This is a genomic window from Enterococcus nangangensis (genome assembly GCF_005405245.1).
Lineage (GTDB): Bacteria > Bacillota > Bacilli > Lactobacillales > Enterococcaceae > Enterococcus_J > Enterococcus_J nangangensis.
Genome location: NZ_BJDR01000014.1, coordinates 1 through 50,028, shown reverse-complemented (window position 1 = coordinate 50,028; position 50,028 = coordinate 1). Strand labels below are relative to the sequence as shown.

Genomic DNA, 50,028 nt, shown 5'->3' with positions numbered 1-50,028 from the left:
GATAAGTCATCCAAGTGCTAGTATAAAGGATTTTTTTGTTTCATGGAATAGGTTATAAATTTAATGCAACACTAGTGAGTCGAGGGATATTAATATTGTGGTTTTAGGCATGGAAATTGTACTAGATGATAAGTTTTGTCAAATTTTGGCGCTATAATTTCGGCACTTTGTCAAATCGGACTGATGGTGTCACCTATGAACATCGAAGTGAGGGAACTCTTCCTCCTTTGATGTTTTTTTATGTGTACTTGATCAAGCCATTGATCAAGAGGATACGCAGACGCATGTTTGTGAAACTTCTGAACCCGTAAGAGACGCGCTTTAGGACCTTGATATGTGTGTGTAGGTTCTCTAATCGTGCATTGGAGTAAGGCTCAATGAAGGCCAAGTGAATCCCTTTCTCATACGTAAAGAAGGCTTTTTTAATGTGATGCAATTCTGCGGGCACGTGCTTTGGCATGTCGCGAAGCAGCTGGAAAAATTGTTCGTGATCTTTGTCATGGAAGGCAGCTAACAGGCCTTGAAAGTACTGGTGCGCGAGTTTCAGCTCGTCAGAAAGTGCCAACAGCCGATCAACGGCTTCGGTGTCTGTCAATAACGCCCACTTGAAATTGCGCCGCTTTTTCAAGGTGGTGTAATCCAGGGTTGCTTCCGGTTTTAAAAATAGTTTGTACAAGAATTTGAGCTGACGATAGGCTTTCGCTTCAGTTGGATCGTTTTGATCGAAGCGCTTCATGAACGCGCTTTCTGACGGCATCAAAAAACTTGTTCACGTGCTGCACGATGTGGAAACGGTCGACGATCACTTCTGCGTTTGGAAAGCATTCCTTGACCAATGAAAAATAAGGGGCATTCATGTCAGTCACAATAAAACGCACCTTCTGACGAGCCTTGAGATCAAAGCGCATAAAATAAGCAACCAGATCCTGTTTTTTGCGACTGGGCAGAATATCAAAGAGCCGCCCCGTCTCCCCATCCATACAGGAAAAAGAGAAGGACCCGTGCCAAGTGGAAAGGGAGCGGAACTCGTCAAATAGCAGACAGGTGGGCAGATGGTCCAGCCGCGGTCGAGCAGCGGCGGACAACGCACGCAAGGTGCGTTGAATGGTGGTCGACGAGACGTCACAATGCTTGGCAATGGTCGTCATCGCTTGCCGCTCAGACAGCTCCTCTAAGATCTGGTAGTGGACCTGTTTTGAAATGAAGCAGGAGGGATTCACCATCGCCGTACGGGCTGTAAAGTATTTTCCGCACGCACGGCAATGATACCGCTGCTTTTTCAACCGCAGATAGGCTCGTTTGTTGCCCGAGCGGTTGAGCAGGATCATGGATACTTTTTTACCGTTTTTTACGAGTTGATCCGCCGTTGCTTTACAACAGGGGCAGCGGCGAAAAACACGGGTGAGGGTGCTTTCCGCAAGGGTCACTTTCCTATTTTTATAAACAGCTTCCCTGATTTCGGTAATTTTAATGTTTTCATCTTTAATACTGAAGAGTGATTTGATAGAATGAAGATCGGACATACAAAAACTTCCTTTCAGAATGTGGTTTTAGGCGACTCTATTCTAACGGATTTTTTGTATGTCTTTTTGTTTTTTTCAAAAAAACTGGAACCGATGGAATATTTCCATCAGTCCCAGAAATTATAGCGCCATTTAATGTGAAACAACACCAGTTGACAAAGAGCCAGTTAAAATAGGTTCTTTTTATCCATTTTATCTAAACATAAAAGCTGTTAAATCAACCTAATGCAACCAAGTTAGGTTACTATATTACTCCCATTCGACTGTAGCAGGAGGCTTAGATGTAATGTCATACACGATGCGGTTGACGTGAGCGACTTCATTCACAATCCGCACGGAAATCTTTTGCAAGACATCCCAAGGAATGCGGGCAAAGTCAGCCGTCATGCCATCAATGGAAGTGACCGCACGAATGCCGACGGTGTAGTCGTAAGTCCGACCATCCCCCATCACGCCGACTGAGCGGATACCTGGTAACACGGTGAAGTATTGCCAAATATCGCGGTCAAGACCAGCGTTGGCGATTTCTTCCCGTAAAATATAATCAGATTCGCGGACAATTTCCAATTTTTCTTCAGTGATTTCCCCAAGGACCCGGATTCCAAGACCGGGACCGGGGAAAGGCTGGCGCCAGACGATTTCATCTGGCATCCCTAATTGGGTACCGACAGCGCGCACTTCGTCTTTAAATAAAGTATTGAGGGGTTCAATCAATTTAAATTGCATGTCTTCAGGCAGACCACCGACGTTATGGTGACTCTTAATGGTTTGGGCAGTTTCGGTACCAGATTCAATGACATCCGTGTAAAGGGTACCTTGGGCTAAGAAGGAGATGCCTTCTTCACCGGCTAATTTGGTTGCTTCATCATCAAAGACGTAGACAAATTCATTCCCAATGATTTTTCGTTTCTTTTCAGGGTCGGCAACGCCAGCGAGTTTACTTAAGAAGCGTTCTTTGGCATCAACTTTAATAATGTTTAAGCCAAACTTGCCGCCTAGAGTATCCATCACTTGTTCTGCTTCATTTTTCCGTAATAAACCGTGGTCCACAAAAATCGAAGTTAATTGATCGCCAATCGCTTTTTGCAACAGGACACCCACAACAGAAGAGTCCACACCGCCAGAAAGGCCCAGTAAAACTTTTTTATCGCCGACAGTGGCGCGGATTTTAGCAATTTGCATGTCAATGAAATTTTCCATGGACCAATCACCAGTACAACCACAAACGTCAAAGGCGAAATGACGCAATAAGTCATTGCCGTATTCTGAGTGACGCACTTCAGCGTGGAATTGGATACCGTAGAAATTACGTTTCACGTCTTGCACGGCAGCGTAAGGACAATCTTTACTTGTACCGACGCATTCAAAGCCAGGGGCGATGGCGGTAACTTTATCTCCATGACTCATCCAAACCGTTTGTTTTCTTGGCGTATCGACAAAAAGTTTCGCATCATCGCTTAAGACTTCTAATTCAGCTTTACCGTATTCGCGATTGGTGGAAGGTTCAACTTTGCCCCCCAGGTCATAGGTCATGAGTTGCATACCATAACAAATCCCTAAAATTGGAATCCCTAATTCGTAGATGGCTGGATCAACGGAAAAGGCGCCTTCGTCATAAACGCTGTTGGGACCGCCAGAGAAAATAATGCCTTTAGGGGCCATTTCTTTAATTTCCGCCGCACTAATCCGGTGGCTTAAAAGTTCAGAGAAAACACCGAACTCCCGAATGCGCCGCGTGATTAACTGGTTGTACTGACTACCGTAATCTAAAACAATAATTTTTTCCACATTGCTTAGTTCTGTGGTCACAAAATTCACCCTTCTTTATCTAAGATTTGTCGCCGAGCCAAAGCTTGACGACAGCTTTTTTGAAAACGTAACTGATATTTACTGAAATGTCAATCATTATAGGATAGAGATTAGTATTTCCGCAAGAAAATCTCATCTATCCGGTGATGTTTCGTTTTATGCAAAATAATATCGGCTCGATTGCGTGTCGGTAAAATATATTCGTTTAAATTTTTTAAATTCACGGTTTGCCACACATCTTTAGCCATTTTAAAAGCCTCTTCTTTGGTCCATTTGGTAAATTCGTGATAGTAATTGGCGGGCTTATCTTTAGCGTACTCTAACAAGGCATCAAAGCGATCCAAATACCAACTTTCAATCAGTTGTGAATCGGCATCCACAAAAATCGAAAAGTCAAAGAAGTCTGAAACGTAAATCCGTTGGTTGGCGGGTAATTGCAAAGTGTTAATCCCTTCAACAATTAAAATATCCGGTTGCTTAATCACTTCGTATTCGTCAGGGACAATGTCGTAGACTTCATGGGAGTAAAGGGGAGCTTGGACTTCTTCTTGCCCACTTTTGACGCGATTTAAAAAATCAATCAAAAGCTCCATGTCGTAACTTTCAGGGAAACCTTTTTTATCCATTATCCCGCGCTCAGCTAAAACATGATTGGGATATAAAAAGCCATCGGTAGTAATTAATTCGACGCTGCGGCGTTTAAACGTCCGTTGCAAAATAATTTGCAGTAAGCGGGCGGTAGTACTTTTGCCCACGGCGACGGATCCGGCGATACCCACGATAAAAGGGGGCACCGTTTGATACTGATGCAAGAAAAGACCCTTACTTAATTGCAAGGACTCGAACTCTTTCATGTATAAATGAATCAAATGACTCAAAGGCACGTAAATATCTTGCACGTCTTGTAAAGAGATGCGGTCGTTGAACCCTTTGATTTTTTGTAACTCTTCTTCCGTGATGGGGAGTGCCCCGTCTTTATAAAAATGTTGCCATTCATCTCGTTTAATGGCGTAGTAATTCATTGCGTCAGCTTTCATCTTTTCCTCCTACGAGAACTTACAACGTATTTTAGCATAATTTACCGCCTCCGCTATAGTAATTTGCCAAATTTTACGAGAAATGTCAGGAAATAAAAAGAATCCTCCAACCACGCTTCGGGATAAAAAATTTTCTTTTTGCAATACAATCAGTATATTTTACATTATATAAAAAAAGTGTTACCACTAAAGCGTAGTTACTATCTTATGGGGAGGCTTTTTCATGTTAAATCCTACTTTTTTAGAAGTGTTAAAACACGAAGGTGTCGTGACGATTATTTCTAGTACAGCTCAAGGTTTCCACGCGGTGAATACGTGGAATTCATATATGCGCGCTAAAGACCAACAACTTTATATTCCCGCAGCGGGGATGCATAGTGTGGAAAAAGACGTTGCCGAAAATCCCGAAGTGCTGATCACCATTGGCAGTAAAGAAGTGCCTGGCTTGATGGGACCTGGGACGGGCTTTCACGTTCATGGCACCGCGCATTTCGTCACGGAAGGTCCAGTCTTTGAACAAATGTTTGCAGATTATCCCTTTATTAGTCGTGTCTTAGTGGTGGACGTCACCAAGATGGAGCAAAAAATTTAAAAGAGCAAAGTTGGAATCGTCAGTTGCTAGGGCGATTCCTTTTTCAGCTGCGCTTAACAACCGGATTGTTCGCTAAGCCATATAAATCATGGTAAAATGTGAAGGAAAGATGTAAAGGGAGGTCCTGATAAAGATGAAAAAAATCATTTTACTAGGTGACAGTTTGATGGCCGGCTTTGACGGCGAAAAAATGACAGACGGTGTGACAGAAGAAGTTCGGACGCACATTGCCAACATGGGTTTTCCCATGGAAGTCGAAAATGTTGGTCGTCCAGGCGATCTTACCAAAGACGGTTTAGCTCGTTTAGACGAAGACGTCTTAAGTAAAAATCCTGATTATGTAGCAATTTTCTTTGGCAACGATTTAAAAAATGAAGCAGTTACCAAAGAAACCTATTTAACCAACATGAAAAAAATGGTGGACTTAATTGGTAAAGACAAAGTCGTCTTAGTAACACCTGCTTACGTCGATCCCCAACAACACCGTTTAGACCGCAAAGGCGATGATATTCACGCTTACGGCAAAGCTTTAGTAGATTATGCCAAAGAAAATGGTATCTCGGTAATTGATTTGGCTTACCATATGGCTGTTTATCCGGCCACTGCCGAATTTTTACAAGCAGACGGCTTACATTTTTCTAAATGGGGTAACCAGCTTTTAGGCAGTCTAATTGCTCGCAACATTAAAATTAAAGAAATGAATCTCGTCACGGAGTAAGGAGTACAGTAAGCTACATGAGCGATCATTATTACACTAACCAGCCTAGCGCTGAGCACCACTTCCATGAATTTGAATTCCCACTGCGGGGTCGGCGCCTGCGCTTTGTTACGGATAGCGGCGTTTTTTCTAAAAATGTCGTGGACTATGGTTCACAAGTTCTCATTGCCACCTATCAACCACCACAAAATCCTACCGGCACACTGCTAGACGTTGGCTGCGGCTATGGCCCAGTTGGTTTGAGCTTTGCCTCGACATTTCCACAGGTGGAAATGATCGATGTGAACGAACGGGCGGTAGGTTTAGCGCAAGGAAATGCCCAACGAAATAATATCGAAAATGTGGACATTCATGTTTCCAATATTTACGCTGATGTTCACAGTAACAGCTACGAAGCGATTTTATCCAACCCGCCAGTTCGCGCAGGGAAAAAAGTAGTCCAAGAAATTTTGACGGGTGCCTATCCTCTACTGCAAGTCGGCGGAACGTTAACCATCGTCTTACAGAAAAAACAAGGGGCACCAAGCGCCGAAAAACTAATGACAGCAACCTTTGGCAACGTGGAAATTTTAAAGCGCGACAAAGGCTATTACATTTTGCAAAGCGTGAAAGTGTAAAAAACTGCTATATTTAATTGATTTTCAAAATAACCAAAGTAAGTAATAGATAAACGAACTGCCTTGTCGTCTATGATGAGGCAGTTTTTTTGCAGTTTAGCATTTGTTCTGAGCTTCGTTTTATGAAATGAATTGCAATCTTCCGATAACTGGGCAAAGATAATTTCGTTGTATCAAAGTAGGCCTGTTACTCATTTCAAGTGAATATATTCGCTTTATTGTGTATTAAAAGCTAAAAAAAGAAAAAATATGCTTTTTTGATGAAAAAAGATACAAAAATCTCTTGCGTAAATGCAGAAATATGTTATGATAATTTATGCAAACAAAAACGATATGTATGAATAAATATTAAAAGGGGATTTGGTTATGAAAAAAATATTGACAGGATTACTCATTGCAGCAGGAACATTAACATTTTTAGCAGGATGTAGCTCGAGTTCGTCTTCAGCTAAAGCGGATCAGACAAAGGACAGTACTGCCGCTGAATCAAAAGTAGACAATTCGTCTGCCTTGCAAGATATCAAAGACTCTGGCGAGTTAGTTTTAGGCACTGCGGCTGATTTTGCGCCGTTTGAATTTCCTGATGGCGATGGCCAAACAACGGGAACCGATATTGAAATTGCCCAAGCGATTGCCGACGACTTAGGAGTAAAATTAAAAATAATGGATTTAAGTTTTGACAATTTACTATCCTCATTGCAAGCTGGCAAATTAGATATTGTGTTGTCTGGAGTTTCGGCAACTGAAGAACGGGCGAAAAGTGTTGATTTTTCTCAAGCCTATTTCACACCGACACAAGAAATTTTAGTCAAGAAAGATAATGCAGCGGCCTTTCAAAAAGCTACGGACTTAACGGATAAAAACCTAGGCGCACAAAAAGGTTCGCTACAAGAAGATATTGCTAACGAACAATTTAGTGATTCCAAGATTGTTTCGGTACCTTTAACCACAAACTTAATTGTGCAATTGAAATCTGGCGGCTTGGACGCGGTCATTATGGAAAGTGCTGTGGCTCAAAGTTATGTGAACGCCAACGATGACTTAGTTATTTCTGATATTGAAATTCCGGCCGACCCTAATGAATCCTATGCCGCAGCTTTACCAAAAAATTGTGGCGATTTGAAGACAGAAGTGGATGACGTGATTAAAAAATTAATGGATGACGAGACTATCGATCAATGGATTGCTAAATATACAGCATTAGCAGATGAACAAGCAGCAACGGAATGATTCAAATAAAAATGGAGCTGGATAATTATCCGGTTCCATTTTTTTCTTAAGAAAGTAAAAAACTCAGGTGCTGCCCCCATGAATAAAAGGGACCACACCTGAGTTTCTTCTATATTAATGTGAACCTAATTCTTGTTGTGCTTTTTCAACTTGCAAGGCGACTTGATCAAAACCGGTACCGCCAAGTGTGTGGCGACGTTTTACCGCTGTCCGACTTTGCAAAGCCTCATAAATGTCCGCTGTAATTAAGGGAGAAATTTCTTGATACTGTGTTAAAGGTACATCTTGCAAATAGCTCCCTTGTTGTGTGCAACTGAGGACTAATTTGCCAACAATCTCGTGGGCTTGTCGGAAGGGCATGCCTTTTGCTGCTAAATAGTCAGCAAGCTCGGTAGCGTTGGAGAAATCTTTTTCCGTACTTTCAGCCATATGTTGGACGTTGACGGTCATGCTAGCCACCATCCCCGCCATAATTTCTAGACTACTTAAAATCGTATGGGCAGAGTCAAACATGCCCTCTTTATCTTCTTGCAAATCTTTGTTGTAGGCTAAAGGGAGTCCTTTCATTACGGTTAAAAGGCCTAAGAGATTGCCGTAAGTTCGTCCGGCTTTGCCACGAATTAATTCGGCCATATCGGGATTTTTTTTCTGAGGCATAATGGAACTACCGGTGGAAAAAGTATCTGTTAATTGAACAAATTTAAATTCATGGGAACACCATAAAATAATTTCTTCGCAAAAACGTGAAAGATGCATCATTAAAATCGAAGCATTGCTTAAAAATTCTAAGATAAAGTCGCGGTCACTAACGCCGTCTAGACTATTTTGATAAATTGCTGAAAATCCCAATTCAGCTGCTGAAAATTCACGATCAATGGGGAAGGTTGTTCCGGCCAATGCTGCACAGCCTAAAGGGGAAATATCCGCCCGTTTTAAGTTTTCAGTGAAACGCTCTTGGTCTCTGGTGAGCATCCCGTAATAGGCCAATAAATGATGGGCAAAAGAAATCGGTTGGGCATGTTGGAGATGGGTATAACCAGGCATAATGGTTTCAATGTTGTCGCTGGCTTTTTTTACTAGAACTGTGCGTAAAGCGGCTATCTTAGTGACGACATCTTGTAAGACTTCTTTTAAATAAAGATGCATGTCGGTTGCCACTTGGTCGTTACGACTACGAGCCGTGTGTAGTTTGCCAGCCACAGGTCCAATTTCTTCGTGTAAAAAGGATTCAATATTTAAATGAACATCTTCGTTTTCAATTGTAAATTGGTATTCTCCGCTAGTAATTTTTTCGGCCACCGCTTTTAACCCGTCAGCGATGGTGGTAGCTTCTGCTGCCGTGAGAATTCCTGTTTTGCCCAGCATTTTTACGTGAGCTAAACTACCGGCAATATCTTGGTGCGCTAAAAGTTGATCAAAAGGAATGGAAGCGCCAAATTCATCAACCCAAGCTTCATTTTTGCCGTCAAAGCGGCCACCCCATAATTTTGTCATGGTCATTCACCTCTTCATTAATAAATGAAAAGGAGAGGAGGACTGTTTGTGCGATCCACCGCTCCTTTTAAAAATTAGTCTTCTTCTTTTGCTAATTGAGCTTGAACTTCGGCATGGACCTTAGAAGGTAGTCCCCACAACTTGATAAAGCCAACTGCGGCGTCTTGATCGAAAGTATCTGCTGAAGTGTAGGTAGCTAAGTTTTCATCATAAAGAGAATTAGCTGATTTACGGCCTTCAACAATGACGTTTCCTTTGAATAATTTAACGCGGACCACCCCGTTAACATATTTTTGTGTGGATTTCAAAAAGGCAATTAAAGCATCAGTCAAAGGATTGAACCACAAGGCGTTATAAATAACTTGGCTTAATTCATGTTCAATCAGCGGTTTAAAATGAGCCAGTTCACGCACGAAAGTGATATCTTCTAACGCTTTATGAGCAGTCATTAAAGTGACGGCCCCTGGACACTCGTAAACTTCCCGTGACTTAATGCCTACGAGACGGTTTTCAATGTGGTCAATCCGTCCGATGCCGTGTTCACCAGCCAGATGATTTAACGCAATAATTAAATCTGCCAATTTCATTTCTTGTCCATCTAAAGCAATAGGTGTCCCATTAGCAAAAGTAATTTCAATAATCGCTGGCGTATCGGGGGTCTCTTCTAATTCTTTAGTTAGGGTATATGCACCTTTGGGAGGTGTCGACCAAGGATTTTCTAAAACGCCGCATTCACAAGCTTTACCCCAAAGATTTTGGTCGATGGAATAAGGATTGTCGAGGTTGGCAGGAATTGGCACACCATTTTTTTCGGCGTATTGAATTTCTTCTTCCCGCGACCACTTCCATTCCCGAACTGGCGCGATAATTTTTAAATTAGGATCCATCGAAGTGATGGCCACTTCAAAACGGACTTGGTCGTTGCCTTTCCCGGTACAGCCATGGGCGATAGTGGTGGCTCCTGTTTGATGGGCTAATTCGACTAATTTTTTGGAAATCAAAGGTCGGGACAAGGCGGAGACTAAAGGATAGATGCCTTCGTAGTAAGTGTGTCCTTGTAAAGCGATTAAGGCGAACTCTTCAGCGAATTCATCTTTAGCGTCAATGGCGTAGGACGCAATAGCCCCTACCTGTAAAGCTTTTTCCTTAATAAAAGCAGTATCTTTGCCTTCACCCACATCAATACAGCAAGCAATTACGTCGTAGCCTTCGTCTGCTAGCCACTTGATGGAAACTGAGGTGTCTAAGCCGCCAGAATAGGCTAAAATAACTTTTTCTTTCATTTGTTAGGAACTCCTTTTAAGTAGTTATTAATAAAATCAACTATTTCATGCATATAGTAGCACTCTCCGCAAGAGAATACAAGGATTAAATTAATAAATATTCATCTTTAGTCAATAAAAAGCAATTAAACCCTCTTAATATACATAATGAGGTTGGGTTTTCGCATAATATTAATAAGGAAGCTCTTTAGCATTACGGGATAAGGCCTACTAAAGAGCATGTCTTTCGTCAAAAATCTTTTAGCAGAAAATGCCGAACTTTCAGGGGGGATTAACTTTTTAAATTAAAAAATTCTATTTTATTTTAACGAGGATAGTTTTGCAAAAGATTTTCATGAAGTTAAGTATTAAACAACAGTCTCTTTGGCGAAAAGTAGTGGATAAGGCCTTTTCTTAGGGAGAGTATTTTGCAAATAAAGGTAATTTAAACTGAAATGAGACTGAAAGCTTTTTTCACACAATCTTTTTTGATTATATAACGTTCTTTAGATTACGAACCTTCGGAATTACTTTGACAACGGCTAGTCAAAATGGTAATTTTGAAGTGGATAAACTATTCTTTTCAAGAACATTTCAGCAATAGTTTTTACAGAAAATTTTCAGCTTGTTTCAGGCCTGGAAAAGGGAAAGTAGGTTTTTTCTATGCGGATGGTGGATATCATCGAGAAAAAAAGAGATGGGCAAGCTTTGTCCACTGCAGAAATTCAATTTGTTATTGAAAATTATACAGCAGGGAGCATTCCCGACTATCAAGTGAGTGCTTTACTCATGGCAATCTTCTATCAAGATATGACTGATGACGAGATTACAGCTTTAACGCAAGCGATGGCGACTTCTGGTGAAACAATTGATTTGTCAGCAATCGAAGGCATTAAAGTAGACAAGCATTCTACTGGTGGTGTCGGCGATACGACGACGTTAATTTTGGCCCCCTTAGTTGCGGCGTGTGGCGTCCCAGTAGCCAAGATGAGTGGTCGCGGTCTGGGCCATACAGGTGGTACGTTAGATAAATTGGAAGCCATTCCTGGTTTTAAAGTGGAACTATCTAAAGAAGAGTTCATTCAACAAGTGAATACCTTAAAAGTGTCCGTCATTGGGCAATCCGGGAACTTGGCACCTGCTGATAAAAAGCTTTACGCTTTGCGGGATGTGACGGCTACCGTAGATTCTATTCCGTTAATTGCTAGTTCCATCATGAGTAAAAAAATTGCCGCTGGGGCGGATGCGATTGTTTTAGACGTTACCATTGGCGAAGGTGCTTTTATGAAAAACTTGGAAGATGCCAAACGACTAGCTAAAACCATGGTACGGATTGGTAAACTTGCGAACCGGGCGACGATGGCGATTATTTCGGATATGAGTGAACCATTAGGGGAAGCAATCGGCAATTCTTTAGAAGTGTACGAAGCCATTCAATGTTTACAAGGGAAGGGTCCAAAAGATTTGATGGAACTAGTCTATGTCTTAGGAAGTCAAATGGTGGTCTTAGGGCAAAAATCTCCCGATTTAGCGACCGCACGGCAGATGCTAACGGAAAACTTGGCTAACGGGACGGCTCTTAAAATTTTTAAAGAGTTTGTGGCGGCGCAAGGTGGCGATGTGCGTTATGTTGAAGAACCGGAAAAACTATTGACGGCCCAATATCAATTTGAGTTTAAAGCTGCAAAGACCGGAATCATCCAAAAGATGGTCGCTAATGAAATTGGTGTGGCAGCCATGCTATTAGGTGCTGGGCGTAAAACAAAAGAAGACGTCATTGATCCAGCAGTCGGTATTGTCCTTCACAAAAAAGTAGGGGATACCGTTACCGCCGGCGAAAGCTTACTTACTATTTACGCCAATCAAGAAAATATTGCAGAAACCGAACGTTTGCTTTTTGAAAACATTATCATTGGAAAAGATGCTGTAGAACCTGTCTTGATTCATGATATAATTACTGCTTAGAGAGGATGTTTTTTATGAAATTAAATCGCATGATTGACCACACTATTTTAAAAGCGGATGCTACTGAATTAGAAGTACTCCAAGTGATTGAAGAAGCAAAACAATATCATTTCTTTTCGGTGTGTGTAAACCCTACTTGGGTACCATTAGCCGCAAAAGAATTAGCAGGGACGGACACTGCAGTCTGCACCGTAATTGGTTTTCCTTTGGGAGCCAATACTTCTGAAGTGAAAGCTTACGAAGCACAAGACGCCGTTAACAATGGGGCTAAAGAAGTAGATATGGTGATTAATATTGGTGCTTTAAAGGCTAACCAATTGAAAAAAGTCCAAGCAGATATTGCAGCCGTTGTTCATGCGGTGCAAGATCAAGCTTTAGTGAAAGTCATTATCGAAAGTGCCATGCTAAGCGATGAACAAATTGTCCAAGCTTGCGAATGTGCTAAAGCTGCTGGCGCTGATTTTGTTAAAACGTCGACTGGTTTTGCCAAAGAAGGCGGAGCGAGTGCTCATGCCGTGAAAATTATGCGGACAACAGTCGGTCCTGAAATGGGCGTAAAAGCTTCTGGTGGGATTCATTCTTATGAAGAAGCCAAAGCGATGGTGGAAGCTGGAGCTAGCCGCATTGGAGCTAGTGCAAGTATCGCCATTGTTAGTCAAGAAGACTAGGAGGATTTAACCATGACCTTGTCACAGGCAGAATTCATCCACTTGACGCAAGAAAATTTAAGCAAGGCTTATGTGCCCTACTCTCATTTTCCAGTCAGTGCGGTCTTAGTAACGGCTGACGATGAAGTTTACACCGGTATTAACATTGAAAATGCTTCTTTTGGTTTAAGCAACTGTGGGGAGCGGACAGCAATTTTTAAAGCAGTTTCTGAAGGAAAACGGAATTTCAAACACTTGTACATTGCCGGTAACACGGCCGAACCGATTTCGCCATGTGGTGCTTGTCGGCAAGTGATGGCGGAATTTTTCGCCCCAGAGATGCCCATTACGTTAATTAGTGAGTCAGGAGAAACGAAAGAAACCAATCTCCACGAACTATTGCCGTATAGTTTTTCCGAGAAACAAATGTAAGAGCAACACACTTTACTTTGGTTCAACAGGTGGGAACACCTTTGAAAAAAATATTTTATAGGGGGCTTTACAGAAATGAAAAAAGCAAAATTGTTTGGCGCTGGTGCTTTAGCACTAGTAGCGGCTTTAACTTTAGCTGCATGCGGTAACAACAGCAAAACTGACGGCAGTGACGCGAAAAGCGGCTCTGATGCAGCTGGTTCCGTTGAAAAACCAGCAGCGATTATTACGGATACTGGTGGTGTAGACGACCGTTCCTTTAACCAATCTGCTTGGGAAGGTTTACAAGCTTGGGGAAAAACCCATGACCTGTCTAAAGACCATGGTTTCTCTTACTTCCAATCTTCCAATGAATCAGACTATGCACCAAATATTGACACAGCTATCGCCGCTGGTTACCAAACAATTTTTGGAGTTGGGTATAAATTAACGGCTGCGATTGTGGACGCTTCAGCTCAAAATCCAGATGCTAACTTTGTTATCATCGACGATGTGCCAGTTGATGCTGACGGCAATGAAAAGATTGCTGATAACGTATCCGCTGCTACTTTTATGGATAACGAAAACTCTTACTTAGTTGGGTTAGCTGCTGCTTACACAACTGAAACCAACGTTGTTGGGTTTATTGGTGGGGTTGAAGGTACCGTTATCGACCGTTTCCAAGCTGGTTTTGAAGCTGGGGTTGCCGATGGCGCCAAAGCTTTAGGTAAAGACGTTGAAGTGAAAATTCAATACGCTGGTGACTTCAACGCTCCTGATAAAGGGAAAACGATTGCTCAAGGGATGTACGCTGCTAACGCTGACATCATCTTCCACGCTTCCGGTGCTACTGGTAACGGATTATTGCAAGAAGCAAAATCTATCAATGAATCTGGCGACAAAAAAGTTTGGGTAATCGGGGTTGACCGGGACCAATCTGATGAAGGTAGCTACAAAGATCCTGAATCTGGAAAAGATGCTAACTTCGTCTTGACTTCTACTGTTAAAGGGGTAGGAACGGTCGTAGAAGACTTAGCTGAAAAAGCAAACACTGGGGAATTCCCTGGGGGCCAACACATTGCTTACGATTTGAAATCTGAAGCTATTTCCATCACTGATGGCCAACTTTCTGACGATGTCTTAAAAGCTGTCAATGAAGCAAAAGACAAAATTGTTGCTGGTGACATTAAAGTTCCTGAAGCTCCAGAAAAATAAGCATGATTAATTAAAAGGTTCCAACTTACAAGTACGCTTGTCGCTTGGAGCCTTTTTTCTTTTTCGTTTGCACAGAGGTTAGCTAGGTGAGCTAGCTTTTTTGGAACCGAAAAGGAACCACTTTTTAGAATAAATTAATAGGAAGTGAGCATATGGAGCAGGCAGAATTGGTAATCGAAATGCGCAATATTACCAAGGAGTTTGGAACGTTTAAAGCCAACGATCGCATCAACTTGCAAGTAAAAAAAGGTGAAATTCATGCTCTTTTAGGGGAAAACGGTGCCGGCAAGTCCACCTTAATGAACATGCTTTCAGGGTTATTGCAGCCCACCTCAGGAGAAATTTTCCTGAATGGCCAAGCTGTTTCAATTTCCAGCCCAACGGTTGCAAATAAATTAGGAATCGGCATGGTGCACCAACACTTTATGTTGGTGGATGCGTTTAACGTTACTGAAAATATCATTTTAGGGAGTGAACCGACGAAAGCGGGAGTTTTAAATAAAAATAAAGCCGCTGAAGCGATTGCCCAACTCTCTAAGCAATATGGGTTGGATGTGGATCCTCATGGAAAAATCAGCGATATTTCTGTCGGGATGCAACAACGGGTCGAAATTTTAAAAACTTTATATCGCGGCGCCGATGTTTTAATTTTTGACGAACCAACGGCGGTTTTAACCCCGCAAGAAATTGATGAATTAATCGCCATCATGCAAGGGTTGGTGAAGGAAGGCAAGTCGATTATTTTAATTACCCACAAGTTGGATGAAATTAAAAAAGTAGCGGATCGTTGTACAGTAATTCGCCGTGGGAAGAGTATTGATACCGTGAATGTGGCGGATGTTTCTTCCCAAGAGTTGGCCGACTTAATGGTGGGTCGTTCCGTTAACTTCAAGACCAATAAAAAAGTGATTGAGCCGCAAGAAGCCATTTTAAAAATTGAAAATCTTGTGGTAAAAGAATCTCGCGGCTTAGAAGCAGTCAAAGGTTTAAGCTTGGAAGTCCACGCTGGTGAAGTAGTGGGGATTGCCGGGATTGATGGCAATGGTCAAACGGAATTAATTCAAGCTTTAACTGGTTTACGGAAAGTCGAAAGTGGTCGCGTAGTTTTAAAAGGGGAAGACATCACCAATGCTCGTCCCCGTAAAATTACCGAAGAAGGCGTCAGTCACGTACCAGAAGACCGGCATAAATACGGCTTAGTTTTAGAAATGTCTTTAGCTGAAAATATGGCGTTACAAACTTACTACAAAGCACCTCTTAGTAAACGCGGCGTCTTAAACTACAAAGAAATCAACAGTCACGCTCGGGATTTAATCAAAGAGTTCGATGTGCGAACCACCAACGAACTAGTTCCCGCTAAATCTTTATCCGGGGGGAACCAACAAAAAGCCATTATCGCCCGGGAATTAGACCGGGATACGGACTTAGTGATTGTTTCGCAACCAACCCGGGGCTTAGACGTGGGGGCGATTGAATACATTCACCAACGGCTAGTGGAAGAACGGAATAAATTTAAAGCAGTCTTAGTAGTTAGCTTTGAATTAGATGAAATCATGAACGTTTCCGACCGCATTGCCGTAATTCACGATGGTCAAATTGCCGGTATTGTCCGCCCAGAAGAAACGACAGAACAAGAGTTAGGCTTACTGATGGCCGGTTCATCCCTAGAAAAAGCACGAGCTGAAACCCAAGGGGTAGCTTTTGCGCAAGCGACGTTAGACGTCACTGCAGAAACAAATGAATCACAAAAGGAGGACACCAAGGATGAATAATTCGCGGGAAAGATTCCGTAATCTTTTAGTACCCATCCTGTCAGTTGTGCTGGGACTTTTATTAGGAGCCCTCATTATGATTGCCTTTGGGTACAATCCTTTAAACGCTTATAAAGCGATGTTGTCTGGCTATTACCCTAACGGGACCACCACTACTGATTTAATGTGGCGGAATATCGGGGAAACATTGCGACAAGCAACACCCCTTATTTTTACTGCTCTAGGCTTTTCCGTAGCCAGTGCCGCCGGTTTCTTTAATATCGGGCTTTCCGGCCAAGCTTTAAGCGGTTGGGTGGCTAGTATTTGGGTCGCCTTAGCTTTTCCAGATTTACCGCGGATTGTCTTAGTGCCTTTATGTATTTTAGTCGGAGCTTTAGCTGGGGCGGTAGCTGCGGCGATTCCTGGTTTCTTACGGGCGTTCTTTGGAACGAGCGAAGTGATTGTCACTATCATGTTAAACTACATTTTGCTCTATTATTCGACTTATTTAATGCAAAACGTGATGCCGGCAAGCTATCGTGTTTCGATGGATTCCACCAATCCAATTTCCAGTAATGCTACTTTGCGCTTAACTGGTTTGACGGAAATGTTTCGTAATTCGCGAGTGAGTGGCGGTTTATTCTTGGCCCTCATTACGTTAGTCTTAGTCTGGTTCTTAATGAAGAAAACCACGTTAGGTTTTGAAATTCGTTCAGTTGGTTTGAATCCTTTTGCTTCTGAATACGCCGGGATGAGCAGCAAACGGACTATCGTCATGTCCATGGTGATTTCTGGCTTACTAGCTGGTCTTGGTGGTGTGGTGGAAGGTTTAGGGACGTACCAAAACTTCTTCGTACAAACGGCTTCTCTATCCATCGGTTTTGACGGGATGGCCGTTTCCTTATTAGGTTCCGGCACTTCCATTGGGATTTTATTATCTGCCATTTTATTTAGTATTTTAAAAATCGGTGGCTTGGGGATGCAAACCAAAGCCCAAGTACCTTTTGAAATTGTCAGTGTCGTGATTGCCGCCATTATCTTCTTTGTGGGAGCCAACTACATGATTCGCATCGTTTTAGCGAAAATTGGCGGCGGTAAAAAAGAAGTCGCTGTCGTTACAGAAGTAGAATCGAAAAAAGATGATGAAAATAGTCAAGAAGGGGGGGCTATCTAATGAACGGCGTACAAATGTTGCACTTAATCATTACTTCTGCGTTAGTTTATTCGACGCCGCTAGTCTTCACGGCTTTAGGCGGAACTTTTTCTGAACGTAGTGGGGTCGTTAACGTCGGCCTTGAAGGCATCATGGTGATGGGCGCTTTTTCAGCAGTGGTCTTTAACTTGAGCTTTTACGATGCTTTTGGTAAATTGACACCTTGGCTAGGAATTTTGGTTGGGGGCGTCGTGGGCGTACTATTCTCCTTAATTCATGCGGTAGCTACTATTAATTTGCGAGCGGATCACATCATTAGTGGGACGGTTATTAACTTAATGGCCCCAGCCCTAGGCGTTTTCCTAGTGAAAGCAATATACAATAAAGGGCAAACAGATAACATTAAAGGAAACCTAGGTTACTTCACTGTTCCCGGTTTAGAAAAAATTCCAGTCATTGGCCCCATTCTTTTTAAAAACACGTATTTGCCAGCTTACTTAGCCATTGTTGTCGCCGTCTTAGCGTGGTTTATTATCTTTAAAACCCGCTTTGGTTTGCGGTTACGGGCTGTGGGAGAAAATCCGCAAGCTGCTGATACTTTAGGAATTAACGTCTATGCCATGAAATATTCTGGTGTGTTGATTTCTGGGCTATTAGGGGGCTTCGGTGGCGCTGTCTTTGCGCAAACTATCTCTGGTAACTTCTCAGTAGGAACCATCGTGGGTCAAGGGTTTATTTCCATGGCCGCCATGATCTTTGGGAAATGGAATCCCCTCGGAGCTATGGGGGGCGCCTTCTTCTTCGGTTTTGCTCAAAGCTTAAGTATTATTGGAGCGCAGTTGCCAGTAATTTCTAGCGTGCCATCTGTTTATCTCCAAATTGCACCTTATCTATTAACCATTATCGTCTTAGTGCTCTTCCTAGGAAAAGCCTCTGGGCCAAAAGCTAACGGGGTCAACTACATTAAGTCGAAATAAGTTTCACCGAAGAGGTCCAGTCAACTTAGGTGTTGACTGAACCTCTTTGCCTTTTTACGGAGATGGATTTTTGCCGCATCTTTTTCATTAGTGCAAAAATATGTTATCTTATAGGTGTTGAGTACTGGAAAATGAATCAGAAAGAAGGAGTTTATTATGTTTAAACGTGTACATTTGATTGTCATGGATTCTGTCGGTATCGGGGAAGCACCTGATGCTGATAAATTTGGCGATGTGGGTGCCGATACTTTAGGCCACATCGCAGAACAAGCTGGGTTACATGTGCCAAACTTAGAGCAATTAGGCTATGGCTCCATTCGCCCGTTAAAAGGGGTTAAGGATGTTCAAAATCACCAAGGCTATGCCACTAAATTGGAAGAAGTTTCCGTGGGGAAAGATACCATGACGGGGCACTGGGAAATTATGGGCTTAAATATTCAAAAACCTTTCCGCGTCTTCCCTGAAGGTTTTCCAGAAGAATTATTAGCCAAGATTCGTGAATTTTCAGGTCGCGGTATCGTCTGCAATAAACCATACAGCGGCACAGAGGTCATTAATGATTACGGCGAACACCAAATGAAAACAGGCGACTTAATTGTCTATACTTCAGCTGATCCCGTGTTACAAATTGCCGCTCATGAAGAGATTATTCCTTTAGAAGAATTGTATCGCATTTGCCAATATGTCAGAGACATCACCAAAGATGAGCCTTATATGATTGGTCGGATTATCGCCCGTCCTTACGTGGGCACACCAGGTAATTTTACCCGCACTAGCAATCGCCACGATTACGCTTTGGATCCATTTGGCCATACGGTCTTGGATTCTTTGAAAGATGATGGTAAAGATGTAATTGCGGTGGGAAAAATTAATGATATCTTTAATGGTCAAGGGATTACTGAATTTGTGCGCACCAAGAGCAATATGGATGGTGTCGACCAACTCTTAAAGGTGATGGCTAAAGATTTCACTGGCATGAGCTTTACCAACTTAGTGGATTTCGACGCCATGTTTGGTCACCGTCGTGATGTTGTGGGATACGGTAAAGCCATTGACGAGTTTGATAGCCGCATGCCAGAAATTATTGACGCGATGGCTGAAGATGATTTGTTAATGATTACCGCAGACCACGGTAATGATCCAACGTTCCCCGGAACCGACCACACGCGGGAATATGTGCCGTTACTGGTCTTTAGCAAGAAATTTAAAGGTCAAGGAGCCCTGCCAGTGGGGCATTATGCTGATATCTCTGCCACCATTGCCGAAAACTTTAAAGTACCGCAAACTGAAAACGGCGTAAGTTTCTTGGACGCTTTAAAATAGGAGGATCAGATGGCTAGTTTGATGGAAGATTTACGAAATACGACAGCATTTATTAAAGACCGCGGCATCGGCGCAGTAGACTTTGGTTTAATCCTCGGCTCCGGCTTAGGAGAATTAGCAGAAGAAATTGAAGATGCGATTAAAATTCCGTACCAAGACATTCCCCATTTTCCAGCGTCCACCGTTGTGGGACACGCGGGTATGTTAGTTTACGGTACTTTAAGCGGCAAAAAAGTGTTAGCCTTGCAAGGACGTTTCCATTATTACGAAGGCAACAGTATGACTACCGTGACGTATCCGGTGCGGGTGATGGCTTTACTAGGTGCTCATTCAGTCATTGTCACTAACGCTTGTGGTGGCGTCAATGAAAGTTTTGTCCCTGGCGATCTGATGCTGATTAACGATCAAATTAACTACATGGGAGCCAATCCCTTAATTGGCGAAAACCTGGAAGAGTTTGGTCCGCGTTTCCCAGATATGTCTGATGCGTATACGGCGCAATATCGCCAAGTAGCTCATGAAGTCGGGGAGAAACTGCACTTAAACTTAAAAGAGGGCGTCTACATGGGCTTTAGTGGCCCAACCTATGAAACGCCAGCGGAAATCCGCATGGCGCGCACCATGGGGGCCGACGCTGTAGGAATGTCCACGGTACCAGAAGTTATCGTAGCGGCCCACAGTGGCTTGAAAGTTTTAGGCGTTTCTTGTATCACCAACCTGGCTGCCGGGATGCAAGCTAACCTGAACCATGAAGAAGTTGTGGAGACGACGCAACGGGTGAAAGCTAGTTTTAAAGAATTAATCAAAGCTTGTCTGCAAGCTTTATAAAAACGAGAGGTTGTGCCAGCAGTCTTTAACTTTCAGAAATTGCTGCGACATCGTTTATTTTGAAAAAGGTGGTGTGACGAGACGTTTGTCACACCTCCTTTTAACCTAAAAAATTAAAGGAGCGTTTACATGAGCGTACACATTGAAGCTAAAGTCGGCGAGATTGCCGATAAAATTTTACTGCCAGGCGATCCACTGCGGGCAAAATATATTGCGGAAACTTTTTTAGAAGAACCAAAACTTTATAATAATGTACGGGGTATGTTAGGGTACACCGGTACGTATCAAGGACAAAGAGTCAGCGTGCAAGGTACCGGCATGGGGATGCCTAGTGCGACGATTTATGCTCACGAATTGATTCAGTCTTACGGCGTGAAAAAATTAATCCGCGTGGGGACCTGTGGGGCTTTGAAAAAAGATGTCCATGTGCGGGACTTAGTCATTGCGCAAGGCGCCGCCACGAGCTCCAGCATGATTGAAAAGAATTTCCAACAATTCCATTATCCACCGATTGGCGATTTCGATTTATTGTTAAAAGCTTATCAATTTGCTGTAGCTAAAGGGTTCACTACCCACGTAGGGAACGTTTTGTCTGAAGATACCTTTTACAAAGATGATTTAGGGGAAACCTTGAAATTAGCTGAACTAGGCGTATTAGGTGTAGAAATGGAAGCAGCGGCTCTTTATTACTTAGGCGCAAAATTCGACGTCCAAACTTTAGCGATTATGACCGTCAGTGACCACATCATTACCGGTGAAGAGACGACTGCCGCCGAACGGCAAAGCACCTTCAATGAAATGATTGAAGTGGGCTTAGCAACGATTTTAGATTAAAAATTAAAAAGGAGCACTTTGGAGCGACAGTTTAGCACTAACAGGCAAACTGCTAAGCAACAAGGTGCTTTTTTTCGGCGTTTTTCCTAAAATAGTGGCGGGCTGCAGGCTTTTCTTGCCGAAAGCCTTTGCAAATTCCCGCAACTAGGCTAAACTAAGCATGAAATGTTTTTGTGAGGAGGAGCAATAATGGAAAATTTTATTTTTCAAGCACCCACTAAAGTGTATTTTGGGAAAAATCAAATTCAACACTTACCAAAAATTTTGCGGGAACACGGGCGCAAGGTGTTATTGGTGTACGGTGGTGGCAGTATTAAACACAATGGAATTTACGAGACGATTCAAAGTTTATTAGCTGATGAATTTCAAATTGTCGAACTAGCAGGAGTTGAACCTAACCCGCGGGTGGACACTGTCCGGCGTGGTGTTGCCTTATGTCGTCAACACGGGGTAGAGGTTATTTTAGCCGTTGGTGGCGGTTCGACGATTGACTGTGCTAAGGCGGTAGCTGGTGGCGCTTTTTATGAGGGAGACCCTTGGGACTTTACGCAAGATGGCAGTGTCATTAAGCGCGCTTTGCCCCTCGTAACTATCTTAACCTTGGCGGCAACCGGTAGCGAAATGAATTGGGGTGGCGTCTTAACTAATTTGGAAACTAAAGAAAAATTAGGTTTCCGTAATCCTCTTTTGATTCCGCAAGCGTCCATTTTAGATCCGACGTATACTTTTTCCGTACCGGCCTATCAAACTTCGGCGGGTTCAGCCGATATTTTAAGTCACTTAATGGAACAATACTTTGACCGCACCAGTGGCACACAAATTTTAGACTATATGGCAGAAGGCTTAATGCGCACCGTGATTGAAAACTTGCCGGTGGCTTTAGCTGAACCCACCAACTATGAAGCGCGGGGCAATTTAATGTGGGCCTCTAGCTGGGCGTTGAATAGTTTAATTCGTAGTGGGAAAGCTGGCGTTTGGAGTTGTCACCCCATGGAACACGAATTGTCTGCTTACTACGACATCACCCATGGTGTCGGCTTGGCGATTATTACCCCCCGTTGGATGAAACACGTTTTAAATGGCGAAACTTTGCCTTACTTCGTTCGTTACGGAAAAAATGTTTGGCACTTAACAGGCAGTGATGAAGAAATTGCTCACCATGCCATTCAAAAAACGTATGAATTTTTCTTAAGCTTGAATATTCCCATGACTTTACCAGAAGTGGGGATTGGTTCTGAAAAATTACAAGAGATGGCCCAACAAGCCGTGAAACATTCAGAAATTAGTACGAAAGCTTTTGTGCCGTTACAAGCTAACGATGTGTTTGCCATCTTTGAAGCTTCTTTAGAGCCGATGGTTTTCTAAAAAACAAACAAAAAATCCGCCTTAGCGCTAGCGCTAAGACGGATTTTTTTGGAAATTATAAATAGTATTTGTTAGCGACAGATAAGTCGTCGTTTAATTCATAAACTAAAGGTTGGCCAGTTGGAATTTCTAAGCCCATGATATCGTCATCAGAGATGTTTTCGATATGTTTAGCTAAAGCCCGTAAAGAGTTACCGTGCGCTGCTACTAAAACTGTTTTGCCATCCAATAAAGCTGGGGCAATTTGGTCTTCCCAGAAAGGTAAAGCCCGTTCCAAGGTAACTTTTAAGTTTTCGCCACCAGGAATTGTACGTTTGTCAAGGTGCGCGTAACGGCGATCGTTAGCGGCAGACAAAGGATCAGTTTCCGCTAATAATGGTGGTAAAGTATCGTAAGAACGACGCCATAATTGAACTTGGTCAGCACCATATTTGTCAGCTGTTTCTTGTTTGTTTAACCCTTGTAAAGCACCATAGTGACGTTCGTTTAAGCGCCAAGATTTTGTTTGCGGTACCCACAATTGATCAGATTCTTCTAAGACATAGTTACATGTTTTGATGGCGCGTTTTAAAACAGAAGTGAAGGCCATATCAAATTCGATACCAGCTTCTTTAACTTTGCGTCCTGCTTCTTTGGCTTCTTCCACACCTTTTTCACTTAAATCTACATCTACCCAACCAGTAAATTGGTTCAAGGCGTTCCATTCACTTAAGCCGTGACGGACAAAAACTAATTTTAACATTGATTCCGCTCCTTTAAGAGTTTATTTAAAATCATACGTTTCTATTTTACACTTTTTTACTAGGTGTTTTCAACCTCTATCCCTTGTCTTAGTCAAAATAGCTAGTAACGTCAGCCAAAGGGAGGCGCGCTGGTTTTTTTGGAATTTTCTTGGGGTAACCTAAAGTAATTAACGCCACCGGCAAATAGTCCGTACTAAGGGTTAACGCGTTTCGTACGGCTTCTTCATCAAAAGCCCCTAACCAACACGCTCCTAGCTGCTGTTGGCTGGCTGCTAGTAAAAGATTCTCGATAGCTGCGGCAGTATCTTGGTAAATGTACAAGTTACGACCGCGTTCCCCGTAGCTTTGAGCACGTTCTGGTACCGCACAAACCACGATGAGCACTGGCGCCGTGATGATTTGTCTTTGCCGCCACGCTCCTTGATAAATTTGTTCTTTTAGCTTTTGATTGGTGACAACGCAAAAATGCCAAGGCTGTAAATTGCCAGCACTAGGCGCTTGAATTGCAGCTTGCAATAAAGCAGTTACTACTTCTTTTTCTACCGGTTCTGCCGTGTATTGACGAACGCTTTGCCGACTAACAAATAAACTATCAGACATGGAATCCCTTCTTTCTGTGTTTTTATTATAGCATGGTGCTGAGGGGATATTTAGCTAAACAAAAAAGAACTGTGCCACTTAGCAACAGTTCTTTGATGCTTATAAAATTTTAGCCAGCTCTTCTTCTGACAAATTAATGTACTTGTAACACGTGCCGACAGAAACGCGACATTTGCTAGAAATCAATTGGATGGTCTCGTTCTTGTCATAATAAAGGCGGCGAATTTTTTTTACCGTCTTTTGATCGATTTTTGGTCGACCGCCGACTTTGCCTTTTTTGCGGGCTTCGTTTAAGCCCACCAAAGTGCGTTCTTTAATCAAGTCACACTCCATAGCGGCTAAGCCTTGCATTAAGTTGAAATAAATTTCCCCCATCGGACGCCGCGTATCGATTTCTTCTTTTAAAGCTACCAGATGTAATTCTTGTGCTTGTAAGATTTCCGTTAACTGGGTGAGCTGACGGGTAGAACGACCAAGACGATTGAGTTGGGTAACGATTAACGCGTCGCCGGCCTTCATTTCTTGCACAATTTGATCCAATTGGCTGGTTTTCTTTTCGCTGATGGAAGTGTTGGTTTCTTCCACGACTTCATCACAACCAAAAGCTTCTAAAGCCGCAATTTGAGCGGTTAAATCACAATCGTTGATGGTCGTCCGTGCGTAACCAATTTTGCGCATAAGTATTCCCTTTCTGACAGTAATTGCTACTAAATAATGTAGCATATTTGTAATTTAGAAAATAGTCCCGCCGCGCATTTTTAAAGGAATTGTAACATAAGTCATCAATGGTGGTGGTAGCTTAAATAATAAAAACCGGAAACAAAGATGGAACCGCCGACGATGTTGCCTAAGTAAACGGGAATAAAGTTACCAATAAAATCGCCCCAGGTAGCTTGTCCTTCAAAAATCGCTGCTGGAATGACAAAGGCGTTAGCCACACTATGTTGAAAACCAATAGCCACAAAAATCATCACGGGAAACCAAATACCTAAAATTTTACCAGCGCCATCTTTAGCGCCATAGCAAAGCCACAAAGAAAGACCGACAAACCAGTTACAGCCGATTCCTGATAAGAAACGTTGGAGCATCGTCGTATCTAATTTCGCATGGGCCACCGCAACTAATTCTTCTAAATAGTCGCCACTAGCGGTTAAACCAGTCAAGTGACCGAAAACATAAGCTACAAAAAAAGCGCCGACTAAATTCGCCAAGGTGATGACTAACCAGTTTTTAGCGAGGTCGCTGAAACTAATCTTCCGGTGGAAAAAGGCAATGGCTACCGCCATCATGTTGCCGGTAATTAATTCGCCGCCCCCTAATAAGATGACAATCAGGCCGATGGGGAAGACGGAAGCGCCAATTAAACTGGCGAGGCTGCCCATTTCGTGGGCGACAGAAGCAATCACGCGAATATAAGCGAGATAGCCTAACGAAATCATGGCCCCACCGATAAATCCTAAGATACATTTCGTCAGGAAGGGTTTAGCGATTTTTTTGGTGCCATAGTCAATGCTGATGGACATAATTTCATCCGGTGCGTACATAAAAATAATTCCTCCAAAGTAAAGATAATATTAAGTTATATTGATTAACGGGCGTGGATAATAACTGGCCCGGCGCTTTTACCTACAATGACGGTGTTCACCATGTCTAAGAAAAGACCATGTTCCACCACCCCAGGTAAAGAATTTAGCAAGTTTGCCAAGGCGTGAGGGTCAGTAATTTTTTCTAAATGTAAATCGAGAATATAGTTGTTAGAATCTGTGCGGACAATTTCACCGTCTTTTTGCCGCAAAACAGGATGGAGATTTTTTTCAGCCAAGACTTTAAATAATTGTTGGCTGCCATAAGGAATAACTTCCACCGGTAGCGGGAACTTGCCTAAGTGTTCCACCATTTTGGATTCATCCACAATCCAAATAATTTTTTTTGAATAGGTAGCGACAATCTTTTCAAAGAGGTGAGCCGCGCCGCCACCTTTAATCCCTTGGAAATCGCTAGAGATTTCGTCAGCGCCATCAATGGTCACATCCACATAAGGAACTTCATCAATGCTCTTTAGAGGAATCCCTAAAGCCCTCGCGTGGTCAGCCGTTTCTTTTGAGGTGGTGACCCCTGTGATGGTTAAACCTTCTTCTTTTACTTTACGGCCGATTTCTTCCACCATATAATAAGCGGTACTGCCGGTACCTAGGCCCACAATCATGCCATCGGTAACAAATTCTGCTGCTTTGACTCCCACCATTTCCTTGAGGTTTGTGGTCATGTTCATCCATCCTTTACAAGTTAATTTTATTGCCGGCTTAAAGATAACATTGCTATTTTATAAGGAAACGCTAGAAAAAGATAGAGTGAAAAGGACATAAAAGCAATTTCTTTTTTTGCAAGAATAGAAAACGCAAATTTTTAAAAGTAGGTTGTAAAAAATCAATCATAACCAGTTGACAGCAACAGAAAAAACATGCTATCCTACTAAAGGTGCTTTATGGACAGGTCTATTTAAGACGTGCTGACTGACCCCAAGCACAAATAGTAGTTTTTTGCTCTTTTTTTATCATAAAAAAAGAACCACCTGGATGTGTGGAACTAGCAGTGAACTCAGGAAGGAGGAAAACAAGGAATGCCTACAATTAACCAATTAGTACGTAAACCTCGTAAATCAAAGGTGGAAAAATCCAATTCACCAGCCTTGAACAAAGGATACAATAGCTTTAAGAAAACACAAACTGACTTGAACGCTCCTCAAAAACGTGGGGTGGCAACGCGTGTCGGCACAATGACACCTAAAAAACCAAACTCCGCTTTGCGGAAATATGCTCGTGTACGTTTGTCTAACTTGATTGAAGTTACCGCTTATATCCCAGGTATCGGCCACAACCTTCAAGAACACAGCGTTGTTTTGATCCGTGGTGGACGTGTAAAAGACTTACCAGGGGTACGTTATCATATCGTACGTGGTGCCTTAGATACAGCTGGTGTTAACGATCGTAAACAAAGCCGTTCTAAATATGGTACTAAACGTCCTAAAAAATAATTCAATCAACCTTAAATAAACTTAAACGAAAAAATTCTTGTAAAGGAGGAGTTACGGATGCCTCGTAAAGGTCCTGTTGCAAAACGTGATGTTTTACCAGATCCAATTTATAACTCAAAATTAGTCACTCGCTTAATCAACCGCGTTATGGTTGATGGTAAACGTGGGGTTGCGGCTAATATTATCTACAACGCTTTTGAAGCTATTAAAGAACAAACTGGTAATGATCCATTGGAAGTTTTCGAACAAGCCATGAAAAATGTGATGCCTGTACTAGAAGTTAAAGCTCGCCGTGTTGGTGGTTCTAACTATCAAGTGCCAATTGAAGTTCGTCCTGATCGTCGTACTACTTTAGGCTTACGTTGGATCGTTAACTATGCGCGTCTTCGTGGTGAACATACCATGGAAGAACGCTTAGCTAAAGAAATTATGGACGCAGCTAATAACACTGGTGCTTCTGTTAAGAAACGTGAAGATACACATAAAATGGCTGAAGCCAACCGTGCATTTGCACACTATCGTTGGTAAGATCCTCTTTATTTATAAGTATCTGCTAACTAAACGACAATTAAGAGAGGAGCATGCCCGCAATGGCTAGAGAATTTTCCCTAGAAAACACCCGTAACATTGGTATCATGGCCCACATCGATGCTGGTAAAACTACCGCTACCGAACGGATCTTGTACTACACTGGTAAAATCCATAAAATTGGCGAAACCCACGAAGGGGCTTCCCAAATGGACTGGATGGAACAAGAACAAGAACGTGGGATCACGATTACTTCTGCGGCAACAACTGCCCAATGGAAGGGTCACCGCATCAACATCATTGACACCCCAGGACACGTGGACTTCACAGTTGAAGTTGAACGTTCTTTACGGGTTTTAGATGGTGCCGTTACTGTCTTAGACGCCCAATCCGGTGTTGAACCACAAACCGAAACAGTTTGGCGTCAAGCAACTACTTACGGAGTTCCTCGGATCGTTTTTGCCAATAAAATGGACAAAATCGGTGCTGACTTCTTATACTCTGTAAGAACTTTACATGACCGTTTGCAAGCAAACGCTCATCCAATTCAAATTCCAATCGGTGCTGAAGACGACTTCACTGGTATCATTGACTTGGTAACCATGAAAGCCGAAATCTACACGAACGATTTAGGAACTGAAATCCAAGAAACAGAAATTCCTGAAGATTACCGGGAACTTGCTGAAGAATGGCATGAAAAATTAGTAGAAGCTGTTGCTGAAACTGATGAAGACTTAACCATGAAATATCTTGAAGGGGAAGAAATTTCCATTGAAGAATTAAAAGCTGGAATTCGTAAAGCAACTTTAGCTGTTGAATTTTATCCAGTTTTAGCTGGTTCAGCCTTCAAAAATAAAGGGGTTCAATTATTATTGGATGCCGTTATTGATTACTTGCCTTCACCAGTTGACATTCCTTCTATCAAAGGGATTGATTCTAAAACAGATGAAGAAACTGTTCGTCACGCATCTGACGAAGAACCTTTCTCTGCTTTAGCCTTTAAAGTGATGACTGACCCATTCGTTGGGCGTTTAACTTTCTTCCGTGTCTACTCTGGTGTGTTACAATCTGGTTCTTACGTCTTGAATGCTACTAAAGGCAAACGGGAACGTGTCGGCCGGATCTTGCAAATGCACGCTAACAGCCGTTCTGAAATCTCTGAAGTTTATGCTGGGGATATCGCTGCTGCTGTTGGTTTGAAAGATACGACTACTGGGGATACTTTATCTGATGAAAAATCACCAGTTATCCTTGAATCCATGGAATTCCCAGAACCAGTTATCCAAGTCGCTATTGAACCTAAATCAAAAGCGGACCAAGATAAAATGGGGATTGCTTTACAAAAATTATCTGAAGAAGATCCAACCTTCCGGGCTGAAACCAACAGCGAAACTGGTGAAACCATTATCGCTGGGATGGGTGAACTTCACTTAGATATTATTGTTGACCGGATGCGTCGTGAATTTAAAGTTGAAGCTAACGTTGGTGCGCCACAAGTTTCTTATCGTGAAACTTTCCGTGCTGGTTGTCAAGCTGAAGGTAAATTCGTACGGCAATCTGGTGGTAAAGGTCAATACGGACACGTTTGGATTGAATTTACACCAAACGAAGAAGGTGCTGGCTTTGAATTTGAAAATGCCATCGTCGGTGGGGTTGTTCCACGTGAATACATCCCAGCTGTTGAAGCTGGTTTGAAAGACTCCATGGAAAACGGGGTATTAGCTGGTTATCCATTAGTTGATATTAAAGCTAAACTTTATGATGGTTCTTACCACGATGTCGATTCCTCTGAAACAGCCTTCCGGGTTGCAGCATCGATGGCTTTAAGAGCAGCTGCTAAAAAAGCAAATCCTGTTATCTTAGAACCAATTATGTCTGTAGAAATCGTGATTCCTGAAGATTACTTAGGGGATATCATGGGTCACGTAACTGCTCGTCGTGGACGGGTTGAAGGGATGGAAGCCCGCGGTAACTCTCAAGTTGTCCGCGCCATGGTACCGTTAGCTGAAATGTTCGGTTACGCTACAACGCTTCGTTCCGCAACGCAAGGACGTGGTGTCTTCACCATGACTTTCGACCACTACGAAGATGTGCCTAAATCTGTTCAAGAAGAAATCATTAAGAAAAACGGCGGCAACGCTGGTTAATTCTTGACGTGCAATTCTTAGGGGTGCTGTCAAGCTGAACCTTAAGGGCTCTCCTTACTTCAGGATTCCTAAGAATTTTTTGTACCACCTTAACCTTGTATGATTGGGAATAATCCCGTCAGATAAAAAAAGAAATCTATATTTTTAGGAGGAATTTTTTAAAATGGCAAAAGAAAAATTTGACCGTTCTAAACCCCACGTTAATATCGGGACTATCGGACACGTTGACCACGGTAAAACAACTTTAACTGCAGCAATTACGACTGTATTAGCTAAACAAGGCGGAGCTACTGCTATGGACTATGCTTCCATCGATGGCGCTCCTGAAGAACGCGAACGCGGAATCACAATCAACACAGCTCACGTTGAATATGAAACTGAAGCACGTCACTATGCTCACGTTGACTGCCCAGGACACGCGGATTACGTTAAAAACATGATCACTGGGGCTGCCCAAATGGACGGAGCTATCTTAGTAGTTTCTGCTGCTGATGGTCCTATGCCTCAAACTCGTGAACACATCTTGTTATCTCGCCAAGTTGGTGTGCCTTACATCGTTGTTTTCTTAAACAAAGTTGATATGGTTGATGACGAAGAATTATTAGAATTAGTTGAAATGGAAGTTCGCGAATTATTAAGCGAATATGACTTCCCAGGCGACGATATTCCTTTCGTAGCTGGTTCTGCTTTGAAAGCTTTAGAAGGCGATCCTGCTTATGAAGAAAAAATTATCGAATTAATGAACGTTGTTGACGAATATATCCCAACTCCAGTTCGTGATACTGATAAACCATTCATGATGCCAATTGAAGATGTCTTCTCAATCACTGGACGTGGTACTGTTGCTACAGGCCGTGTTGAACGTGGACAAGTTCGCGTTGGTGATGAAGTAGAAATCGTTGGTATTGCTGAAGAAACAGCTAAAACAACTGTTACTGGTGTTGAAATGTTCCGTAAATTATTAGACTACGCTGAAGCTGGCGATAACATCGGTACTTTGTTACGTGGTGTTGCTCGTGAAAACATCGAACGTGGTCAAGTATTGGCTAAACCAGGAACAATCACTCCACATACTAAATTCAAAGCTGAAGTTTACGTATTAACCAAAGAAGAAGGCGGACGTCATACTCCATTCTTCACTAACTACCGTCCTCAATTCTACTTCCGTACAACAGACGTTACTGGTGTTGTAGAATTACCAGAAGGCGTTGAAATGGTTATGCCTGGTGATAACGTAACTATGGATGTTGAATTAATCCACCCAATCGCTATCGAAAATGGTACTAAATTCTCTATCCGTGAAGGCGGACGGACTGTTGGTGCCGGTGTCGTAGCTACAATCGAAAAATAATTCTTTATTTTTCTAAAACTTATGTCCCTACGTACAAGCGCCACTCGCAAGAGTGGCGTTTGTTTTTACATAATGATTAGATAGAGAAGGTAAAATAAATGGTTAGCAAGCTGAAATGTCCAGGGTGCGGAGCGCTCTTTTCCTCCAACGACTCCTCCTTAAGCCAGACTTACCACGCTAGCAGCGCTTGCGAGGGTCAGTATCACGAGTTGTCGGCTTGGTTGTGGTCAAAAGACGCGGAAAGTTTTCCTAAACAATACGCCGTGGATGCTTATGGCGCGCAACACGTGGGGCCAACCACCAAAGACATTCGAGTCGCTTTTTCTTTGATTGGCTTATATTTAGCTGTGGAAAAAGGCTACACGGGGAAAATGGTCCAAGAAGCGCACCAAAAGTTGGCTCAAAAGAAAATAGTCTGGCCGCATTTTGGAGCGCCCGCTACGCCCTATACCGTGACGGTAGTGGATGTTTTAAAAAGGACGAGTCCGCAAGACCATTTATTAGCTTTAAATGCGTGGAGCGCTGATGTTTGGAGAAATTGGGGAGCAGAAAAGCAGGCGTGGACGCGGGCGTTGTGTCAACGTTACTTATTTTAAAATAAAAAAATCCTGCGCAGGCATCTGCCCCGCAGGATTTTTGCATCATCAGGATTAAAAAACTAAAACTGGAGTATCGGTAGAAACTTGGGCAAAGAGGGTGGCCATCACGCCAGGCGGCGTATTCACGCAGCCGTGGGAACCATGAGCTTGGTACCAGTCGCCGCCAAAAGTTGGTTGCCAACTAGCGTCGTGAATTCCGACACCGGTCCAGTTAATGGGCATCCAATAAGAAACCGGCGTGGCATAAGAGGAGCCGTCGCCATTTTCACCAGAAAGTGTCGCATTTTCTTCTTTATTCCAAATGTAAAAGACACCAGCTGGCGTAGGGGTAGCTGGTTTGCCGGTAACGACATCAGTTTCTAAAACGACGGCGCCGTCTTTGTAGTACCACATGTGTTGGTTTTCCATGTCTACTTCCACGTAAGTATTACCAATGCGGGGACCACTAGCACTGCCTGCCCCTTGGACTAAAGGCGTCCGGGTGAAATCTTCTCCTTTAAGAATCGCTTCGCTTAACGCTGCTGTTTCGTTATTGACTTGAATGGACCAACTATAACTTCCGGCAGGGACAGAAACTTCACCACGTTTTGTGCTTTGGAAAGTATAAGGATTGCTAGAAGTGTTGTATTTATTTCCTAGTTCAGTCACGTAAGCTTTAACACTCTCTTGGTTCAAACCGACTTGGCCATCAGTAAACGTCAACCAGCTTTGAATGGTTTCGGCAGGAATCGTTACCGTATTTTCGTTGATGGTGTAAGTCGCCGTGATTGCCGCAATTTTTTGTGCTTGAGCAAGTTCACTCTTTAAATTCTCGTCGTCTTTGGTAACTGTCGCTTTCACGACATAGTCTTCTAATTCCAAGGAAGATTCACCAGAAGCTAAGGCTGTTTTAAAGTCGGCGATAATTTTATCCGTGTCTAAGTAGTTGCCATTGACTTCTGCTTGAATGCTAAAGGCGCCATTGGCAAAAACGAGTTGTGCATTAGTTGACTTCGTACGCCCTTCATTCAAGGTGACCAAAGTCGGAGTCAAGGTGTTAGTGACATAAGTATTCACCTCATCATCACTAATCGCTAGATTTCCCACCGCGGCGGTTTCTTTTTTGAAAAAGTCCACCGGCCAACTCCAAGGGTTTTGTTTGCTTTGTAAAGCGGTAAGTTCACTGGTGAAGTCGTAGGTCTTACCAAAGTCTTCCAGTTGGATTGTTTGATAGGTTTGTCCATTATCCGTTAAAGTGAAAACGTGGCCTTCGATTTGTTTGACGAGTTTTTCGTTGGCTTTTTTCACTGACTGATTACTAATATTAGTCTCGTTGACAATCGTGTTAGGCAAAAAGTTTTTTTGATAATAAAGACTGCCGCCAACATAACCGGCTGCGGCCACAAGGAGGACCCCACCTGTTAGCCAGAGTGCTATTTTTTTGCCGCGACGCTTTTTATGTCTGGATTTCATTATTTTGCTCCTTTATCTGTATAAAAAATGAACATTAAAAAATTAGTCCGCTAACATTGTAGCATAATTCAAGTAAAAAGCTAGGGTAAACTAGGAAAACTTTAAAAAGCTTTTCCTTTATTAAAGTGTAAAAATTCCGCGACATAAAAGCAATCAATACGCTTGATATTTTCAAAAAACCTTTAAGAAAATAAAAAAGCAGTCGACAAATTTCCTTGTCGACTGCGCTACATATCAAAAATTATTTAGCCGCTTCTTCATCCGCTAATTGTTGAAAAGCTGCATTTAAAACTTCTTTTAATTGCGCAGCGGAAGCATCCATCCGATCTTTTTCCGAATCGGATAAAGGAATTTCGATAATATCTTTCAAGCCGTCACGGTTGACGATGGCTGGTGCGCCAATATAAATGCCTTCTTGACCATATTGACCGTCAAGATAAACAGAAAGGGGATAGACCCCATTTTCATCGTTTAAGATGGCTTTGGTAATCCGGGCTAAGGCTACGGCAATGCCATAGAAGGTGGCGCCTTTCTTTTCGATAATGGTGTAAGCTGCATCCCGCACACCAAAGAAGAGGTTAACTAATTCTTCTTGGTCGACTTCCGGGTGATCTTTCACCCATTCATAAATTTGTAAGCCGGCAACGTTAGCGTGAGACCAAACTGGAAATTCGGTGTCGCCGTGTTCCCCTAAAATATAAGCATGGACGTTACGAGCATCGACTTTGACTAATTCCGCAATCGCTTGGCGGAAACGAGCCGAGTCTAAGGAAGTCCCAGAACCAATGACCCGTTCTTTCGGGAAACCAGAAAATTTCCAAACAGCGTAGGTTAAAATATCAACAGGATTAGAAGCCACTAAGAAGATGCCGTTAAAGCCAGAAGCCACGATTTCTTCCACGATGCCTTTCATAATCTTAAAATTTTTGTGCACTAAATCTAAACGCGTTTCCCCAGGTTTTTGCGCAGCGCCGGCGGTAATCACTACGAGATCCGCGTCTTTGGCATCGCTATATTCAGCGGCGTAGATTTTTTTAGGGGAAGTAAACGCTAAGGCATGGGACAAATCAATAGCGTCCCCTTCAGTTTTTTTGCGATTGATATCCACGATGCCGATTTCTTGTGCAATATCTTGGGTCACTAAAGCGAATGCGTAACTGGAACCGACAGCGCCATCACCAATTAAAATTACTTTTTGATGCTTGATTGCAGGTGTAGTCATAAAATATAGCCTCCTTGTTTTGATCATCCGTCAAGGTCATGCTATCACTTTCACAAGACCTTGTCATGCAATATGCTATGGTGTCGCTTACACCTTTCTTTGCAAAAGCTTAATGACTACGCCGACAATTTTTTAGGGGAAATATGCTATAATAAACGAGATACTGGAGGTAAGTTCTTGCCTCCAGCGCTTTTGCGTGGAAAAGGACGGAAAAGGTGTAAAAAGGAGTTAGACAAATGACAAAAGCAATTATCGGCTTAGGCAATCCTGGGAGCCGTTACGAAAATACGAAACACAATATTGGCTTTATGGTGGTGGATGAAATCGCCCGCGAATTTAACGTCACCATGAAAAAAAATATTTTTGAAGCCGAAGTAGGAGATTTCTTTTACGAAGGGCAAAAAGTGATGTTGATTAAACCTTTAACTTTTATGAATGAATCTGGACGCGCGGTGGGACCTTTAATGACCTATTATGGTTTAGACATCGCAGACATCGTAGTGATTTGCGATGATTTAGATATGCCACAAGGGAAAGTTCGTTTACGGCAAAAAGGTAGCGCCGGCGGTCACAATGGCTTAAAGAGTTTAATTAGCCACTTGCGGAGTGAAAATTTTTTCCGCATTAAAGTAGGCATTGGTCGGCCGCAAGGCAAGATGACGGTGGTGAATCACGTCTTGCATAAGTTTAGCGCCGATGACTTGGCGGTAATTTTACCGGCGTTAGCTAAAGCGCGCCACGCGGCTTTATATTTTGCTGGCGGGCACGATTTTGCCGCTACCCAAACTTTTGCAGCAAAGGAGTGAAGGCATGAACTTAATTGAAAAAATGGCCACCATGCCTTCTTTACAACCGTGGTTAAAGACCGTTAGCGGGCGCCAATTGGTGGTGGGCTTAGGGGGATCGGCGAAAGCCTTGGCGATGGCCAGTTACTGGCAACGCCATCCACAACAAATCTTAGTCGTCACCCCTAATCTTTATTATGCCAATCAGTTGGCGGAAGATTTACGGCATGTTTTGCCTGATGACCGCGTGCATACTTTTCCGGTGGATGAAGTTTTAGCCGCCGAAATGGCTTTTGCGTCACCGGAAGCTCGCAGTGAACGGGTAGCCACCTTAAACTTTTTACGGACGCAAGAGCCGGGTTTTATCATCGCTTCGGTAGCTGCGGTGCGAAAATATTTGCCACCAGTAACTGTTTGGGACGCCCAAAAACTTTTCTTAAAAGTCGGTGGTGAATTAGCATTAACAGATTTACCGCAAAAATTAGTTTCCATGGGCTATCAACGGGAAGACTTAGTCGCCAATCCCGGTGAATTTGCGATTCGCGGGAGCATCGTGGATATTTATCCTTTAGATACGGAATATCCTTTACGCTTAGAACTTTTCGACACGGAAATTGATTCTTTGCGCTACTTTGATCCTGAGCGCCAAAGTTCTTTGCGTAAACTAGAAGAAGCCCTCGTTTTACCCACTACGGAAATGATTTTAGCACCAGCGGCGTTAAAGACAGCGGCAGAAAAACTGCGGGCCGCTTTAAACGTTCGGCTGACAGTGGCTACCAAAAAAGCGGAAGTCAAGCAACTGACGACCTACTTTGAAGATATCGCTAGTCAGTGGGATAACGGCAACTTAACCGATTACGATAAACTCTATCCCGATTTTTTATATCCAGAAAAAACGACGCTACTGGATTATTTAGGAACAGCCAGCGTTTTTGTGGACGATTTAGCCCGCATTTATGAAACCGAACAACAAATTGAAAAAGAAAGCGCCCAGTGGTTCACCCAACAATTGGCAGAGTTGCGGGTTTTCCCGCATCAAGTCTTGCAAAGTGATTTCCGCCAATTTTTAAAAAAAGCGCCGCAAAACCAAACTTTTTTTGCTCTTTTCCAAAAAGGGATGGGCAACTTACGCTTTGAACACATTTTTCCCTTACAAATGCGCACCATGCAACAATTCTTTGGGCAACTGCCCCTCTTAAAAGCCGAGATGGATCGCTGGTTAAAACAAAAGCAGTCGATTTTAATTTTAGTGCCAACAAAAGAACGCTTAAGCAAAGTAGAAGAGATGCTGCGGGAAGTAGAAATTCCAGCGGTGGTGACTAGTCCGCAAGAACTTTTACCCCAAGGTGTGCAAGGTGTGCAAATTATTGAAGGTGCCTTGAGTAATGGTTTTGAACTGGTAGAAGATCGTCTCGTGGTGATTACGGAACGGGAGATTTTCCATACCACCACCAAAAAACGCAAACGGCCAACACGGATTAGTAACGCCGAGCGGATTAAAAGTTATACGGATTTAAAAACCGGCGACTTTGTGGTTCATGCCAATCACGGGATTGGGCAATACGTGGGGATGCAAACCCTAGAAGTCGATGGTGTGCATCAAGATTACATCACCATCTTGTACCAAAACAACGACAAACTCTTTATTCCTGTTACGCAACTGAATCTTATTCAAAAATATGTCTCTTCTGAGGCCAAAACGCCGAAAGTCAACAAGCTAGGCGGCACCGAATGGACGAAAACCAAACGGAAAGTCACAGCCAAAATTGAAGACATTGCCGACGAATTGATTGAACTTTATGCCAAACGGGAAGCGGAAAAGGGCTATGCCTTCAGTAAAGACGACGCCTATCAACAAGAATTTGAAGCCGATTTTCCTTATAGCGAAACCGACGACCAAATTCGCAGTATCGCCGAAATTAAAAAAGATATGGAAAAAACACGCCCGATGGATCGTTTGTTAGTTGGCGATGTAGGGTACGGAAAAACAGAAGTTGCTTTACGCGCCGCCTTTAAAGCGATTCAAGATCATAAACAAGTCGCTTTCTTAGTGCCTACCACCATTCTGGCACAACAACACTTTGAGACGATGGAAGAACGCTTTCGGGATTATCCGGTAAATATTGGCGTCTTAAGTCGTTTCCGCACAAAAAAACAGCAAAATGAAACCTTACAAGCTTTAAAACGTGGGGAAGTAGACATTGTGGTGGGAACTCACCGTTTACTTTCTAAAGATGTGGAGTTCGCCGATTTAGGACTTTTGATTGTGGACGAAGAGCAACGCTTTGGCGTGAAACACAAAGAACGCTTAAAACAGTTGCGTTCACAAGTAGACGTTTTAACCTTAACAGCTACCCCCATTCCCCGGACATTGCATATGTCCATGCTGGGAGTGCGGGATCTTTCCGTAATTGAAACGCCACCGGAAAATCGTTATCCTGTTCAAACTTACGTGATGGAGAAGAATCTCGGCGCTATTCGCGAAGGAATTCAACGGGAGATGGCTCGGGGTGGGCAAATTTTTTATCTGTATAACCGTGTGGAAACTATCGACCAAAAAGTCGCTGAAATTCAAGAGTTAGTGCCGGAAGCCCGGATTGCTTTTGCTCACGGGCAAATGAGTGAAGTGCAATTGGAAAATGTCTTGCTAGACTTTATCGACGGCCAATTTGATGTCTTGGTCACCACCACTATTATTGAAACTGGTGTGAATATTACCAACGTCAACACTTTATTTGTGGAAAATGCCGACTACATGGGCTTATCCACCTTGTATCAGTTGCGAGGGCGCGTTGGCCGCACCAACCGAATTGCCTATGCGTACTTTATGTACGAACCGCAAAAAGTTTTAAATGAAGTCTCGGAAAAACGCCTCCAAGCCATTAAAGATTTTACCGAGCTAGGTTCAGGCTTTAAAATTGCCATGCGGGACCTATCCATTCGTGGGGCCGGTAATCTTTTAGGCTCGCAACAACACGGCTTTATTGATGCTGTCGGGTTTGATATGTATACCCAAATGTTAGAAGAAGCCGTCCAAAGAAAACAAGGAAAAGCCCCAACGGAAAGTAAGAGTGCCGTGGAAATTGAATTAGGTGTGGATGCCTACATTCCAGATAGTTATCTGAAAGATCAACGGCAAAAAATTGAAATTTATAAACGTTTGCGCCAGTTAGAAACCTTAGAGATGCTCAATGAATTAATTGACGATTTGATTGACCGTTTTGGGGATTATCCTGAAGAAGTCAACCAATTGCTCTTTATCGGGCAACTGAAGATGGACGGTGATCGGGCTTTAGTGGAAAGTATGCGTCGTAAAGACAATACGGTAACTTTCACCTTAACAAAAGCCGGCACCAACACGTATACGGTGGAGCAAATTTTTAAAGCGTTACAAGTGACGAAGTTAAAGGCGGCTTTAGGGGTCGAAAAAGAAAAAATGCAAATTCGTTTTACTTTACCGAAAAATCAACCAATGGATATTTGGCTGCAAGAATTAGTGGACTTTACTCGTGCTTTGCGCCAAGAAAAGCTCCAGAAGCAATTACCTCAGCAATTACCTCAAGGATAGGAAGTGATGGTGTGGCCCACAAAGAAATGCAAGAGATGTTAAGAGCTGCGGCGATTTTATCCGTCGCGTCCTTAATTGCGAAGATTTTAAGTGCCTTTTATCGCGTTCCTTACCAAAACTTAGTGGGGGACACCGGCTTTTACGTCTATCAGCAGATTTATCCTTTTTATGGCATTGCCATGACTTTTAGTTTAACCGGCTTACCACTTTTCTTATCAAAAGTTTTACAAGAAGAAAAGGAACCCTATCAACAAAATCAAATTTTAAAAACGTTATTTCCCATTATCTTTTGGGTGTGTGTTGCTTTGTTTGCCTTGCTTTTTTTCGCCAGTGAGCCAATGGCTGCGGCAATGGGAGATGTGCAATTAGCAGGCTTGATTCGCGTCGTGGCGGTGATGTACCTTTTAACGCCCCCCCTCGCTTTTTTACGGGGAAACTTTCAAGGCATTCCGTGGATGACGCCTACCGCTCTTTCGCAAGTGGGAGAACAGTTTTTGCGGGTGGCCATTATCGTCTTAGCCGCTGTTTTATATAAAACCTCAAACTGGGACGTTTATCAGACAGCCAGTTTGGCTTTTCTCGGTGGGTTAGGGGGTGGCCTCCTAGCTTTAGGCATCTTACGTCATGAAAATCGACGCACGACACTTTTTCGGTTGCGTTTTACTAAAGACTGGTGGTGGGTGCAAGACCGTAAGTTGTTACGACCACTGCTGAAACGCTTAGTCCTTGAAGGCGGCTTGGTCTTTTTATACAGTGGCTTATTACTTTTTTACCAATTAGTAGATTCCTTTTTCGTCAAAGAAGCCCTCGTCAAAGGTGGGCTAGCAGACGGCGCTGCTAAAATAGCTAAAGGAGTCTTTGACCGTAGTCAGCCTTTGGTCCAATTAGGACTAGTCGTAGCCTTAGCGTTAGGCTCCACCTTTTTACCGATGCTTACCCGGCAAATTGTCAAAAAAGGACAGGGCGCTTTTCAACAATATGCCATGATGTTTTTACGGCTGACGACAATTTTAGCGGTGGCGGCTACCGTGGGCTTATGGTGGCTCTTGCCTTTCATGAACTACGCTTTATTTAGTGACCATCAAGGAATGTTGACTTTAGCTATTTTTATTGCAGCGATTTTTTTAGTGGCGTTAATTCAAGCTTACGAAAACATTATGCAAAGCCAAAATCAGTTGCGGATTCCTTTAACGGGTGCGATACTGGGATTAAGCATTAAACTTTTGACAACGAATTTTTTAACGGAAAAATTTTTAACTGTAGGGGCAAGCTTGTCCACCATCTTAGGACTGACAGTGACCCTGCTTTATTTAGCGCGAAAAGCTGGACCAGTTTTGGGACGTTTTTATCGCTATCAACATTTTTTAGCTAAGACACTGTTGGCGTTAGGCACCATGAGTCTGGTCTTAGGCGCCTTTTTACTTCTAGTTGGCCCGTTAGCCGCCAGTTCTCGTACGTGGAGCTTGCTGTTTAGCATAGTGGGAGTAGTGATTGGTGCTGGCAGCTTTTTGTTCATGATTATTCGTCTACAAATCTTTACCTTGCGGGAATGGCTGCTAATTCCCTTTGGTAAAAAAATCTTACGCCTTTTTCAAAAAAATAATTTATAATTTAAAGGAGCAATACCTATGCGTTTAGACAAATTTTTAAAAGTATCCCGGATTATTAAGCGCCGGACGGTGGCTAAAGAAGTCGCCGATAAAAAACGAATCAGTATTAACGGCAAAGAAGCAAAGTCTTCCAGCGAAGTAAAGGTGGGGGATGAATTGGAAATTCGCTTCGGCAATAAAACCCTAGTGGTGAAAGTAACCGGCTTAGCCGAGTCAACGAAAAAAGAAGACGCAACTAAAATGTATGAGATTTTACGGGAAACTGCCCCAGAAAAGGACTAAAATACCATTAGACAAGGCTATGGCTTACTGTTATAATGTTGAGTGAAATAAAGGGAGGAAAAATGAAATGGCACACCCTAACAACAAGATTGCCCCTTTGGAAAATGATTATCATCGGGAACAATTGGCGCAGCTGAAAATTCAGCAAAAGCAAATTACTTTCCGCCGTCGCCGTCTAGCTGTTATTTTTCTCGTGGCGCTAATCATTTTGGGCTTCTCTGGTTTTCATTTAATAAAAGATGCACATAAATTGGCAGGTTTACAAAAGGACGAAGCAACCACGATTGCCAAAGAAAAATCTTTAGCCGATCAAGAGCAAGATTTAACCGATGACGTGAATTTGTTGCAAGACGAAGAGTATGTGGGGAAGTTAGCCCGTTCGCGCTATTTGTTATCTAAAGACGGTGAGCAAGTCTACACCATACCGAGCCAAAGTGTGACCGATTCAGGAACTACTGATTCATCCTCGACCACCACGTCGAGTGAAAATAAATAATATATTTTGTAAAGCTTTAAGGAGGAGCAATTTTTTTATGGCAATTGAAGTAGGAGCAAAGCTACCGGGGAAAGTATCAGGCATCACCAATTTTGGAGCCTTTATTGATTTAGGAGAAGGCAAAACTGGCTTAGTCCATATCAGTGAAGTTTCAAATGGTTTTGTTAAGGATATTCACGACGTTTTATCCGTTGGCGACCAAGTAACAGTGAAGGTTACTTCCGTAGGTGACGATGGGAAAATTGGTTTATCCATTCGGAAAGCTGATGAAACTCAAAACCAACCTAGCAAACCAAAAAGAGAATTTGCCCCCAGAGATCGTAATCGCCAAAGCCACAATGCAGCTCCCAAGAAATCATTTGCTGCCCCTCATCAAAAAGAAGACTTCGATAGCCTGATGAGTTCTTTTTTGAAAGACAGTGACGATCGGTTATCTTCTTTGCGTCGCAATACCGAGGGCAAACGAGGCGGTCGCGGTGGCCGTCGCAGTTAAAACTAAATAGACTGCTGAAAGGCCGAACTATCCAGAAATAGCGACTATTTTTGTGATACTTCGGTCTTTTTTAGTGATTATCTTTTTAAAAGGAGGGTGTCATGCTTAATCCGCGTACCTTTAGTCAAAGTTGGCAAAAATTAAAAATTTCCGCGACCACCCCTTTATATTTGGCAATATCGGGGGGCGTAGACTCAATGGTGCTCTTAGATTTATTGCGGCAAAACCAATTTACAGCAAGGTTGACCTTGCTTCATGTTAATTATCAATTGCGGGAAGCGGCGCAAAAAGAGACAGCTTATTTAGAAAAGTTTGCTAAAAAGCACCACTTGCCCCTCATCACCCGTTACTTTCCTCAAGAAGAAAAATTTACTGAAGCACGGGGGCGCGACTTTCGCTACGCTTTTTTTAAAGAAGAAGTAGCAGCAGGCGGCGTTTTATTGACGGCCCACCACTTAGACGATTTGGCCGAAACCATTTTGATGAAAATTACCCGCGGGACGCATTTAACATCCCTAGCTTTTCCGGCTATTCAAACTTTTGGTTCCGGCACGTTAGTTCGTCCTTTGCTAGATTTTTCAAAAGAAGAGATTTATCAGTATGCGCAATATCGTCAAATCACTTACTTTGAGGATCAATCCAATCACGACTTAGCCTATATGCGCAATCGTTATCGGCAGCAAATCTTGCCGTTACTAAAAAAAGAAAATCCGCAAGTTTTAAGACGTCTGGCACAACTGAACGCAGAATTATTGGCCGTAGAAACGGCGCCATTAACGCCAGCACCTTTAAAAGTAACCCAGTTAGAAAATACGGAGGCGCCAATAGAATTATTGCGGCGTTGGTTAGTGGCTTACGACTGTCCAGTCACCTATCCGCAGCTGCAACAAATTCAGCAATGGTTCCTGCAAGGCACTAAAAAAAGTTATGCAATTGGTCAAGGACAGATTACTCGCACTTCCAATGAATTAAAATATGAAACTTTTGTGAAGAAAGTTAAAAGTTTACCACCGCAAGCTTTGCCTTTAAATGAGTGGGTAACCATTAGTCCAACTGAGCAGTTGGGCTACTTTGCAGCAGACTTCTTATGGCCGCTGCCGCCGCAAGGACAATTGACGATTTTGCCTTTATATCAAGCGCCAGCGAGCCCTTTGACGGTTCGTCATCCAGCAAGTGGCGATCGACTGTTGTTGAAAAAAAACGGCTATACCAAAAAGCTAAGTCGTTATCTTTTAGAAGAGAAAATTCCTAAAGAGGAACGACCTCAGCAGTGGGTAGTAGCAGACAATTTTAAAAATATCTTATGGGTGATTCCTAAAGGAAAATCTTATTTGAGTTATATTATAGAAACTGATAAAATACTTTACAGACTAGTTTATTTAAAAACGCCGTAATTAAAGGAGAAGCTATGTTAGAAAAAGATATTTTAAAGGTATTGATTACCGAAGAAGAAATTCAAGCTAAGACCCATGAGCTGGGGAAAATTTTATCTGCTGAATACGCCGACAAAAATCCCTTAGTGGTGGGTATTTTAAAAGGGGCGGTCCCTTTTATGGCAGATATCATTCGCGCCTGTGATATGTATATGGAAATGGACTTCATGGACGTTTCTAGTTACGGTCGCTCTACGCAATCATCCGGAGAAGTAAAAATCTTGAAAGACTTAGATACGAATGTCTCTGGCCGTGATGTTTTAATTGTCGAAGACATCATTGATACGGGTCTAACTTTGTCTTACCTCGTGGACTTGTTTAAGTATCGCCAAGCGAACTCGGTAAAAATTGTCACCTTGTTAGACAAACCTTCTGGCCGCACGAAAGCGATTGAAGCAGATTATGTTGGCTTTTCTGTTCCTGGCGAATTCGTGGTGGGCTACGGCTTAGATTACGCTGAACAATATCGTAATTTACCTTACGTAGGCGTGTTGAAACCTGAAGTTTACGAAAATCCAGAAAAATAAGTTTTTCAAAGGTCAAAAAGGTCAGCATGTGGTAAAATAAAATAATAACGAAGGATTCGTCCTTTTAGGAGGTCTGAAATGAACAATAAAAACACCAAGCCCAAAAATGGCTTGTACTATGTGCTCTTGTTGCTAATCGCGGCATTAGCCTTGTACTTTGTCTTTTTTAGCAATAGTTCTGAACAAGCGACTAGCATTGAGTATTCCACCTTTACAGAACAGTTGGAAGACGGCAAGATTTCTAAACTAGCCGTACAACCCGCCAATGGGGTGTTAAAGGTCACCGGGGAATACGCCGAAGCCCAAAAAGTTGAAAATACTGGTGGCTTGCCTTTGTGGGGCAGTGCGGATGTCTCTACTAAAAACTTTACCACCGTCGTGTTACCTAACGACGCTAGTATCGCCGAAATTCAAGAGCTCGCTAAAAATAGTGATGCCACAGTGACGATTAAAGAAGAGTCTTCTTCTGGTATGTGGCTTTCTTTACTCTTAACTTTCCTACCCATGATTGCTATTTTCTTTTTCATCTATATGATGATGGGACAAGGGCAACAAGGCGGTGGCGGCGGCCGGGTTATGAACTTTGGCAAGTCGAAAGCTAAAGAAGCCGACAAAAAAGCCAACCGCGTACGTTTCTCTGACGTTGCCGGGGCTGAAGAAGAAAAACAAGAATTAGTGGAAGTCGTGGAATTTTTGAAAGATCCACGTCGTTTCGTCGAATTAGGCGCCCGAATTCCAGCTGGGGTTCTTTTAGAGGGACCTCCAGGAACTGGTAAAACATTACTAGCTAAAGCCGTTGCTGGTGAAGCTGGCGTACCATTTTACTCCATCTCCGGTTCTGATTTCGTAGAGATGTTTGTCGGGGTTGGGGCCAGCCGGGTGCGGGATTTATTTGAAACTGCCAAGAAAAATGCACCAGCCATTATCTTTATTGATGAAATCGATGCCGTTGGTCGCCAACGGGGTGCTGGTATGGGGGGCGGCCACGATGAACGTGAACAAACCTTAAACCAATTGTTAGTGGAAATGGATGGGTTTGATGGGAACGAAGGCGTCATCGTCATTGCCGCTACCAACCGTTCTGATGTTTTAGACCCAGCGCTTTTACGTCCAGGCCGTTTTGACCGCCAAATCTTGGTAGGTCGTCCAGACGTGAAAGGTCGGGAAGCTATCCTCCGCGTCCATGCACGGAACAAACCGTTAGCTGACGACGTCGATTTAAAAGTTGTTGCCCAACAAACACCAGGCTTTGCCGGTGCTGATTTAGAAAACGTCTTAAACGAAGCAGCTTTAGTCGCTGCTCGTCGTAATAAAAAGAAAATCGATGCTTCAGATATTGATGAAGCAGAAGACCGCGTCATTGCTGGACCAGCGAAAAAAGATCGCGTCATTTCCAAGAAAGAACGGGAAATGGTGGCGTACCACGAAGCGGGACATACGATTGTTGGTTTGATTTTATCCAATGCCCGTGTCGTGCATAAAGTAACGATTATTCCGCGGGGCCGCGCTGGCGGTTATATGATTGCTTTACCAAAAGAAGATCAAAACTTATTAACCAAAGAAGATATGTTTGAACAAATCGTTGGTCTTTTAGGGGGCCGGGTGGCTGAAGAAGTTGTCTTCGGTGTGAAATCTACCGGTGCTTCTAATGACTTTGAACAAGCTACTGGTTTAGCCCGCAGTATGGTGACGGAATACGGCATGTCTGATAAATTAGGACCTGTCCAATACGAAGGAAACCACCAAGTCTTTGTGGGTCGTGACTACGGTCAAACCAAAGCCTACTCTGAACAAGTGGCGTATGAAATCGACAATGAAGTGCGGAGCATCTTAAATGAAGCTCACCAAAAAGCCTACGACATTATTTCCACGCACCGGGAAAAACATCAATTAATCGCTGAAAAACTATTAGAGTTTGAAACATTAGATGCTAAGAGCATTAAGTCCTTGTTTGAAGAAGGCGTAATGCCTAAAGAAGTGACGGATGCTGAATTCCCAAGTGAAAAAAATGACGCGCAAACTTTTGAAGAAGCAAAACGGGCTTTAGAAGCAAAAGATGCGGAAAAACAAGCGCAAGAACGGGCTGATTTCGCCGAAGTGAAAGCGGACCTTAAAGCGCAAGCCGATGAATTAGCTGGCAAAGAACCTGAAGTGCCACAAGCACCAAGTACACCAGCTGAAGAAGAAACACCAACGGCTACACCGGAGTTCCCTGCTGAAAAACCAGCAGACCAAGAAGAACCAAAAGAATAAAAACTACATGAAGGACTGACTTAGCTTATGTTGAGTCGGTTCTTCTTTTTACCTGAAGATTTACTGCTTAAAACTTAGCGCTTTGCAGCAGCGAATTTTTAAGCATCGAAAGTGTGCTTTTTTCATTTTCAAAAGAATTACTTTTCCAAATAGCTTTTTTTATGGTACATTAAGTTGAAAAAACGATTAAAGGAGATTCTTTCATGAAAGACTATTTAGTGAAAGCTTTAGGATATAACGGCATGGTCCGGGGCTACAGTTTATGTGCTACTGCTGTGGTTCAAGAAGGTGCCAGCCGCCACGAAACAGCTAGTGGGGCTACAGTTGCTCTCGGCCGGACGTTGATTGGCGGTTTATTATTAGGCGCAACCTTAAAAGGCGATGATAAACTCACCATTAAAGTGCAAGGGGACGGGCCAGTGGGCTCCATTGTTGTCGACAGTAACGGTCATGGCACCGTCAAAGGCTACATAAAAAATCCGCAAGTCCCTTTGCAAGCTGACGCTGCTGGCAATTTATCTTTGCCGGCAACTGTGGGAACAGCGGGAACGTTATCGGTGATTAAAGATTTAGGATTAAAAGAACCCTTTACTGGTCAAGTGCCGATTGTCGCTGGGGATTTAAGCCAAGACTTTACGTACTACATGGCGGTTTCCGAACAAGTTCCTTCTGCCATTAGCTTGAGTGTTTTGCTAAATGAAGATGCTAGTGTCGCTGCGGCTGGTGGCTTTATGATTCAAGTCTTGCCTGGGGCTGATGAAGAGTGTATCGCCAGTATTGAAGCAAGTTTACAAAAAGTACCGAACATGGCGAAATTCATAGCAGAAGGTGTCACGCCAGAAGAAATCTTGCAAAAGATTTTAGGAACAGACGTTGAAATTTTAGAAAGTATGCCCGTAGAATTTGTCTGTGACTGCTCAAAAGAAAAATTTGCCACGGCAATTATTGCTTTAGGGGCTAAAGAAATTGAAGAAATGATTGTGGAAGACCACGGTGCCGAAGCGGTCTGCAGTTTCTGTAACCGCAAGTATCACTACACAGAAGAAGAATTACAAGCTTTGAAAGACGAAGCTTTAGGCTAGTAGATAGAGCTAGGCGTAGTAGGTAGTCCTTTACTACCATGTTTGAAGGAGGAATTATTTTTGGAATGGCAAATCGGGAAAGTGACAATTCCCAATCAAGTTGTTGTTGCTCCCATGGCGGGGATTACTAACGCCGCTTTTCGGGTGACAGTCAAAGAATTTGGCGCCGGTCTCGTGGTTTGTGAGATGATCAGCGACCAAGGCATTCACTTTCGTAATAAAAAGACCTTAGAGATGCTTTACATTGATGAAAAAGAACATCCCTTAAGCGTGCAAATTTTTGGTGGCACCAAAGAATCTCTCGTAGAAGCCGCAGTCTTTGTGGCAGAAAATACGGCAGCCGACATTATTGATATCAACATGGGCTGTCCCGTCAACAAGGTAATTAAGGCCGAAGCCGGGGCTAAGTGGCTATTGGATCCTAATAAAGTTTATGAAATGGTTGCCGCTGTGACGGCAGCAGTCAAAAAGCCCGTCACGGTTAAAATGCGTATCGGCTGGGATGACCAACACGTCTTTGCCGTGGAAAATGCCAAGGCAGCGGCCGCCGGCGGGGCAGCGGCCTTAGCAATGCACGGCCGGACGCGGGTCCAAATGTATGAAGGTCACGCCAACTGGGACATTTTACGGGAAGTGAAGAAAAACATTACCATTCCTTTTATGGGCAATGGCGATGTGCGGACCCCCGAAGATGCCAAACGAATGTTAGATGAAGTTGGGTGTGATGCCGTGATGATCGGCCGGGCTGCTTTAGGTAATCCGTGGATGATTCATCGGACAGAACACTATTTGCGGACGGGGGAATTAATCCCCGAACCGACGCCGCAAGAAAAAATTGCGGTGGCAAAGCTCCACTTAGCACGTTTAATTGCCTTAAAAGGTGAAAAAGTAGCGTGTCGCGAGTTCCGGCAACATGCCGGCTATTATTTAAAAGGGATCCCGCGGGCAGCTAAAGTTAAAGTGGCTATTAATCAAGTAGAAACTGAAGCAGAAATTTTAGGGATTCTCGGGGACTTTTTAGTGAAGATTGCCGGGTAATTTCATCGGGAATAAAATCTGAGATTTGCCTTGCATTTTCTAGAAATAATGTGGCAATATGGTACTATGTGAGAAAAGAGATAGGAGGAAATAGTGTGGCACAAGATCAAACACCTCATAATGAACTGAACGATCAAATGAAAGTTCGTTACGAGAAAATGGAAGAGTTACGGGCTAGCGGCCGTGATCCTTTTGGCCACCGTTTTGAACGGAGTCATTCATCCAAAGAATTACACGCGCTTTATGATGATTTAACCAAAGAAGAATTACAAGAATTAGGAATTACGGCTAGCGTTGCGGGTCGGATTATGACCAAACGTGGCAAAGGGAAAGTGGGCTTTGCTCATTTGCAAGACCGGGAAGGTCAAATTCAAATCTATGTCCGAAAAGATGCCGTTGGAGAAGACGACTATGCCTTGTTTAAACATGCGGACCTGGGAGACTTTGTCGGGGTAACCGGCGAGGTCATGAAGACTGATACAGGTGAAGTGACCATTAAACCCACACAATTTACTTTCTTGACGAAAGCTTTACGCCCTTTGCCTGATAAATATCACGGTTTAACCAATGTGGAACAACGCTATCGTCAACGCTACTTAGACTTAATTGCCAATCGGGAAAGCTTTGACCGTTTTGTGAAACGGAGCCAAATCATTACGGCGATTCGCGAATATTTAAATGGCAACGGCTATTTAGAAGTAGAAACGCCAACGTTACACAATGAAGCAGGCGGCGCTGCTGCCCGTCCGTTTATTACCCATCATAATGCTTTAGATATGGATTTATACTTACGAATTGCTTTAGAGTTACATTTAAAACGTTTAATTGTCGGCGGCATGGAAAAAGTCTATGAAATCGGCCGCGTTTTCCGAAACGAAGGCATCGACACGACCCACAATCCGGAATTTACAATGTTAGAAGCTTATACGGCTTATACCGACTTCCAAGATGTCATGGACTTGACGGAAGGGATTATTCGTAATGCCAATCAAAAGGTTAACGGCACACCGGAAATTACCTTTAATGGACAGGAAATTAACTTAGGCGCTGGATTCAAACGCGTCCACATGGTAGATGCGGTAAAAGAAGCTACTGGTGTCGATTTCTGGCAAAATATGACAGTGGAAGAAGCACGCGCTTTAGCCAAAGAACACCACGTAGAGGTTACGCCTCATATGGAAGTTGGTCATATTCTTAACGAGTTTTTCGAGACTTTTGTGGAAGAAACGTTAATTCAACCAACTTTTGTCTATGGTCATCCAGTAGAAGTTTCGCCTTTAGCCAAGAAAAACGCTGAAGATGGTCGTTTTACGGATCGTTTTGAACTATTTATCGTGGGGAAAGAATTTGCCAATGCCTTTACGGAATTAAATGATCCCATTGATCAACGGGCCCGTTTTGAAGAGCAAGAAAAGGAACGGGAACAAGGAAACGACGAAGCTCACGGGATTGATGAAGACTTCTTGGAAGCTTTGGAATACGGTATGCCGCCAACTGGGGGCTTAGGAATTGGGATTGATCGTTTAGTGATGCTTTTAACCGATGTACAATCTATTCGGGACGTTTTACTTTTCCCGACGATGCGCTAATCAGAAAAAAGAAGCAAAAGTTTTCCTTTTGCTTCTTTTTTTTTAGCTTCTTCATTAAAAAACGAAAGTTGCAAACTCTTTCTAAAATAAACAAACGGATTTGAAAAAAACTTCAAAAAACTTGTAATTTTTTGTTGACCAACCGCCAAATGCTTGGTATAGTGTTAGATGTCGCTGAGATAACAACGACAAGGGACATAACAAAATAACTTATTAAAGAAAAAAGTTCTTGACAAGCAATTGATTGTTATGTTATTATAACAAAGTCGCTAACGAGCAAACTTCTAAAACTTAAAAAACTTTTCAAAAAAGTTGTTGACAACGATTTGAAAAGCTGATAAGATATAAGAGTTGCTGGATGCAACAAAGTAGACCTTTGAAAACTGAACAAAGTGAATACAACCAATGTGTAGGGCGTTTCGGATATTCGAAACAAACACAATTC

43 protein-coding genes and 1 pseudogene are annotated in these 50,028 nt (G+C 42.9%); 32 read left to right on the top strand and 12 right to left on the bottom strand.

Features of this window, described 5'->3' with window-relative positions:
• Nucleotides 1-238: 238 nt before the first annotated feature.
• The 3 genes and pseudogenes from FFM57_RS10065 to coaA form a co-directional block, all read right to left on the bottom strand.
• A pseudogene (locus FFM57_RS10065) lies at nt 239-1,523 on the bottom strand (ISL3 family transposase).
• Between the two features lie 249 nt (nt 1,524-1,772).
• Nucleotides 1,773-3,332, bottom strand: a complete 1,560-nt coding sequence (guaA, locus tag FFM57_RS06030) for a glutamine-hydrolyzing GMP synthase (RefSeq protein WP_371851244.1) — start codon at nt 3,330-3,332, stop codon at nt 1,773-1,775.
• 110 nt (nt 3,333-3,442) lie between these two features.
• Nucleotides 3,443-4,369 (bottom strand): type I pantothenate kinase, encoded by a 927-nt coding sequence (coaA, locus tag FFM57_RS06025; RefSeq protein WP_137599631.1) that lies wholly within the window; start codon nt 4,367-4,369, stop codon nt 3,443-3,445.
• A 223-nt stretch (nt 4,370-4,592) separates the two neighbouring features.
• Between coaA and FFM57_RS06020 the strand changes: the two genes are divergently transcribed.
• The 4 genes from FFM57_RS06020 (at nt 4,593) to FFM57_RS06005 (ending at nt 7,526) form a co-directional block, all read left to right on the top strand.
• Nucleotides 4,593-4,961 (top strand): pyridoxamine 5'-phosphate oxidase family protein, encoded by a 369-nt coding sequence (locus FFM57_RS06020; protein ID WP_137599630.1) that lies wholly within the window; start codon nt 4,593-4,595, stop codon nt 4,959-4,961.
• Between the two features lie 133 nt (nt 4,962-5,094).
• Complete coding sequence (locus FFM57_RS06015; protein ID WP_137599629.1) at nt 5,095-5,679, top strand: GDSL-type esterase/lipase family protein; 585 nt, start codon at nt 5,095-5,097, stop codon at nt 5,677-5,679.
• A 17-nt stretch (nt 5,680-5,696) separates the two neighbouring features.
• Entirely contained in the window at nt 5,697-6,296 is a 600-nt protein-coding gene (locus tag FFM57_RS06010) for a class I SAM-dependent methyltransferase (RefSeq protein WP_137599628.1), read from the top strand.
• A gap of 366 nt (nt 6,297-6,662) precedes the next feature.
• Complete coding sequence (locus tag FFM57_RS06005) at nt 6,663-7,526, top strand: transporter substrate-binding domain-containing protein (protein ID WP_137599627.1); 864 nt, start codon at nt 6,663-6,665, stop codon at nt 7,524-7,526.
• A 114-nt stretch (nt 7,527-7,640) separates the two neighbouring features.
• Here FFM57_RS06005 and argH read toward each other — a convergent pair whose 3' ends face one another.
• On the bottom strand, nt 7,641-9,020 hold the full coding sequence (gene argH / locus FFM57_RS06000; protein ID WP_137599626.1) for an argininosuccinate lyase: 1,380 nt from the start codon (nt 9,018-9,020) through the stop codon (nt 7,641-7,643).
• A gap of 74 nt (nt 9,021-9,094) precedes the next feature.
• Nucleotides 9,095-10,303, bottom strand: coding sequence for an argininosuccinate synthase (locus FFM57_RS05995; protein WP_137599625.1), 1,209 nt, complete (start codon nt 10,301-10,303; stop codon nt 9,095-9,097).
• 642 nt (nt 10,304-10,945) lie between these two features.
• Between FFM57_RS05995 and FFM57_RS05990 the strand changes: the two genes are divergently transcribed.
• The 11 genes from FFM57_RS05990 to FFM57_RS05940 all read left to right on the top strand — a co-directional run bounded on the left by FFM57_RS05990 (nt 10,946) and on the right by FFM57_RS05940 (nt 22,751).
• The gene (locus FFM57_RS05990) at nt 10,946-12,247 is read left to right on the top strand and encodes a pyrimidine-nucleoside phosphorylase (RefSeq protein WP_137599624.1); all 1,302 of its coding nucleotides are present in this window, start codon (nt 10,946-10,948) and stop codon (nt 12,245-12,247) included.
• A gap of 14 nt (nt 12,248-12,261) precedes the next feature.
• Nucleotides 12,262-12,915 (top strand): deoxyribose-phosphate aldolase, encoded by a 654-nt coding sequence (deoC, locus tag FFM57_RS05985; RefSeq protein WP_137599623.1) that lies wholly within the window; start codon nt 12,262-12,264, stop codon nt 12,913-12,915.
• A gap of 12 nt (nt 12,916-12,927) precedes the next feature.
• Nucleotides 12,928-13,326, top strand: a complete 399-nt coding sequence (locus FFM57_RS05980; protein WP_137599622.1) for a cytidine deaminase — start codon at nt 12,928-12,930, stop codon at nt 13,324-13,326.
• 75 nt (nt 13,327-13,401) lie between these two features.
• Complete coding sequence (locus tag FFM57_RS05975; RefSeq protein ID WP_137599621.1) at nt 13,402-14,520, top strand: BMP family lipoprotein; 1,119 nt, start codon at nt 13,402-13,404, stop codon at nt 14,518-14,520.
• A 152-nt stretch (nt 14,521-14,672) separates the two neighbouring features.
• Nucleotides 14,673-16,292, top strand: coding sequence for an ABC transporter ATP-binding protein (locus FFM57_RS05970; RefSeq protein ID WP_137599620.1), 1,620 nt, complete (start codon nt 14,673-14,675; stop codon nt 16,290-16,292).
• Nucleotides 16,285-17,445 (top strand): ABC transporter permease, encoded by a 1,161-nt coding sequence (locus tag FFM57_RS05965; RefSeq protein ID WP_137599619.1) that lies wholly within the window; start codon nt 16,285-16,287, stop codon nt 17,443-17,445. Before FFM57_RS05970 ends, FFM57_RS05965 begins: the two co-directional genes overlap by 8 nt.
• Nucleotides 17,445-18,401, top strand: coding sequence for an ABC transporter permease (locus FFM57_RS05960; RefSeq protein WP_137599618.1), 957 nt, complete (start codon nt 17,445-17,447; stop codon nt 18,399-18,401). Before FFM57_RS05965 ends, FFM57_RS05960 begins: the two co-directional genes overlap by 1 nt.
• 156 nt (nt 18,402-18,557) lie before the next feature.
• Entirely contained in the window at nt 18,558-19,724 is a 1,167-nt protein-coding gene (gene deoB, locus FFM57_RS05955; RefSeq protein ID WP_137599617.1) for a phosphopentomutase, read from the top strand.
• Between the two features lie 9 nt (nt 19,725-19,733).
• A complete protein-coding gene (locus tag FFM57_RS05950) occupies nt 19,734-20,552 on the top strand; it encodes a purine-nucleoside phosphorylase (RefSeq protein WP_137599616.1) in 819 nt (272 codons plus the stop codon).
• Nucleotides 20,553-20,681: 129 nt separating this feature from the next.
• Complete coding sequence (deoD, locus tag FFM57_RS05945) at nt 20,682-21,386, top strand: purine-nucleoside phosphorylase (RefSeq protein ID WP_137599615.1); 705 nt, start codon at nt 20,682-20,684, stop codon at nt 21,384-21,386.
• Between the two features lie 189 nt (nt 21,387-21,575).
• A complete protein-coding gene (locus tag FFM57_RS05940; RefSeq protein WP_137599614.1) occupies nt 21,576-22,751 on the top strand; it encodes an iron-containing alcohol dehydrogenase in 1,176 nt (391 codons plus the stop codon).
• 55 nt (nt 22,752-22,806) lie between these two features.
• Here the strand turns inward: FFM57_RS05940 and FFM57_RS05935 are convergent, their stop codons facing one another.
• The 5 genes from FFM57_RS05935 to rpiA all read right to left on the bottom strand — a co-directional run bounded on the left by FFM57_RS05935 (nt 22,807) and on the right by rpiA (nt 26,366).
• On the bottom strand, nt 22,807-23,493 hold the full coding sequence (locus tag FFM57_RS05935; protein WP_137599613.1) for a 2,3-diphosphoglycerate-dependent phosphoglycerate mutase: 687 nt from the start codon (nt 23,491-23,493) through the stop codon (nt 22,807-22,809).
• An 88-nt stretch (nt 23,494-23,581) separates the two neighbouring features.
• Complete coding sequence (locus FFM57_RS05930; RefSeq protein ID WP_137599612.1) at nt 23,582-24,094, bottom strand: nitroreductase family protein; 513 nt, start codon at nt 24,092-24,094, stop codon at nt 23,582-23,584.
• Nucleotides 24,095-24,193: 99 nt separating this feature from the next.
• Entirely contained in the window at nt 24,194-24,772 is a 579-nt protein-coding gene (locus FFM57_RS05925) for a recombinase family protein (RefSeq protein WP_137599611.1), read from the bottom strand.
• A gap of 104 nt (nt 24,773-24,876) precedes the next feature.
• A complete protein-coding gene (locus FFM57_RS05920; protein ID WP_137599610.1) occupies nt 24,877-25,638 on the bottom strand; it encodes a formate/nitrite transporter family protein in 762 nt (253 codons plus the stop codon).
• A 44-nt stretch (nt 25,639-25,682) separates the two neighbouring features.
• Nucleotides 25,683-26,366 (bottom strand): ribose-5-phosphate isomerase RpiA, encoded by a 684-nt coding sequence (gene rpiA, locus FFM57_RS05915; protein WP_137599609.1) that lies wholly within the window; start codon nt 26,364-26,366, stop codon nt 25,683-25,685.
• A gap of 348 nt (nt 26,367-26,714) precedes the next feature.
• On the opposite strand from rpiA, the gene rpsL reads away from it, so the two are divergent.
• From rpsL to FFM57_RS05890, 5 genes are all read left to right on the top strand, one after another.
• Nucleotides 26,715-27,128, top strand: coding sequence for a 30S ribosomal protein S12 (gene rpsL / locus FFM57_RS05910; RefSeq protein ID WP_137599608.1), 414 nt, complete (start codon nt 26,715-26,717; stop codon nt 27,126-27,128).
• Between the two features lie 57 nt (nt 27,129-27,185).
• Nucleotides 27,186-27,656, top strand: coding sequence for a 30S ribosomal protein S7 (gene rpsG / locus FFM57_RS05905; protein WP_137599607.1), 471 nt, complete (start codon nt 27,186-27,188; stop codon nt 27,654-27,656).
• A 62-nt stretch (nt 27,657-27,718) separates the two neighbouring features.
• Nucleotides 27,719-29,803, top strand: coding sequence for an elongation factor G (gene fusA / locus FFM57_RS05900; RefSeq protein ID WP_137599606.1), 2,085 nt, complete (start codon nt 27,719-27,721; stop codon nt 29,801-29,803).
• 163 nt (nt 29,804-29,966) lie between these two features.
• Nucleotides 29,967-31,154 carry an elongation factor Tu gene (gene tuf / locus FFM57_RS05895; RefSeq protein WP_137599605.1) on the top strand — a complete coding sequence of 396 codons (1,188 nt, stop codon included), beginning with the start codon at nt 29,967-29,969 and terminating at the stop codon, nt 31,152-31,154.
• Nucleotides 31,155-31,252: 98 nt separating this feature from the next.
• Nucleotides 31,253-31,750: a DUF5946 family protein gene (locus FFM57_RS05890; RefSeq protein WP_137599604.1), complete on the top strand. Its 498-nt coding sequence runs from the start codon at nt 31,253-31,255 to the stop codon at nt 31,748-31,750.
• 54 nt (nt 31,751-31,804) lie between these two features.
• Here the strand turns inward: FFM57_RS05890 and FFM57_RS05885 are convergent, their stop codons facing one another.
• Together FFM57_RS05885 and FFM57_RS05880 are read right to left on the bottom strand one after the other, a co-directional pair.
• Complete coding sequence (locus FFM57_RS05885) at nt 31,805-33,208, bottom strand: L,D-transpeptidase family protein (RefSeq protein ID WP_170999912.1); 1,404 nt, start codon at nt 33,206-33,208, stop codon at nt 31,805-31,807.
• Between the two features lie 238 nt (nt 33,209-33,446).
• Nucleotides 33,447-34,427, bottom strand: coding sequence for an L-lactate dehydrogenase (locus tag FFM57_RS05880; protein WP_137599602.1), 981 nt, complete (start codon nt 34,425-34,427; stop codon nt 33,447-33,449).
• Between the two features lie 236 nt (nt 34,428-34,663).
• On the opposite strand from FFM57_RS05880, the gene pth reads away from it, so the two are divergent.
• The 12 genes from pth (at nt 34,664) to lysS (ending at nt 49,583) form a co-directional block, all read left to right on the top strand.
• Nucleotides 34,664-35,233, top strand: a complete 570-nt coding sequence (gene pth, locus FFM57_RS05875; RefSeq protein WP_137599601.1) for an aminoacyl-tRNA hydrolase — start codon at nt 34,664-34,666, stop codon at nt 35,231-35,233.
• Nucleotides 35,234-35,237: 4 nt separating this feature from the next.
• Nucleotides 35,238-38,780, top strand: coding sequence for a transcription-repair coupling factor (mfd, locus tag FFM57_RS05870; RefSeq protein ID WP_137599600.1), 3,543 nt, complete (start codon nt 35,238-35,240; stop codon nt 38,778-38,780).
• Between the two features lie 11 nt (nt 38,781-38,791).
• Complete coding sequence (locus tag FFM57_RS05865) at nt 38,792-40,390, top strand: polysaccharide biosynthesis protein (RefSeq protein ID WP_137599599.1); 1,599 nt, start codon at nt 38,792-38,794, stop codon at nt 40,388-40,390.
• Nucleotides 40,391-40,408: 18 nt separating this feature from the next.
• The gene (locus FFM57_RS05860; RefSeq protein ID WP_137599598.1) at nt 40,409-40,672 is read left to right on the top strand and encodes an RNA-binding S4 domain-containing protein; all 264 of its coding nucleotides are present in this window, start codon (nt 40,409-40,411) and stop codon (nt 40,670-40,672) included.
• A 67-nt stretch (nt 40,673-40,739) separates the two neighbouring features.
• Entirely contained in the window at nt 40,740-41,168 is a 429-nt protein-coding gene (locus tag FFM57_RS05855; protein ID WP_137599597.1) for an FtsB family cell division protein, read from the top strand.
• Between the two features lie 37 nt (nt 41,169-41,205).
• Nucleotides 41,206-41,661, top strand: a complete 456-nt coding sequence (locus FFM57_RS05850) for a S1 domain-containing RNA-binding protein (protein ID WP_137599596.1) — start codon at nt 41,206-41,208, stop codon at nt 41,659-41,661.
• Nucleotides 41,662-41,762: 101 nt separating this feature from the next.
• Nucleotides 41,763-43,055 (top strand): tRNA lysidine(34) synthetase TilS, encoded by a 1,293-nt coding sequence (gene tilS, locus FFM57_RS05845; protein ID WP_137599595.1) that lies wholly within the window; start codon nt 41,763-41,765, stop codon nt 43,053-43,055.
• 14 nt (nt 43,056-43,069) lie between these two features.
• Complete coding sequence (gene hpt / locus FFM57_RS05840) at nt 43,070-43,621, top strand: hypoxanthine phosphoribosyltransferase (protein WP_137599594.1); 552 nt, start codon at nt 43,070-43,072, stop codon at nt 43,619-43,621.
• Nucleotides 43,622-43,699: 78 nt separating this feature from the next.
• A complete protein-coding gene (gene ftsH / locus FFM57_RS05835; RefSeq protein ID WP_137599593.1) occupies nt 43,700-45,874 on the top strand; it encodes an ATP-dependent zinc metalloprotease FtsH in 2,175 nt (724 codons plus the stop codon).
• Nucleotides 45,875-46,077: 203 nt separating this feature from the next.
• Entirely contained in the window at nt 46,078-46,956 is an 879-nt protein-coding gene (hslO, locus tag FFM57_RS05830) for an Hsp33 family molecular chaperone HslO (RefSeq protein WP_137599592.1), read from the top strand.
• A gap of 60 nt (nt 46,957-47,016) precedes the next feature.
• A complete protein-coding gene (gene dusB / locus FFM57_RS05825) occupies nt 47,017-47,994 on the top strand; it encodes a tRNA dihydrouridine synthase DusB (protein ID WP_371851242.1) in 978 nt (325 codons plus the stop codon).
• A 95-nt stretch (nt 47,995-48,089) separates the two neighbouring features.
• Nucleotides 48,090-49,583 (top strand): lysine--tRNA ligase, encoded by a 1,494-nt coding sequence (gene lysS, locus FFM57_RS05820; RefSeq protein WP_137599590.1) that lies wholly within the window; start codon nt 48,090-48,092, stop codon nt 49,581-49,583.
• The last annotated feature ends 445 nt before the right edge of the window (nt 49,584-50,028 follow it).

Bases quoted from the DNA above. Each gene is read 5' to 3' on its own strand.
- coaA (WP_137599631.1), bottom strand. From the start codon at position 4,369: ATGAAAGCTGACGCAATGAATTACTACGCCATTAAACGAGATGAATGG.
- FFM57_RS06020 (WP_137599630.1), top strand. From the start codon at position 4,593: ATGTTAAATCCTACTTTTTTAGAAGTGTTAAAACACGAAGGTGTCGTG.
- FFM57_RS06015 (WP_137599629.1), top strand. From the start codon at position 5,095: ATGAAAAAAATCATTTTACTAGGTGACAGTTTGATGGCCGGCTTTGAC.
- FFM57_RS06010 (WP_137599628.1), top strand. From the start codon at position 5,697: ATGAGCGATCATTATTACACTAACCAGCCTAGCGCTGAGCACCACTTC.
- FFM57_RS06005 (WP_137599627.1), top strand. From the start codon at position 6,663: ATGAAAAAAATATTGACAGGATTACTCATTGCAGCAGGAACATTAACA.
- argH (WP_137599626.1), bottom strand. From the start codon at position 9,020: ATGACAAAATTATGGGGTGGCCGCTTTGACGGCAAAAATGAAGCTTGG.
- FFM57_RS05995 (WP_137599625.1), bottom strand. From the start codon at position 10,303: ATGAAAGAAAAAGTTATTTTAGCCTATTCTGGCGGCTTAGACACCTCA.
- FFM57_RS05990 (WP_137599624.1), top strand. From the start codon at position 10,946: ATGCGGATGGTGGATATCATCGAGAAAAAAAGAGATGGGCAAGCTTTG.
- deoC (WP_137599623.1), top strand. From the start codon at position 12,262: ATGAAATTAAATCGCATGATTGACCACACTATTTTAAAAGCGGATGCT.
- FFM57_RS05980 (WP_137599622.1), top strand. From the start codon at position 12,928: ATGACCTTGTCACAGGCAGAATTCATCCACTTGACGCAAGAAAATTTA.
- FFM57_RS05975 (WP_137599621.1), top strand. From the start codon at position 13,402: ATGAAAAAAGCAAAATTGTTTGGCGCTGGTGCTTTAGCACTAGTAGCG.
- FFM57_RS05970 (WP_137599620.1), top strand. From the start codon at position 14,673: ATGGAGCAGGCAGAATTGGTAATCGAAATGCGCAATATTACCAAGGAG.
- FFM57_RS05965 (WP_137599619.1), top strand. From the start codon at position 16,285: ATGAATAATTCGCGGGAAAGATTCCGTAATCTTTTAGTACCCATCCTG.
- FFM57_RS05960 (WP_137599618.1), top strand. From the start codon at position 17,445: ATGAACGGCGTACAAATGTTGCACTTAATCATTACTTCTGCGTTAGTT.
- deoB (WP_137599617.1), top strand. From the start codon at position 18,558: ATGTTTAAACGTGTACATTTGATTGTCATGGATTCTGTCGGTATCGGG.
- FFM57_RS05950 (WP_137599616.1), top strand. From the start codon at position 19,734: ATGGCTAGTTTGATGGAAGATTTACGAAATACGACAGCATTTATTAAA.
- deoD (WP_137599615.1), top strand. From the start codon at position 20,682: ATGAGCGTACACATTGAAGCTAAAGTCGGCGAGATTGCCGATAAAATT.
- FFM57_RS05940 (WP_137599614.1), top strand. From the start codon at position 21,576: ATGGAAAATTTTATTTTTCAAGCACCCACTAAAGTGTATTTTGGGAAA.
- FFM57_RS05935 (WP_137599613.1), bottom strand. From the start codon at position 23,493: ATGTTAAAATTAGTTTTTGTCCGTCACGGCTTAAGTGAATGGAACGCC.
- FFM57_RS05930 (WP_137599612.1), bottom strand. From the start codon at position 24,094: ATGTCTGATAGTTTATTTGTTAGTCGGCAAAGCGTTCGTCAATACACG.
- FFM57_RS05925 (WP_137599611.1), bottom strand. From the start codon at position 24,772: ATGCGCAAAATTGGTTACGCACGGACGACCATCAACGATTGTGATTTA.
- FFM57_RS05920 (WP_137599610.1), bottom strand. From the start codon at position 25,638: ATGTACGCACCGGATGAAATTATGTCCATCAGCATTGACTATGGCACC.
- rpiA (WP_137599609.1), bottom strand. From the start codon at position 26,366: ATGAACATGACCACAAACCTCAAGGAAATGGTGGGAGTCAAAGCAGCA.
- rpsL (WP_137599608.1), top strand. From the start codon at position 26,715: ATGCCTACAATTAACCAATTAGTACGTAAACCTCGTAAATCAAAGGTG.
- rpsG (WP_137599607.1), top strand. From the start codon at position 27,186: ATGCCTCGTAAAGGTCCTGTTGCAAAACGTGATGTTTTACCAGATCCA.
- fusA (WP_137599606.1), top strand. From the start codon at position 27,719: ATGGCTAGAGAATTTTCCCTAGAAAACACCCGTAACATTGGTATCATG.
- tuf (WP_137599605.1), top strand. From the start codon at position 29,967: ATGGCAAAAGAAAAATTTGACCGTTCTAAACCCCACGTTAATATCGGG.
- FFM57_RS05890 (WP_137599604.1), top strand. From the start codon at position 31,253: ATGGTTAGCAAGCTGAAATGTCCAGGGTGCGGAGCGCTCTTTTCCTCC.
- FFM57_RS05880 (WP_137599602.1), bottom strand. From the start codon at position 34,427: ATGACTACACCTGCAATCAAGCATCAAAAAGTAATTTTAATTGGTGAT.
- pth (WP_137599601.1), top strand. From the start codon at position 34,664: ATGACAAAAGCAATTATCGGCTTAGGCAATCCTGGGAGCCGTTACGAA.
- mfd (WP_137599600.1), top strand. From the start codon at position 35,238: ATGAACTTAATTGAAAAAATGGCCACCATGCCTTCTTTACAACCGTGG.
- FFM57_RS05860 (WP_137599598.1), top strand. From the start codon at position 40,409: ATGCGTTTAGACAAATTTTTAAAAGTATCCCGGATTATTAAGCGCCGG.
- FFM57_RS05855 (WP_137599597.1), top strand. From the start codon at position 40,740: ATGGCACACCCTAACAACAAGATTGCCCCTTTGGAAAATGATTATCAT.
- FFM57_RS05850 (WP_137599596.1), top strand. From the start codon at position 41,206: ATGGCAATTGAAGTAGGAGCAAAGCTACCGGGGAAAGTATCAGGCATC.
- tilS (WP_137599595.1), top strand. From the start codon at position 41,763: ATGCTTAATCCGCGTACCTTTAGTCAAAGTTGGCAAAAATTAAAAATT.
- hpt (WP_137599594.1), top strand. From the start codon at position 43,070: ATGTTAGAAAAAGATATTTTAAAGGTATTGATTACCGAAGAAGAAATT.
- ftsH (WP_137599593.1), top strand. From the start codon at position 43,700: ATGAACAATAAAAACACCAAGCCCAAAAATGGCTTGTACTATGTGCTC.
- hslO (WP_137599592.1), top strand. From the start codon at position 46,078: ATGAAAGACTATTTAGTGAAAGCTTTAGGATATAACGGCATGGTCCGG.